General features: G+C 72.0%; 53 protein-coding genes and 1 pseudogene (2 of these 54 only partly in view). 35 read left to right on the top strand and 19 right to left on the bottom strand.

The window, feature by feature from the left end; translation table 11 throughout:
* The 4 genes in view from AC3CH1_RS07080 to AC3CH1_RS07065 are tightly spaced (at most 1 nt apart) and all read left to right on the top strand, a layout consistent with a single transcriptional unit that may run on beyond the window.
* Window positions 1-843 carry the 3' portion of a dihydrodipicolinate synthase family protein gene (locus AC3CH1_RS07080; RefSeq protein WP_488462081.1) on the top strand. It extends 78 nt beyond the left edge of the window, so 843 of the gene's 921 nt are visible here — the last part of the coding sequence; its start codon lies beyond the left edge, outside the window; the stop codon is at window positions 841-843.
* A gap of 1 nt (window position 844) precedes the next feature.
* The gene (locus AC3CH1_RS07075; RefSeq protein WP_488462080.1) at window positions 845-1,846 is read left to right on the top strand and encodes a proline racemase family protein; all 1,002 of its coding nucleotides are present in this window, start codon (window positions 845-847) and stop codon (window positions 1,844-1,846) included.
* Window positions 1,843-2,919, top strand: coding sequence for a proline racemase family protein (locus AC3CH1_RS07070; protein ID WP_488462079.1), 1,077 nt, complete (start codon window positions 1,843-1,845; stop codon window positions 2,917-2,919). Before AC3CH1_RS07075 ends, AC3CH1_RS07070 begins: the two co-directional genes overlap by 4 nt.
* Entirely contained in the window at window positions 2,916-3,884 is a 969-nt protein-coding gene (locus tag AC3CH1_RS07065) for an ornithine cyclodeaminase family protein (RefSeq protein ID WP_488462078.1), read from the top strand. Before AC3CH1_RS07070 ends, AC3CH1_RS07065 begins: the two co-directional genes overlap by 4 nt.
* A 350-nt stretch (window positions 3,885-4,234) precedes the next feature.
* Here AC3CH1_RS07065 and AC3CH1_RS07060 read toward each other — a convergent pair whose 3' ends face one another.
* On the bottom strand, window positions 4,235-4,945 hold the full coding sequence (locus tag AC3CH1_RS07060; protein WP_488462077.1) for a GntR family transcriptional regulator: 711 nt from the start codon (window positions 4,943-4,945) through the stop codon (window positions 4,235-4,237).
* Window positions 4,946-5,039: 94 nt separating this feature from the next.
* Window positions 5,040-6,500, bottom strand: coding sequence for an aminopeptidase P family protein (locus tag AC3CH1_RS07055; RefSeq protein WP_488462076.1), 1,461 nt, complete (start codon window positions 6,498-6,500; stop codon window positions 5,040-5,042).
* Between the two features lie 472 nt (window positions 6,501-6,972).
* On the opposite strand from AC3CH1_RS07055, the gene AC3CH1_RS07050 reads away from it, so the two are divergent.
* The 6 genes from AC3CH1_RS07050 (at window position 6,973) to AC3CH1_RS07025 (ending at window position 15,678) form a co-directional block, all read left to right on the top strand.
* Window positions 6,973-8,718 (top strand): ABC transporter substrate-binding protein, encoded by a 1,746-nt coding sequence (locus AC3CH1_RS07050; RefSeq protein ID WP_488462075.1) that lies wholly within the window; start codon window positions 6,973-6,975, stop codon window positions 8,716-8,718.
* 20 nt (window positions 8,719-8,738) lie between these two features.
* Complete coding sequence (locus AC3CH1_RS07045; protein ID WP_488462074.1) at window positions 8,739-9,710, top strand: ABC transporter permease; 972 nt, start codon at window positions 8,739-8,741, stop codon at window positions 9,708-9,710.
* Window positions 9,707-10,693 (top strand): ABC transporter permease, encoded by a 987-nt coding sequence (locus tag AC3CH1_RS07040; protein WP_488462073.1) that lies wholly within the window; start codon window positions 9,707-9,709, stop codon window positions 10,691-10,693. The genes AC3CH1_RS07045 and AC3CH1_RS07040 overlap by 4 nt, the downstream gene beginning before the upstream one ends.
* Before the next feature lies 1 nt (window position 10,694).
* Window positions 10,695-11,768, top strand: a complete 1,074-nt coding sequence (locus AC3CH1_RS07035) for an ABC transporter ATP-binding protein (protein WP_488462072.1) — start codon at window positions 10,695-10,697, stop codon at window positions 11,766-11,768.
* Window positions 11,765-12,796 carry an ABC transporter ATP-binding protein gene (locus AC3CH1_RS07030; RefSeq protein WP_488462071.1) on the top strand — a complete coding sequence of 344 codons (1,032 nt, stop codon included), beginning with the start codon at window positions 11,765-11,767 and terminating at the stop codon, window positions 12,794-12,796. The genes AC3CH1_RS07035 and AC3CH1_RS07030 overlap by 4 nt, the downstream gene beginning before the upstream one ends.
* Window positions 12,797-13,125: 329 nt before the next feature.
* A complete protein-coding gene (locus tag AC3CH1_RS07025; RefSeq protein WP_488462169.1) occupies window positions 13,126-15,678 on the top strand; it encodes a collagenase in 2,553 nt (850 codons plus the stop codon).
* A gap of 171 nt (window positions 15,679-15,849) precedes the next feature.
* Here AC3CH1_RS07025 and AC3CH1_RS07020 read toward each other — a convergent pair whose 3' ends face one another.
* The 3 genes from AC3CH1_RS07020 to AC3CH1_RS07010 form a co-directional block, all read right to left on the bottom strand.
* A complete protein-coding gene (locus tag AC3CH1_RS07020; protein WP_488462070.1) occupies window positions 15,850-16,773 on the bottom strand; it encodes an IS3 family transposase in 924 nt (307 codons plus the stop codon).
* On the bottom strand, window positions 16,770-17,069 hold the full coding sequence (locus AC3CH1_RS07015; protein ID WP_488462068.1) for a transposase: 300 nt from the start codon (window positions 17,067-17,069) through the stop codon (window positions 16,770-16,772). Before AC3CH1_RS07015 ends, AC3CH1_RS07020 begins: the two co-directional genes overlap by 4 nt.
* A gap of 264 nt (window positions 17,070-17,333) precedes the next feature.
* Window positions 17,334-17,768, bottom strand: coding sequence for a hypothetical protein (locus tag AC3CH1_RS07010; protein WP_488462069.1), 435 nt, complete (start codon window positions 17,766-17,768; stop codon window positions 17,334-17,336).
* Window positions 17,769-18,059: 291 nt separating this feature from the next.
* On the opposite strand from AC3CH1_RS07010, the gene AC3CH1_RS07005 reads away from it, so the two are divergent.
* Complete coding sequence (locus AC3CH1_RS07005; RefSeq protein WP_488462068.1) at window positions 18,060-18,359, top strand: transposase; 300 nt, start codon at window positions 18,060-18,062, stop codon at window positions 18,357-18,359.
* Window positions 18,356-19,189 (top strand): annotated as a pseudogene (locus tag AC3CH1_RS07000) (IS3 family transposase); the annotation flags it as partial. The gene AC3CH1_RS07005 and the pseudogene AC3CH1_RS07000, both read left to right, overlap by 4 nt.
* A gap of 178 nt (window positions 19,190-19,367) precedes the next feature.
* On the opposite strand, the gene AC3CH1_RS06995 reads toward AC3CH1_RS07000, so the two are convergent.
* Window positions 19,368-20,012, bottom strand: a complete 645-nt coding sequence (locus AC3CH1_RS06995) for a LysE family translocator (protein WP_397921802.1) — start codon at window positions 20,010-20,012, stop codon at window positions 19,368-19,370.
* A gap of 198 nt (window positions 20,013-20,210) precedes the next feature.
* Here AC3CH1_RS06995 and AC3CH1_RS06990 point away from each other — a divergent pair, with 198 nt between their 5' ends.
* Complete coding sequence (locus AC3CH1_RS06990; protein WP_488462067.1) at window positions 20,211-21,554, top strand: aminotransferase-like domain-containing protein; 1,344 nt, start codon at window positions 20,211-20,213, stop codon at window positions 21,552-21,554.
* Between the two features lie 50 nt (window positions 21,555-21,604).
* Here AC3CH1_RS06990 and AC3CH1_RS06985 read toward each other — a convergent pair whose 3' ends face one another.
* The gene (locus tag AC3CH1_RS06985) at window positions 21,605-21,835 is read right to left on the bottom strand and encodes a hypothetical protein (RefSeq protein ID WP_018957022.1); all 231 of its coding nucleotides are present in this window, start codon (window positions 21,833-21,835) and stop codon (window positions 21,605-21,607) included.
* Window positions 21,832-22,212 carry a hypothetical protein gene (locus AC3CH1_RS06980; RefSeq protein ID WP_488462066.1) on the bottom strand — a complete coding sequence of 127 codons (381 nt, stop codon included), beginning with the start codon at window positions 22,210-22,212 and terminating at the stop codon, window positions 21,832-21,834. Before AC3CH1_RS06980 ends, AC3CH1_RS06985 begins: the two co-directional genes overlap by 4 nt.
* Window positions 22,213-22,398: 186 nt before the next feature.
* On the opposite strand from AC3CH1_RS06980, the gene AC3CH1_RS06975 reads away from it, so the two are divergent.
* Together AC3CH1_RS06975 and AC3CH1_RS06970 are read left to right on the top strand one after the other, a co-directional pair.
* The gene (locus AC3CH1_RS06975) at window positions 22,399-23,235 is read left to right on the top strand and encodes a helix-turn-helix domain-containing protein (RefSeq protein ID WP_488462065.1); all 837 of its coding nucleotides are present in this window, start codon (window positions 22,399-22,401) and stop codon (window positions 23,233-23,235) included.
* Complete coding sequence (locus AC3CH1_RS06970) at window positions 23,222-23,431, top strand: DUF397 domain-containing protein (protein WP_488462064.1); 210 nt, start codon at window positions 23,222-23,224, stop codon at window positions 23,429-23,431. The genes AC3CH1_RS06975 and AC3CH1_RS06970 overlap by 14 nt, the downstream gene beginning before the upstream one ends.
* A 170-nt stretch (window positions 23,432-23,601) precedes the next feature.
* On the opposite strand, the gene AC3CH1_RS06965 is transcribed toward AC3CH1_RS06970, so the two are convergent.
* The 3 genes from AC3CH1_RS06965 to AC3CH1_RS06955 form a co-directional block, all read right to left on the bottom strand.
* Window positions 23,602-25,119 carry a cryptochrome/photolyase family protein gene (locus tag AC3CH1_RS06965; RefSeq protein ID WP_488462063.1) on the bottom strand — a complete coding sequence of 506 codons (1,518 nt, stop codon included), beginning with the start codon at window positions 25,117-25,119 and terminating at the stop codon, window positions 23,602-23,604.
* A gap of 178 nt (window positions 25,120-25,297) precedes the next feature.
* Window positions 25,298-25,468 (bottom strand): hypothetical protein, encoded by a 171-nt coding sequence (locus AC3CH1_RS06960; protein WP_488462062.1) that lies wholly within the window; start codon window positions 25,466-25,468, stop codon window positions 25,298-25,300.
* Window positions 25,465-25,737 (bottom strand): hypothetical protein, encoded by a 273-nt coding sequence (locus AC3CH1_RS06955; RefSeq protein ID WP_488462061.1) that lies wholly within the window; start codon window positions 25,735-25,737, stop codon window positions 25,465-25,467. Before AC3CH1_RS06955 ends, AC3CH1_RS06960 begins: the two co-directional genes overlap by 4 nt.
* A 116-nt stretch (window positions 25,738-25,853) precedes the next feature.
* On the opposite strand from AC3CH1_RS06955, the gene AC3CH1_RS06950 reads away from it, so the two are divergent.
* A complete protein-coding gene (locus AC3CH1_RS06950; protein ID WP_488462168.1) occupies window positions 25,854-26,669 on the top strand; it encodes a helix-turn-helix transcriptional regulator in 816 nt (271 codons plus the stop codon).
* Here the strand turns inward: AC3CH1_RS06950 and AC3CH1_RS06945 are convergent.
* Window positions 26,663-26,881 carry a hypothetical protein gene (locus AC3CH1_RS06945; protein WP_488462060.1) on the bottom strand — a complete coding sequence of 73 codons (219 nt, stop codon included), beginning with the start codon at window positions 26,879-26,881 and terminating at the stop codon, window positions 26,663-26,665. The genes AC3CH1_RS06950 and AC3CH1_RS06945 overlap by 7 nt on opposite strands.
* 159 nt (window positions 26,882-27,040) lie before the next feature.
* Here AC3CH1_RS06945 and AC3CH1_RS06940 point away from each other — a divergent pair, with 159 nt between their 5' ends.
* The 5 genes from AC3CH1_RS06940 (at window position 27,041) to AC3CH1_RS06920 (ending at window position 32,182) form a co-directional block, all read left to right on the top strand.
* Window positions 27,041-28,006: a hypothetical protein gene (locus tag AC3CH1_RS06940; protein WP_488462059.1), complete on the top strand. Its 966-nt coding sequence runs from the start codon at window positions 27,041-27,043 to the stop codon at window positions 28,004-28,006.
* Between the two features lie 298 nt (window positions 28,007-28,304).
* Window positions 28,305-29,354 carry an iron-siderophore ABC transporter substrate-binding protein gene (locus tag AC3CH1_RS06935; protein WP_488462058.1) on the top strand — a complete coding sequence of 350 codons (1,050 nt, stop codon included), beginning with the start codon at window positions 28,305-28,307 and terminating at the stop codon, window positions 29,352-29,354.
* Window positions 29,355-29,437: 83 nt separating this feature from the next.
* On the top strand, window positions 29,438-30,475 hold the full coding sequence (locus tag AC3CH1_RS06930; protein ID WP_488462057.1) for a FecCD family ABC transporter permease: 1,038 nt from the start codon (window positions 29,438-29,440) through the stop codon (window positions 30,473-30,475).
* On the top strand, window positions 30,472-31,548 hold the full coding sequence (locus AC3CH1_RS06925; RefSeq protein WP_488462056.1) for a FecCD family ABC transporter permease: 1,077 nt from the start codon (window positions 30,472-30,474) through the stop codon (window positions 31,546-31,548). Before AC3CH1_RS06930 ends, AC3CH1_RS06925 begins: the two co-directional genes overlap by 4 nt.
* A gap of 58 nt (window positions 31,549-31,606) precedes the next feature.
* Window positions 31,607-32,182, top strand: coding sequence for a hypothetical protein (locus tag AC3CH1_RS06920; RefSeq protein ID WP_488462055.1), 576 nt, complete (start codon window positions 31,607-31,609; stop codon window positions 32,180-32,182).
* Between the two features lie 90 nt (window positions 32,183-32,272).
* Here AC3CH1_RS06920 and AC3CH1_RS06915 read toward each other — a convergent pair whose 3' ends face one another.
* Window positions 32,273-32,938 (bottom strand): DedA family protein, encoded by a 666-nt coding sequence (locus tag AC3CH1_RS06915; protein WP_488462054.1) that lies wholly within the window; start codon window positions 32,936-32,938, stop codon window positions 32,273-32,275.
* Window positions 32,939-32,952: 14 nt separating this feature from the next.
* On the bottom strand, window positions 32,953-33,840 hold the full coding sequence (locus AC3CH1_RS06910; RefSeq protein ID WP_488462053.1) for an SIS domain-containing protein: 888 nt from the start codon (window positions 33,838-33,840) through the stop codon (window positions 32,953-32,955).
* Between the two features lie 242 nt (window positions 33,841-34,082).
* Here AC3CH1_RS06910 and AC3CH1_RS06905 point away from each other — a divergent pair, with 242 nt between their 5' ends.
* The 11 genes from AC3CH1_RS06905 (at window position 34,083) to AC3CH1_RS06855 (ending at window position 47,069) form a co-directional block, all read left to right on the top strand.
* Window positions 34,083-34,880: a DeoR/GlpR family DNA-binding transcription regulator gene (locus tag AC3CH1_RS06905; protein ID WP_488462052.1), complete on the top strand. Its 798-nt coding sequence runs from the start codon at window positions 34,083-34,085 to the stop codon at window positions 34,878-34,880.
* Between the two features lie 215 nt (window positions 34,881-35,095).
* A complete protein-coding gene (locus tag AC3CH1_RS06900) occupies window positions 35,096-35,500 on the top strand; it encodes a cell division protein SepF (protein WP_006128240.1) in 405 nt (134 codons plus the stop codon).
* 156 nt (window positions 35,501-35,656) lie between these two features.
* Window positions 35,657-36,016, top strand: a complete 360-nt coding sequence (locus AC3CH1_RS06895; RefSeq protein WP_488462051.1) for a nucleotide pyrophosphohydrolase — start codon at window positions 35,657-35,659, stop codon at window positions 36,014-36,016.
* Window positions 36,017-36,140: 124 nt separating this feature from the next.
* On the top strand, window positions 36,141-36,641 hold the full coding sequence (locus AC3CH1_RS06890; protein ID WP_018957008.1) for a DUF6099 family protein: 501 nt from the start codon (window positions 36,141-36,143) through the stop codon (window positions 36,639-36,641).
* 186 nt (window positions 36,642-36,827) lie between these two features.
* Complete coding sequence (locus AC3CH1_RS06885) at window positions 36,828-37,751, top strand: LLM class F420-dependent oxidoreductase (RefSeq protein ID WP_488462050.1); 924 nt, start codon at window positions 36,828-36,830, stop codon at window positions 37,749-37,751.
* Between the two features lie 51 nt (window positions 37,752-37,802).
* Window positions 37,803-38,732, top strand: coding sequence for a homocysteine S-methyltransferase (mmuM, locus tag AC3CH1_RS06880; protein ID WP_488462049.1), 930 nt, complete (start codon window positions 37,803-37,805; stop codon window positions 38,730-38,732).
* 93 nt (window positions 38,733-38,825) lie between these two features.
* Window positions 38,826-40,322: a 3' terminal RNA ribose 2'-O-methyltransferase Hen1 gene (locus AC3CH1_RS06875; protein WP_488462048.1), complete on the top strand. Its 1,497-nt coding sequence runs from the start codon at window positions 38,826-38,828 to the stop codon at window positions 40,320-40,322.
* On the top strand, window positions 40,319-42,934 hold the full coding sequence (locus AC3CH1_RS06870; RefSeq protein WP_488462047.1) for a polynucleotide kinase-phosphatase: 2,616 nt from the start codon (window positions 40,319-40,321) through the stop codon (window positions 42,932-42,934). Before AC3CH1_RS06875 ends, AC3CH1_RS06870 begins: the two co-directional genes overlap by 4 nt.
* Window positions 42,935-42,997: 63 nt before the next feature.
* Window positions 42,998-44,233, top strand: a complete 1,236-nt coding sequence (locus AC3CH1_RS06865; RefSeq protein WP_488462046.1) for an arginine deiminase — start codon at window positions 42,998-43,000, stop codon at window positions 44,231-44,233.
* A gap of 115 nt (window positions 44,234-44,348) precedes the next feature.
* Window positions 44,349-45,353 (top strand): ornithine carbamoyltransferase, encoded by a 1,005-nt coding sequence (gene argF, locus AC3CH1_RS06860; protein ID WP_488462045.1) that lies wholly within the window; start codon window positions 44,349-44,351, stop codon window positions 45,351-45,353.
* A 228-nt stretch (window positions 45,354-45,581) separates the two neighbouring features.
* Entirely contained in the window at window positions 45,582-47,069 is a 1,488-nt protein-coding gene (locus tag AC3CH1_RS06855; RefSeq protein ID WP_488462044.1) for an amino acid permease, read from the top strand.
* Here the strand turns inward: AC3CH1_RS06855 and AC3CH1_RS06850 are convergent.
* Complete coding sequence (locus AC3CH1_RS06850) at window positions 47,020-47,469, bottom strand: ATP-binding protein (RefSeq protein WP_488462043.1); 450 nt, start codon at window positions 47,467-47,469, stop codon at window positions 47,020-47,022. The genes AC3CH1_RS06855 and AC3CH1_RS06850 overlap by 50 nt on opposite strands.
* 283 nt (window positions 47,470-47,752) lie before the next feature.
* On the opposite strand from AC3CH1_RS06850, the gene AC3CH1_RS06845 reads away from it, so the two are divergent.
* Both AC3CH1_RS06845 and AC3CH1_RS06840 read left to right on the top strand, forming a co-directional pair.
* Complete coding sequence (locus AC3CH1_RS06845) at window positions 47,753-48,580, top strand: enoyl-CoA hydratase family protein (RefSeq protein WP_488462042.1); 828 nt, start codon at window positions 47,753-47,755, stop codon at window positions 48,578-48,580.
* Window positions 48,565-50,919 (top strand): bifunctional salicylyl-CoA 5-hydroxylase/oxidoreductase, encoded by a 2,355-nt coding sequence (locus AC3CH1_RS06840; protein WP_488462041.1) that lies wholly within the window; start codon window positions 48,565-48,567, stop codon window positions 50,917-50,919. The genes AC3CH1_RS06845 and AC3CH1_RS06840 overlap by 16 nt, the downstream gene beginning before the upstream one ends.
* Here AC3CH1_RS06840 and AC3CH1_RS06835 read toward each other — a convergent pair.
* From AC3CH1_RS06835 to AC3CH1_RS06820, 4 genes are all read right to left on the bottom strand, one after another.
* Entirely contained in the window at window positions 50,906-51,355 is a 450-nt protein-coding gene (locus AC3CH1_RS06835; RefSeq protein WP_488462167.1) for a hypothetical protein, read from the bottom strand. The two genes, AC3CH1_RS06840 and AC3CH1_RS06835, sit on opposite strands and share 14 nt — an antisense overlap.
* Window positions 51,356-51,408: 53 nt before the next feature.
* A complete protein-coding gene (locus tag AC3CH1_RS06830) occupies window positions 51,409-52,239 on the bottom strand; it encodes a GNAT family N-acetyltransferase (RefSeq protein ID WP_488462040.1) in 831 nt (276 codons plus the stop codon).
* Window positions 52,240-52,295: 56 nt separating this feature from the next.
* Window positions 52,296-53,117 carry a PaaX family transcriptional regulator gene (locus AC3CH1_RS06825; protein WP_488462039.1) on the bottom strand — a complete coding sequence of 274 codons (822 nt, stop codon included), beginning with the start codon at window positions 53,115-53,117 and terminating at the stop codon, window positions 52,296-52,298.
* Between the two features lie 65 nt (window positions 53,118-53,182).
* Window positions 53,183-54,871, bottom strand: coding sequence for an AMP-binding protein (locus AC3CH1_RS06820; RefSeq protein WP_488462038.1), 1,689 nt, complete (start codon window positions 54,869-54,871; stop codon window positions 53,183-53,185).
* A gap of 214 nt (window positions 54,872-55,085) precedes the next feature.
* On the opposite strand from AC3CH1_RS06820, the gene AC3CH1_RS06815 reads away from it, so the two are divergent.
* Window positions 55,086-56,007 carry the 5' portion of an acyl-CoA dehydrogenase family protein gene (locus AC3CH1_RS06815; protein WP_488462037.1) on the top strand. Its footprint extends 413 nt past the window's final position, so only the first 922 of its 1,335 coding nucleotides appear in the window; it begins with the start codon at window positions 55,086-55,088; its stop codon lies off the right edge, out of view.

Raw genomic sequence — 56,007 nt, 5'->3', positions numbered from 1 at the left:
TTCGACCAGGACCTCGCCGTCGACCACGGCGCGTACGGCGACAACGTCGCCTGGCTCGCCGAACAGGGCCTGCACGGCGTCGCCCCGAACGGCTCGCTGGGCGAATACCAGACCCTGACGTACGAGGAGCGCGACCGCGTCGTGGAGACCGCCGTCGCCAACGCCCCCGAGGGCTTCACCGTGATGCCGGGCGTCGGAGCGTACGGCGCGATCGAGGCGAGGCGGCACGCGCGGTTCGCCAAGGACGCCGGCTGCCAGGCCGTCATGTGCCTGCCCCCCAACGCCTACCGGGCCGACGACCGCGCCGTCCTGGAGCACTACGCGATGGTCGCGTCCGCCGGACTCCCCGTCACCGCCTACAACAACCCCATCGACACCAAGGTCGACCTGCGCCCGGAGCTGCTGGCCAAGCTGCACGCCGAAGGGTTCATCGTGGGCGTGAAGGAGTTCTCCGGCGACGTCCGCAGGTGCTACGCCATCAACGAACTCGCCCCCGGACTCGACCTGATCATCGGCACCGACGACACCCTCCTGGAAGTCGGCGTCGCCGGCGCCAAGGGCTGGGTCGCGGGCTACCCCCAGGTCTTCCCGCGCGCCTGCCTCGACCTCTACAACGCCTCGCTCGCGGGAGATCTGGACACCGCGCTCCCGCTCTACCGGCAGCTCCACTCCGTACTGCGCTGGGACAGCAGGACCGAGTTCGTCCAGGCGATCAAGCTCGGCCAGGACATGATCGGCCGGACCGGCGGCGGCTGCCGTCCGCCCCGGCAGACCCTGGCCCCGGAGACCGAGGCCGTCGTCCGCGCCGCCACCCAGGCCCTCATCGACGCGGGGGTGAACTGACGTGCGCTCCACGGTCTGTTACCACGCGGTCGACTCGCACACCGAGGGCATGCCGACCCGGGTCATCACCGGCGGGGTGGGCGTCCTGCTGGGCGCGACGATGGCCGAGCGACGGCAGCGGTTCCTGGCCGAGCGCGACGGACTGCGCACCCTGCTCATGTGCGAGCCGCGCGGGCACGGGGCCATGTCCGGAGCGATCCTCCAGCCCCCGACCCGGCCGGACGCCGACTTCGGCGTGCTGTTCATCGAGGTCTCCGGCTGCCTGCCCATGTGCGGCCACGGCACCATCGGCGTGGCGACGGTCCTCGTGGAGACGGGCATGGTCGAGGCGGTCGAACCGGAGACCCTCATCCGCCTCGACACCCCCGCCGGCCTCGTCACGGCACGGGTCGCCGTGCGCGACGGCCGCGCCGAGTCCGTCACCCTGGAGAACGTCGCCTCCTACAGCCACGCGCTGGACCAGGTCGTCGAGGTCGAGGGGTTCGGCCCGGTCCGCTACGACATGGCGTACGGCGGCAACTTCTACGCCATCGTGCGCACCGAGGACCTCGGCATCCCCTACGACCGGGCGGAGAAGGGACGGCTGCTGGAGGCGGGCCTGGCCGTCATGGGGGCGATCAACGAGCGGAACCCGGTGGTCCATCCGGAGAACCCCGCGATCGACGTCTGCCACCACGTCTACCTGGAGGCGCCCGGCTCCACCGCCGAGCACTCGCGGCACGCCATGGCCATCCACCCCGGCTGGTTCGACCGCTCGCCCTGCGGGACGGGAACCAGTGCCCGGATGGCCCAACTGCACGCGCGGGGACTGCTGAGGACCGGGCAGGACTTCGTCAACGAGTCCTTCATCGGCTCCCGCTTCACGGGCCGGATCCTGGCGGAGACCACGGTCGGCGGCAGGCCCGCCGTACTGCCTTCCGTGACCGGCCGCGCCTGGATCACCGGGACCGCGCAGTACCTCCTCGACCCCACGGACCCCTATCCGACGGGATTCACCGTATGACCTCCGATCCTTACACCGGGCCGGTCGGGACGGCGTACACCGGGCCGATCGACACGGTCGACTGGCACACCGGGGGCGAACCGTTCCGGATCGTGTCTGTGCCCCCGTCGGCCGTGACCGGGCACGGGCCCACCGTCGCGGAGCGCCGCACGGCCGCTATGGCCGACGCCGGGGTGCAGTGGACCCGGGCCCTGCTGTGCGGCGAACCGCGCGGCCACGCCGACATGTACGGGGCCTTCCTGGTGCCGCCAGACGACGCCGGGGCCCACCTCGGCGCCCTCTTCTGGCACAAGGACGGCTTCTCCACGGCCTGCGGCCACGGCACGATCGCCCTCGGCGCCTGGGCGGTCGCCACCGGCCTGGTCCCGGCGCCGGCCGACGGCACGACGGACGTCGTCATCGACGTCCCCTCCGGCCGCGTCACGGCGAGCGTGCGCACGGTCGGCGGCCGGGTCGCGGACGTGACGTTCGTCAACGTCCCCGGCCATGTCCACGCGCGCGGCGTCGAGGTGGCCACCTCGCAGGGCCCCGTCACCGTCGACATCGCCTACGGCGGCGCCATGTACGCCGTGCTCCCGGCCCACCGGCTCGGCCTGCGGGTCCGGCCGCGGGACGTCACCGCGCTCGTCGCGGCCGGCCGCGAGATCCGCGACGCGCTGAACGCCGCCCACGCCGCCGAACACCCCGAGGACGCCCGGCTGTCCGGCGTCTACGGGACGGTGTTCACCGAGGAGGCGGGCGACCCGGTCGAACGGCCCGACGGCACCTTGCTGCTGCACCACCGCAACGTCACGGTGTTCGCGGACGGCCAGGTCGACCGCTCCCCGTGCGGCTCGGGCACCGCGGCCCGGGTGGCGCTCCTCGCCGACGCCGGGGAACTGCGCCTCGGCGACGAGCTGAGGCACGAGTCGGTGGTGGGCTCCGTCTTCCGCGCCCGGATCGAACGGGACACCACGGCCCACGGCCGCCCCGCGGTCGTCCCGGCCGTGACGGGAACCGCGTACGCCACCGGAGCGAGCCGCTTCACCGTCGATCCCGACGACACCCTCGTACCCGGGTTCGTGCTGCGATGACGGTGAAGCTCGACGCCGCGGACGTGTTCGCGCTCGGTCCGGCCGGGGCCGTCGCCGCGATCCGGGCGGCGCTGGCCGGGGGGCTCGACCCGGACGGCGACATACCGCGGGCGGTCGTGCCGCTGGCCCACGGGCAGGGGCTGCTCATGCCCTCGGAGTCCGGCGGCTGGTTCGGCGTGAAGATCGCCACCGTCGCGCCCGGCAACGCGGCGCGCGGGCTGCGGCGGATCAACGCCACGTATCTGCTGCACGACAGCGCGACCCTGACGCCGGTGGCCCAGCTGGACGGGGTGGCGCTGACGACCCTGCGCACCCCCGCCGTCACAGTCGCGGCCGGCCTGGACCGGCTGCGCGCGCTCGCCGGCGGGGGCGGGGGGCTGCGCCTGGTGGTCTTCGGCGCGGGCCCCCAGGGGGAGGGGCACGTGGCCGCCGTACGGGCCCATGTTCCGGTGGCCGACGTCACGGTCGTCACTCGGCGCGGGGGGCCCGTGCCCGGCTGGGCGGACCGGAGTCTGACGGCGGACGACGGGGGAGCGGCGGCCGCGGTGCGGCGCGCGGACGTCGTCGTCACCGCGACGTCCGCACGCGAACCGGTGGTCGACGGGAGGCTGGTGCGCGACGCCGCGGTGGTGCTGGCGGTCGGCTCGCACGAACCGGACGTGCGGGAGCTCGACAGCGTGCTGATGGGGCGCGCCACCGTCCTGGTGGAGAGCCGCGCGACCGCCCTCCGCGAGGCGGGCGACGTCGTCATGGCGATCCGCGAGGGCGCGCTCGCCCCGGACGACCTCGTCACCCTCGCGGAGCTGAACGGCTCATGGGGCGACGTCCCGGCCGGTCGGCCGCTGGTCGTGAAGACGTGCGGGATGGGCTGGCAGGACCTGGTGGTCGCCGTCGCGGCCCACCGGCGGAAGGAGGGGACGGCGGGGGTGGAGGCGGAGGAGGGGATGCCGAGGGGACGGAGCTGAGTGCCCCGCCGACGCCGAGCCGCATCCGTGCCCCTCGCGGGGCCGTTACGGCAACACGCGCCGCCCCGAGCCGACTTCGGCGCGAACATGAGCGGCGTTCCGCGCGGTCTTCGGTGCCAAGTCATGCCCGCTTCGCGTGGGTTGCTGCGCCAACATACGCCGCCCCTACCCCGCGCGGACTGCTGCCGCAACGCGCGCCGCCCCGCGCCTACTTCGGCGTCACCCTGCGCGGCGTTCCGTGCGGCCCTCGGCTGCAAGACGTGCCGCCCCTCGCGGGGCCGTTACGTCAACGCACGCCACCCCGCGCCGACTTCGGGGTCACCATGCCCCGGCCCCGACCGCGCTTCGCGTCAGCGTGCGCCGAGCTTGCGCGGCGGGGCGGCGCGTTCGGCTTCCCGTTTCCGGTCCGCCCACAGGGTCCGCACATGCGCGAGATGGCGGCGCATGTGCTCCTCGGCCCCCTCCGCGTCGCCCGCGATCATGATGTCCAGGAGTGCGGTGTGCTCCCGCGCCGAACCCACCAGCGCCCCCTCCTGGGACAGGTCGGTGAGCCCGTAGAGCCGGGAGCGCTTGCGCAGGTCGGCCACGGTCTCCACCAGGCGCGCGTTCCCGGCGAGGGCGAGCAGGTCGAGGTGGAAACGGCGGTCCGACTCCAGGTAGGCGATCAGGTCGCCGCCCTGCGCGGCGGTCACGATCTCCTCGGCCACCGGACGCACCGCCTCCAACTGCTCGCGGGAGGCGGTGCGGGTCACGCGGCCGATGGTGGGGATCTCGATGAGGGCGCGGATCTCCGTGTACTCGTCCAGGTCGCGCTCGGAGAGTTCCGTGACGCGGAACCCCTTGTTGCGCACCGCCTCGACCAGGCCCTCGCGGGCCAGATCCAGCATGGCCTCGCGCACGGGCGTGGCGGAGACGCCGTACTCGGCGGCGAGCGTGGGCGCCGAGTAGATCACGCCCGGCTGGAGTTCCCCCGCGATCAGCGCGGCGCGCAGCGCGTTGGCGACCTGGTCGCGCAGATGCTCCTGCACCGAGATGAGTTTGCGGGACTTCAGCTCACTCATGCGTTCCCCTTCAATGATGTGGCACCGCACTATACAATGTCACGTTGCGCGGTGCCTCATCGGTCGAAGGCCGGTGCTGTCGAGCTCGGCGCTGTCAGCTGTCCAGGAGGCGGGCCATCCACGCCTCGACGCCGTCGACCGTACGGGGCAGCGCGCCGGAGAGCAGCTTCGCCCCGTCCGCGGTGATCACCAGGTCGTCCTCGATCCGCACGCCCATGCCGCGCAGCTCGGGCGGCAGCGTCTCGTCGTCCGGCTGGAGGTAGAGGCCGGGCTCGACGGTGAGGACATGGCCCTCCTCCAGCACGCCGTCGAGATAGGCCTCCGCGCGGGCCCGCGCGCAGTCGTGCACGTCGATGCCGAGCATGTGCCCGCTGCTGCACAGGGTGTAGCGGCGGTACAGGCCGCTGTCGTCGGCGAGCGCCTCCTCGGGCGACACCGGCAGGATGCCCCACGCGTGCAGTCCCTCGGCGATGACCCGCATTGCCTCGCGGTGGAAGTCCCGGAACCGGGCCCCGGGACGCAGGACGCCGATCGCGGCCTCCTGCGCGGCCAGCACCAGTTCGTAGACGTCGCGTTGGGCCGGCGAGAAGCGGCCCGACAGCGGGAGGGTGCGGGTGATGTCGGCGGTGTGGAGGGTGTCGGTCTCCACCCCCGCGTCGAGCAGGAGCAGTTGGGACGGGTCGAGCGGTCCGTCGTTGCGGATCCAGTGCAGGACGCAGGCGTGCGCGCCCGCCGCCGCGATGGTCTCGTACCCCGTGCCGTTGCCCTCGCTCCGGGCGCGCAGCTGGAACACGCCCTCGATCCACCGCTCGCCCCGGGGGTGGCGCAGGGCGTCGGGCAGGGCGCGCGCGACGTCCTCGAAGCCCGCCGTGGTGTGGTCGACGGCCAGTTGGAGCTGGGCGACCTCCCAGGCGTCCTTCCGCAGCCGGAGTTCGGCGAGCGCGGCGTCCAGCTCGGCGTCCCCCGCCGGGGTGTGGGCCCGGGTGGCCAGCAGGCGGTCCACCCGGGCGTCGACGCCGGCGAGCAGGCGGGTCGGCGGCTGCGGGCCGGTGAGGAGTGCGGCCAGGTCGTCGAGGTGGGCGCAGCGCAGCCCGGTCAGCGCCGCCGTCTCGTCCAGGTCGGGGCGGCGGCCGACCCAGAACTCGCCGTAGCGGCGGTCGCGGTAGAAGTCGCTGGTGTTCCGGGAGGAGCGGGGGCGGATGTGGAGCACCGCCTCGTGCCCCTCGGGCCCGGAGGGTTCGAGGACCAGGACGTGGTCGGGCTGCTCCTCGCCGGTGAGTCCGGTCAGCCAGGCGTAGGCGCTGTGCGGCCGGAAGCGGTGGTCGGTGTCGTTCGAGCGGACCTTGAGCGTCCCGGCGGGTATGACGAGCCGCTCCCCCGGGAAGCGGGCCGACAGCCGCTCCAGACGGTCCGGCAGCAGGGCGCGGCCGGGGACCTGTGCGCCGGCGGGCAGGGGGGACGGCGCCCAGTCGGTCGCCATGAAGGCGTCCAGGGCGGCCGGGACGGGCAGATCGTGGCTGCCGGTGTGTACCTGGGCCGGGGACTTCGCGGTCATGGGTCTCCTTCGAGGGTCTTCGAGGGGGAGTGGAGGATGCCGTAGCGGCGGGCGGTCAGCGCTCGTGGGCCCCGCGTCCGCGGCGCTTTCGGGCCGCTGAGAGGGTCGCTGGGCGGTCCGCCGGGAGGGCCGCTGGGCGGTCCCCGTCGCGGACACGTTTCGGTAACGGGATGACGCACTCCTTGGCTGTGCAATTTCACATTACTATGTTACGGGTCACACCGCATGGATGCGGGCGCAGTTCTCCCGGCCCGCTCCCCTTCGCCTTCGCTCTCCGCAAGCAGTCGCCCGCCGGGCCGCTCGGCCGCCCGGATCACCGGGCCCCCTCCGGGCCGCCTCTTTCCACCCGGCCCGTTCCCGCGCTCGTCCTCCCCGCCCGTTCCCGCTTTCGTCCTCCCGGCCCGCTGCCCCTTCTGTTCTCCGGCCCGGCACCGCTTCTGCCGCGACCCTTCCCCGTACGAGGAGTGCACCCATGTCCCGTCGCACCCGGATGCTGTCCGCATCCCTGAGCACCTCGCTCGCCCTGACCCTGCTGGGCGCCTGCACCACCCAGGGAGGTGACGACCGCGACCCGGACGAGCGGCAGCCCGGTGTGGCGACCGGCACCGTCATCGGCGGCACGCCGAAGCGGGGCGGCACCCTGACCGTGCTGTCCAACCAGGACTTCGCCCACCTGGACCCGGCCCGCAACTGGGTCATGCCGACGATGGACTTCGGCACCCGGCTGATCTACCGCACCCTGACCACCTTCCGCGCCGAACCCGGGAAGAAGGGCAGCGAGATCGTCCCCGACCTCGCCACCGACCTCGGCAGATCCTCCGACGGCGGCCGCACCTGGACCTTCACCCTCAAGCCCGGCCTCGTCTACGAGGACGGCACCCCGATCCGGGCCCGCGACATCAAGTACAACGTCGAGCGGTCCTTCGCCCCCGACCTCGCCGGCGGACCCGACTACGCCCAGCGCTATCTGGCCGGCACCGAGGGGTACGCCGGTCCGCTGGACGGCAAGCACCTCGACTCGATCCGGACCCCCGACGACCGGACCATCGTCTTCTCGCTGCGCAGACCCGTCGCCGAGTTCTCCTACACGGTCACGCTGCCCACCTTCTCGCCCGTGCCCGAGTCCCGGGAGAAGGGCGTCCAGTACGACCTGCGGCCCTTCTCCTCCGGCCCGTACCGCATCGAGAGCTACGCGCGCGGCAAGAAGCTGGTGCTGGTCCGCAACACCCACTGGGACGCGGCGACCGACCCGGTGCGCAAGGCCTACCCCGACCGCATCGTCGTCATCCAGGGGCTCAAGGGCGGCCAGATCGACGACCGGATCATCGAGAGCGCGGGCATCGACGCCTCGGCGGTCGAGTGGTCCGACCTCCAGCCCTCCAGCGTCGCCAAGGTCCTGCCGAAGCCGGAGATCCGGCAGCGGCTCTCCGCCGAGCGCACCGGCTGTACGGACATGCTCGCGCTGAACACCTCCCGGGCGCCGTTCGACGACCCGAAGCTCCGCATCGCGATGCAGTACGCCGTCGACAAGGAGGCCCAGGTGACCGCCAACGGCGGCCCGGCCCTCAACGACGTCGCCACCGCCTATCTGCCGCCGTCCCTCACCGGCGGCCGTGCAGCCGCCCCGCTCCACGGCGGGCCCGCAACCGGTGATGTGAAGAAGGCCGAGAAGCTGCTCGCCGAGGCGGGGAAGGCCGACGGCTTCGACACGACGATCACCGTGTCCACCGGGGACAAGACCCGCGCCGAGGCGCTCCAGCAGAGCCTGGACCGGGTCGGCATACGCCTGCGGATCGAGACCGTCGACCCCTCGGTCTACTACGACACCATCGGCGATACCGCGGGCGCCCCCGACATGGCCATCAGCGGCTGGTGCCCGGACTACCCGTCCGCCGCCACCTTCCTGCCGTTCGTCTTCGACGGCCGCACCATCAAGCCCAAGGGCAACCAGGGCAACGTCTCCCAGTTCCGCGACAAGGCCGTCGAGCGCCGCATGGACGAGATCGGCGCGATGGCCGACGCGACCGCCGCCAACAAGGCCTGGACCGCACTCGACCGGGAGATCCAGCGCAGCTCCCCGGCCGTCCCCCTGCTCTGGGAGCGCAAGCCGCTGCTCGTCGGCGACAACATCGCCGGAGCCTTCGGACACCCCTCCTGGACCGGCCAGTTCGACTTCGCCGTGATCGGTCTCAAGGACCCGTCCCGAAGCAAGGGCTGAGGGGACGAGGACGCATTCCCATGAGCATCGTCACCGCCCCGGCCGCCGGACCGGGCGACGCCCCGACAGCCGGCGGACCCGGCTCACCCGCCCTGCCCGACGCCCTCTGGCGGACCACCTGGCGCCGCCTGTGGGGCGACCGGGGCAGCCGGACCGCCCTGATCGCCGCCGCCCTGCTGATCCTGGTCGCCCTCACCGCGCCCCTGCTCAGCCGCATGGGCGGCTGGTCGCCCACCGCCTTCGACGCCGACGCCATCGACCCCTACCTCGGCGGCCTGCCCCACGGCGCCCTCGGCGGCATCAGCGCCGAACACTGGCTCGGCGTCGAACCGGTCACCGGCCGCGACCTGTTCGCCCGCGTCGTCCACGGCGCACAGGTGTCCCTGCTGATCGCCTTCGCCGCCACCGCGATCGTCGTCGTCACCGGCACCGCCGCGGGCATCGCCGCCGGGTACTTCGGCGGGCGCGTCGACACCGTGCTGAGCCGGCTGATGGACCTCACCATGTCCTTCCCCTCGCTCATCTTCATGATCGCGATGATGTCCGTGGCCCAGGACGTCAACCGGGTCGTGCTGATGACCGTCGTCATCGGCGTCTTCGGCTGGCCCGGCATCGCCCGCGTGGTGCGCGCCGAGGCGCTCTCCCTGCGCCACCGCGAGTTCGTCGAGGCCGCCCGCGCCTGCGGCAGCGGGCCCTGGCGCATCCTCACCCGGCAGGTGCTGCCCAACATCTCCGGACCCGTCATCGCGTACACCACGCTGCTGATCCCCGGAATGATCAGCACGGAGGCGGCGCTCAGCTTCCTCGGGGTGGGCGTGCGCCCGCCCACCCCCTCCTGGGGCCAGATGATCGCCGAGGCCGTCGCCTACTACGAGACGGACCCCATGTACTTCATCGTCCCCAGCGTCTTCCTCTTCGTCGCCGTCCTCGCCTTCACGGTCCTCGGCGACGCGCTGCGCGACATCCTCGACCCCCAGGGCGGACGCCCGTGATCGCCTACCTGGTCCGCAGACTCCTCGGCGTGGCCGGCGTTCTGCTCGCCATCTGCGCCGTCACCTTCGTCATCTTCTACCTGCTGCCCGCCGACCCCGCCTCGGCGGCCTGCGGCAAGACGTGCAGCCCCGAACGCCTCGCCGAGGTCCGCCACTTCATGGGCCTCGACCAGCCCGTCCGGCGACAGTTCGGCGACTACCTCGTCGGGATCTTCGCCGGCCGCGAGCTGGGCAGCGGCCCCCACGCGTTGCAGTGCGGCTTCCCCTGCCTCGGCTACTCCTACGAGAACGCCCTGCCGGTGTGGGACCTGCTGATGGACCGCCTGCCCGTCTCCGTCTCCCTGGCCTTCGGCGCCGCAAGCCTGTGGCTGGTGCTCGGGCTGAGCGCCGGGGTGACCGCCGCCCTGCGCAAGGGCGGGCTGCTCGACCGCACCCTGATGGTCGGCGCGGTGGCCACCGCCTCCCTGCCCGTCTACTTCACCGCGGTGATGCTCCTGTACGGGCTGGTCCGGCTGACCGGGCTGTTGCCCTACCCCGCCTACGTCCCACTCACCGACGACCCCCTCGCCTGGGCCGCCAACCTGCTGCTGCCGTGGATCGCCCTGGCCCTGCTCTACGCCGCCATGTACGCCCGGCAGAGCCGCAGTTCGATGATCGAGACGATGGCGCAGCCGTACATCAGGACCGCCCGCGCCAAGGGCCTGCCCGCCCGGACCGTCGTGGTCAAACACGGCCTGCGGTCCGCGATGATGCCGGTCCTCACGCTCTTCGGGATGGACCTCGGCGCCCTGCTGGCCGGAGCGGTCATCACCGAGTCCATCTTCGGGATCCCCGGCGTCGGCCGGCTCTTCTACGACGCCCTGCAACGCTCCGACCAGCCCGTCGTGCTCGGCGTGACCCTGCTCGCGGCCTTCTTCATCGTGGCGGCCAACGTCGTCATCGACCTCCTGTACGCCGTCGTCGACCCGAGGGTGAGGAACTGACGTGCCGCCCACCACCGCACCGGACCACCCCCTGCTCCGCGTCCACGACCTGCGGGTCGCCTTCGACACCCCCGCCGGAACCGTCCAGGCGGTCGACGGGGTCTCCTTCACCGTGGAGGCCGGCCGCACCCTGGGTCTGGTCGGCGAGTCCGGATCCGGCAAGTCGGTCACCTCCCTCGCCGTGATGGGCCTGCACCGCCGGGCCCACGTGAGCGGATCGATCACCCTCGCCGGACAGGAACTCCTCGGCCTGACCGACCGCCGCTTCGGCCGGCTGCGCGGCCGCCGGATGGCCATGGTCTTCCAGGACCCGCTCTCCGCACTGCACCCCGCGTACACCGTCGGCGAGCAGATCGCGGAGGCCCATCGCCATCACTTCGGCAGCGGCCGGCGCGTCGCCCGCAGACGCGCCGTGGAGATGCTCGGCGAGGTCGGCATCCCCGAACCGGCCCGCCGGGCGGGGGAGTACGCGCACCAGTTCTCCGGCGGCATGCGCCAGCGCGCCATGATCGCCATGGCCCTCGCCTGCGAGCCCGAACTCCTCGTCGCCGACGAGCCGACCACCGCGCTCGACGTCACCGTCCAGGCGCAGATCCTCGAACTGATCGCCCGGCTCCAACAGGAACGCGGGCTCGGCGTCCTGATGATCACCCACGACCTGGGCGTGGTGGCCCGCGTCGCCCACGAGGTGCTCGTCATGTACGGCGGACGCGGCGCCGAACAGGCCCCGGTGGACGAGCTGTTCCACAGCCCCGCGCACCCCTACACCCGGGGCCTCCTGGACTCCCTGCCCCGACTGGACGACCCGGACGACGCACCGCTGCGCGCGATCCCCGGCTCCCCGCCGTCACCCGCCGAACCGAGACCCGGCTGCCCCTTCGAACCGCGCTGCCCCAGGGCCGCTGCCGCCACCGCCCCGGAGCGGGCCCGCTGCGCCGGGGAGAGCCCCCGCCCCGTGGCCGTGCCCGGCGGCGGCCGGCTGGTCGCCTGCCACCTGCCCCTTTCGGCCGTCCCGACCGTCCCGCACCCCGGTCCGCCCGGCGGGGCCCCCGTACCGGCCGAGGAGGCCCGATGAAACCCACCCTCCCCAAGCCCCCTCCTGCAACAGCGAGTTCTACGGAGGATGGCGCCGCGCCCCTGCTGTCCGTACGCGGGCTGGTGAAGACGTTCCCCGGCCGCCGCGTCCTGGGCCGCGCCGCCGCGCCGGTCCGCGCGGTGGACGGCGTCGATCTGGAGCTCGCCGCAGGGGAGACCCTCGGGCTGGTCGGAGAGTCCGGCTGCGGCAAGTCGACCACGGGCCGGATGCTGGTCCGACTGCTCGAACCCACCGCCGGGACCGTCGAGTTCGAGGGCCGCGACATCACGCATCTGTCCCAGCGCGAGCTGCGACCGGTCCGGCAGCACCTCCAGATCATCTTCCAGGACCCCCACGCCTCCCTGAACCCCCGGCAGACCGTCGCCCGGATCATCTCCGAGCCCCTGCTCGTGCAGGGGGCCACGGTCGGGGCGGCCCGGGACCGGGCCGCCGAACTGCTCGACCTGGTGGGGCTGGGCTCCGAACACCTGGACCGGCACCCGTACCAGTTCTCCGGCGGCCAGGCCCAGCGCATCGGCATCGCCCGCGCCCTGGCGACCGGCCCCCGCCTGATCGTCGCCGACGAGCCGGTCTCCGCGCTCGACGTGTCCGTGCAGGCCCAGGTCGTCAACCTGATGGAGCGTCTGGGCGAGGAACTGGGCCTGTCGTTCCTCTTCATCGCCCACGACCTGTCCGTCGTGAAGCGGGTGTGCGACCGGGTGGCGGTGATGTACCTGGGCCGCATCGTCGAGATCGGCGACAAGCGCGAGCTGTACGACAGGCCGGCGCACCCCTATACCCGGGCGCTGCTCTCGGCGGTCCCGCTGCCCGACCCGGCGGCGGAGCGCCGCCGGGAGCGGATCCTCCTGCTCGGCGACCCGCCGAGCCCGGCCTCGCCGCCCAGCGGCTGCGGTTTCCATCCGCGCTGCCCCAAGGCGCAGGCCGTGTGCCGTACCGAGCGGCCGCTGCTCCAGGTCGTGGGCTCCGGCGCGCGTACGGCGGCCTGCCACTTCCCCGATACGGGCTGAGAGGCCCGAGGCTCCCGGCGGCCCGGAATACCCTCGGGCCGCCTCCGCCCGCCGGGCCACCCCACCCCGCCGGGCCGCGTTCACCGGAAAGTCGTACCGGATTCGGCCACATGTCTTCCCAGTGATGTGTGACCTGTGCCATTGTACATGTCACAGGGCGTGGGCATGTCAATGCCGAACGGCGGCCCCCTTCCGTCCGGCCGACAGCACGGCACGGCACGACAACACCCCCTGCCCCACGCCCTGTGCATCCCATCGGTCACGCATGTGCGTGCCTCCGATCCCTCATGGGAGGAAACAACGTGAGAACCACACTCGTCCGCCGAGGTGTGGGTGCCGTTCTGCCCCTGGCTCTGGCCGGGGCGATGAGCGTCGCGCTGCTCGCGCAGCCGGCCCAGGCGCAGCCGAACTCCCCTTCGGCCGCCACGGCATCGAACGCGTCCCAGTCGTCCCGTCCCGCCGGGTCGGTCGACCCCGCGCCGCAGGCGCAGCAGTCCCCCACCTCGGACACCGGCCACCAGGCCAAGGACCGGTTGAAGGCGTCCCAGCTCCCCCCGCTGAGCGCCGACAAGTCCCCCCTCAAGGAGGCCTACGGCGAGCACGACGCCCCGTCGAAGCAGAGCGCGGGCCAGAAGTCCTCGGCGAAGGCGGCCGCCGCGTGCGACCCGGCCGAATTCACCGGCCGCACCGGCGCCGAACTGGTCCGGCACATCAGGGCGTCCACCACGGACTGCGTGAACACCCTGTTCAGCCTGACCGGCAGCAACGCCCAACTGGCTTTCCGAGAAGCCCAGATGACCTCGGTGGCCTACGCGCTGCGCGACAACGCCGCCTCCTACCCGGGTGACGGGAGCACCGGCATCCCGCAGCTCGTGCTGTACCTCCGCGCCGGGTACTACGTGCAGTGGTACAACCCGGACGTCGTCGGACCGTACGGCCCCACCCTCCAGACCGCGATCCGCTCGGGCCTCGACGCGTTCTTCGCCAGCCCCCGCTCGCGTGACGTCACCGACGCCAACGGCGACACGCTCTCCGAGGCGGTCGTCCTGATCGACAGCGCCCAGGAGAACGCCCGGTACATCCCCGTCGTCAAGCGGATGCTGGCCGACTACGACTCCTCCTGGAACGCGTCCTCACGGATGCTCGCCGCGCTCAACAAGGTTTACACGGTGACCTTCCGGGGCCACTATGTGCCCGCGTTCGTCAGCGCCGTCGAGTCGGACCCGAGCCTCATCGACTCGCTGCACCGCTTCGCCGCCGACCACCTCTCCCTGCTGGAGGGCGACCACGCGTACCTGACCTCCAACGCCGGACGTGAACTGGGCCGGTTCCTCCAGCACACGAGCCTGCGGAGCAAGGTCCGGCCGCTGGTCACCGCCCTGCTCCGGGACACCTCCATCACCGGCCCCACCGCCCCGCTCTGGGTGGGCATAGCGGAGATGGCCGACTACTACGACAAGGCGAACTGCGCCACGTACGGCGTCTGCGACCTCCAGGAGCGCCTCAAGCGCGAGGTCCTGCCGGTCCGCCACACCTGTAGCCCCAGCATCCGCATCCTGGCCCAGCAGATGACGTCCGCCGAGCTGAGCGCCAGCTGCACCAGCCTCATCCAGCAGGACGCCTACTTCCACCGGATCGCCAAGGACAACGGCCCGGTCGCCGACGACAACAACACCGCCATCGAGGTGATCGCCTACGACTCCAGCGACGACTACCAGACCTACGCCGGCGCCATGTACGGGATCGACACCAACAACGGCGGCATGTACCTGGAGGGCGACCCCTCCGTCGTGGGCAACCAGCCCCGCTTCATCGCCTACGAGGCCGAGTGGCTGCGGCCGGACTTCCACATCTGGAACCTCAACCACGAGTACACCCACTACCTCGACGGCCGCTTCACGATGCACGGCGACTTCGCCGACAACATGACCACTCCCACCATCTGGTGGGTCGAGGGCTTCGCGGAGTACATCTCCTACCACTACCGCGAGGAGCCCTACACCGCGGCGATGACCGAGGCGGGCAAGGGCACCTACGCCCTCTCCACCCTCTTCAGCACCGACTACAGCCACGACACCAACCGGGTCTACCGCTGGGGCTACCTCGCCGTGCGCTACATGCTGGAGAAGCACCCCGCCGACCTGGACAAGGTGCTCGCCCACTACCGCGCCGGCGAGTGGAGCGCGGCCCGCACCTACCTCACCAGCACCATCGGCACCCGCTACGACAGCGACTGGAAGACCTGGCTTGCGGCCTGCGCCGCAGGTGACTGCGGTGGCGGCGGCCAGCCGGGCAACCAGGCCCCCACCGCCGAGTTCACCGCCGCGGTCAAGGACCTGACCGTCACGCTCACCGACCGCTCCACCGACGCCGACGGCACCATCGCCTCCCGCGCCTGGGACTTCGGCGACGGCACCACCTCCACCCAGACCAACCCCGCCAAGACCTACAGCGCCGCGGGGAGTTACACCGTCCGGCTGACCGTGACCGACGACAAGGGCACCACGGCCACCACCACCCGGACGGTCACCGTGACCGGCGGCTCCACCGTCGGCGAGTGCACCGCCTCCGACACCCGCTTGCTGGGCAAGAACTGCCGTCGTGGCAACCTCTCCGCCACCACCGGCAACTACGCCTACCACTACCTGAACATCCCGGCCGGCACCAGGACGCTGAAGATCACCGTCAGCGGCGGCACCGGCAACGCCGACCTCTACTACAGCAACCGCAACTGGGCCACCACCGGCGCGCACACCAACCGCGCCACCGGCCCCGGCAACTCCCACACCCTGACCATCAGCAACCCGCCGTCCGGCGCCAACTACATCAGCCTCCACGCGGCGGCCGCCTTCAACGGCGCCACCCTCACCACCGAGTACTGACCCGCCGCTTCACCCCCTCCGGCCGGGGTCGGCGCCATCGGCGCCGGCCCCGGCTCCCCCGTGCGCGGGGCGACCGGCGGTGGTGGGCGGCGGTGGTGGAGGCAGTGGTGGCCGGTCGGACTCCACTGTCACTGCCTGCACATACAGTCGAAGCATCACTCGGGGGAGCACTCACGTGAAGTTCCCCTGTGATCTTGGACACTCGTTCGTTATGCCGCGAGGGCGTGTTGGTGCCGCTGTGGTTTCGGAGGGTGTGAGGTAGCCGAAGATCTTGTGCTTGCGCGGGCGGCGGCGGTTGTAGAAGGTCTCGATGAAGGAAAAGACCTCGGCGCGGGCGGTGGCCCGGTCGGGCCAGGTACGGGTGCTGATCTCTTCCTTGAGCAGGGCCCAGAAGCTTTCCGCGGCAGCGTTGTCGTAACACGATCCGGTGCGTCCGCAGCTCTGCCGCAGCCCCAACGCCCGTATGTGATCGCGGAATTGCGCCGATGTGTACTCGCTGCCGCGATCGCTGTGGATCACGCATCCGGGCTCCAGGCCGCCTCGGCCGTAGGCCATGTCGAGGGCGTCGACGACGAGCTCGGCGCGGTGGTGGTCGGCCATGGCGTAACCGACGATCTCGCGGGTGGCCAGGTCCAGCCAGCAGGCGAGGTAGAGCCAGCCCTCGGCCGTCGGGAGGTAGGTGATGTCGCCGACCAGCCGGGTGCCGGGACGCTCGGCGTGGAAGTCGCGGACGATCAGGTCCGGGGCCGGCTTCGCCTTCGCATCCGGCCGGGTCAGCGAGCGGTGCTTGCGGCGGGTGACGCCGCGGATGTCGCGCTCACGCATTACGCGGGCGACGCGCTTGCGGTTCACCCGTCGGCCCAGGCGGCGCAGTTCGGCGTGGATGCGCGGGACACCATAGGTGTGCCGGGAAGCGATGTGCACCACGGTGATCTCGTGCGCGAGCGCGTCGTCGGTGGCCTGCCTGGCACGACGGGCGGCCTCGCCCTCGCACCAGGCGTAGTACGAGGAGCGGGCCACCTTCAGCACCCGGCACAGCAGGACGATCGGGTATGTCGCCTTCTCCGCGTGGATCAACCGGTACAACGCGGTCACCGGTCGTTCTCCTTCACGAAGAAGGCCGTCGCTTTTTTCAGGATCTCGATCGTCTGCTGCTGTTCACGGACCTCCTTGCGCAGCCGCTTGAGCTCCTCGCGCTCGGCGCTGGTCAGCTCACCGGAGCCACCCTCTCCCCGGTCCGCCTTCGCCCGGCGGTACCAGCCGCGCAGGGACTCGGAACTGATGCCCAGTTCCCGGGCGACGGCGGTGACCGTCTTGCCCGAGGAGTCGACGAGCGCGATCGCGTCCCGCTTGAACTCCTCGGTGTACCGCTTCGTGTACTTGTTTCCCACCTGGTGCTACTTCCTCTGGAACCTCGAGTCCCAGTCTCCAGGTGTCCACGATCAAGGGGAAGCTTCAATCGCGCCTACAACCTCAGTATTGGGCAAGCCGCTGCCGAAGGGCCGCCGTGCCTCACGGACGGCGGCCCTCCTCATGGTGCGCGGACCTGCTACTCGCCAGGCTCTACCTGGAAGTGGCTGGCATTGGAGCCCGGCGGGTCGGTTTGGTCCCGTTTCAGCCTTGGTGTGGGCTCAGGGGCCGGGCGAAGCCTTTGGTCAGCAGGACACCACGGCCGAGACGGTGGCGGTCGACGGGGGCCAGCCCCACTGGTTCACGGAGAAGCTGTTGGTGACCGTCGAACCGCACGGCGCGGTAGTGACGATACTGCCGACCGAGGTCGCACCCGCCTGCACGAGCACGGTCGGGTTGATGGGCGCGATCGGGGCGCCGCCGACAACCGTTCCGGAGACCGTGAAGCCGACCTGCTGGGGCTGCCACCCGGAGTTGGTCGTGGCTGCGACCCCGTAGAAGCGCACCTGGTTGCCGGTCACCTCGACACAGGCTCGGGTCAGCAAGATCCCGGGCGCACCGGGGGTGCCGCAGGTGATGACGGGGCCGGCCGACCCGGTCGGCGCGGCGACGGCTTCCTGGCCGGTGGCCAGGGCAGCCAGGGTCGCAGCGGCGACCGCAACAGCGGCAAGACTCTTCATGGGGTCCCTCTCTCTTTCGTTGCCCTCACTGGAGAGCAATGTGAAATGTCACATACCTTTCGGATGAATCATGGCAGTGCATCGAGGGGCAGCGCCGGATTCCGAGGTAAAAAGTATCTTTTCTACTTGTGTCAGCCAATAACTGGCCTGAATGGCGCGTCAGTGGCCACGCGGGAAGTTGCCGCACGTGCACTGGTGTCGGCGGTGAAGGAGGCGGTCGCACTTGAAGCTTCCCCTTGATCGTGGACACCTGGAGACTGGGACTCGAGGTTCCAGAGGAAGTAGCACCAGGTGGGAAACAAGTACACGAAGCGGTACACCGAGGAGTTCAAGCGGGACGCGATCGCGCTCGTCGACTCCTCGGGCAAGACGGTCACCGCCGTCGCCCGGGAACTGGGCATCAGTTCCGAGTCCCTGCGCGGCTGGTACCGCCGGGCGAAGGCGGACCGGGGAGAGGGTGGCTCCGGTGAGCTGACCAGCGCCGAGCGCGAGGAGCTCAAGCGGCTGCGCAAGGAGGTCCGTGAACAGCAGCAGACGATCGAGATCCTGAAAAAAGCGACGGCCTTCTTCGTGAAGGAGAACGACCGGTGACCGCGTTGTACCGGTTGATCCACGCGGAGAAGGCGACATACCCGATCGTCCTGCTGTGCCGGGTGCTGAAGGTGGCCCGCTCCTCGTACTACGCCTGGTGCGAGGGCGAGGCCGCCCGTCGTGCCAGGCAGGCCACCGACGACGCGCTCGCGCACGAGATCACCGTGGTGCACATCGCTTCCCGGCACACCTATGGTGTCCCGCGCATCCACGCCGAACTGCGCCGCCTGGGCCGACGGGTGAACCGCAAGCGCGTCGCCCGCGTAATGCGTGAGCGCGACATCCGCGGCGTCACCCGCCGCAAGCACCGCTCGCTGACCCGGCCGGATGCGAAGGCGAAGCCGGCCCCGGACCTGATCGTCCGCGACTTCCACGCCGAGCGTCCCGGCACCCGGCTGGTCGGCGACATCACCTACCTCCCGACGGCCGAGGGCTGGCTCTACCTCGCCTGCTGGCTGGACCTGGCCACCCGCGAGATCGTCGGTTACGCCATGGCCGACCACCACCGCGCCGAGCTCGTCGTCGACGCCCTCGACATGGCCTACGGCCGAGGCGGCCTGGAGCCCGGATGCGTGATCCACAGCGATCGCGGCAGCGAGTACACATCGGCGCAATTCCGCGATCACATACGGGCGTTGGGGCTGCGGCAGAGCTGCGGACGCACCGGATCGTGTTACGACAACGCTGCCGCGGAAAGCTTCTGGGCCCTGCTCAAGGAAGAGATCAGCACCCGTACCTGGCCCGACCGGGCCACCGCCCGCGCCGAGGTCTTTTCCTTCATCGAGACCTTCTACAACCGCCGCCGCCCGCGCAAGCACAAGATCTTCGGCTACCTCACACCCTCCGAAACCACAGCGGCACCAACACGCCCTCGCGGCATAACGAACGAGTGTCCAAGATCACAGGGGAACTTCAGTCGGCAACAACCCCAAGTTGGAGGTCTATGTGCAGAGCCGTTCGGTGAACAGGAAGCTCAAGGCCGACACGCGACTGCTCATCATGCTCTGATCATGCTCGGGCCGGTGCCGAGGTGTCCGTCGCCACCGAGACGGCGAGCAGGCCCAACGCCGCGCCCATCAGGTAGCGCTGGACGCGGAGCCAGGACGGGCGGCGGGCGAGGAAGACGGCGATGGCTCCCGCCGCCAGGACGATGCCCAGATTGACGGTGAGGGCCACCACGATCTGGACGGAGCCCAGCAGAAAGCCCTGGAGCAGGACGTTTCCCGCCTCCAGGCTGATGAACTGCGGGATGAGGGAGAGGTACATGATGGCGATCTTCGGGTTGAGCAGATTCGTCATCAGGCCCATGGTGAACAGCTTGCGCGGGGAGTCGTGCGGCAGCTCCTCGGGGGCGAAGACGGACACGCCCCCGGGCCTCAGGGCGTTCCAGGCCAGATAGGCCAGGTAGGCGGCGCCGGCCAGCTTCACGGCCACGTACAGCTCGGGCACCGCGAGGAAGACCACCGAAAGACCGAGATTCGTGGCCAGAAGGTAGACCAGGAAGCCCACGGCCACACCGCTCAGGGAGACCACCCCCGCGCGTCGCCCCTGCGTGATGCTCCGGGAGACGAGATAGATCATGTTGGGGCCCGGGGTGAGCACCATGCCCAGGGCGACCATCGCGACCCCCAGCACCCCGCTCAGCTCAACCATGCTCGCCCGCCGCTCTGTTCGTGGGGCGCCGGTCGGGTCCGGCGCCCTGTGCACCGGCCCCCCGCGACCGGTGCAATCGGAGTCTAGGGTCGCCGTTCTGCTCGGTTCAATAGGTGCCATTGCACTCGGTGCAATGCCATGCTTGACTGCCGCTCGCCAGGGATCCGATGCCGAACGCTCACCAGGGAGGCGAAGCCCGTGAAGGACTTCCGGTCCGTCGCCGACGAGGTGACGGAGGAGATCGCGGCTGGGCGGCTCAAGGGTGGGGAACGACTGCCTCCGCAGCGGGAGTTCGCCCGGCTCCATGCCATCGCCGACTCCACCGCCGCCCGCGTCTACCAGGAGCTGGCCCGCCGGGGCCTCACGGTCGGCCAGGTCGGACGCGGCACGTTCGTCACGGAGGCACCCGGCGCTCCCGCCCCCGCCCCGGCCCTCTCCGAGCCCGCCGACAGCCGGGTCGACCTGGAGCTCAACCACCCCGTCGTCCCCGAACAGGCCGGGCTGCTCGCCGCCGGCCTGGAGAAGCTGGTGCGCGCCGACCGCCTGGAGTCGTTCCTCCGCCCGGTCGGGCCCGCCGGTACGCCCGCCGCCCGCGAGGCCGCCGCCGATCTCCTCGCGCGCGGGCGGTGGCGGCCCGGCCCGGAGCGGATCCTGTTCGCGGGCAACGGCCGCCAGGCCGTCTCCGCCGCCGTCGCCGCGCTGACCCGGCCGGGCGCCCGGCTGGGCGTCGAGGAGTTCACCTATCCGGTGCTGAAGGCCATCGCCGCCCGGCTCGGTGTCGTCCTCGTGCCCCTGGCCATGGACGGGGACGGGCTGATCCCGGAGGCGGTCAAGGAGGCGCACCGCGCGGATCCGCTGCACGCCGTCTACGTGCAGCCGGTTCTCCACAACCCGCTGTCCCTCACCATGCCTGAGCGGCGGCTCGACCAGTTGGCCGAGGTGCTGCTGACATCGGGGATCGACGCGATCGAGGACGCCGTCTGGGCCTTCCTCCGGGACGACGTGGCGCCCCTCGCCTCTCGGGCCGCCGAGCGGACCGTCCTCGTCGACAGCCTCTCCAAACGGCTCTCCCCGGGGCTGTCCCTCGGCTTCGCCGTCGCCCCGGAGGCGATGGCGGGCAGGGTCGCGGGGGCCCTGCGCTCCGGAGGCTGGACACCCATGCGGTTCCCCCTGGAGGCGATGGCGCGCTGGCAGACGGACGGCGCCGTCGACATCCTCGTACGGGCCAAGCGGCGCGAGGCGGGGGCCCGTCAGGAGATCGCCCACCGGCACCTCGGCGACTTCCGCACCCGCAGCGCCCCCTCCTCGTACTACCGCTGGTGGGAGCTGCCCGCCCCCTGGCGCGCCGACACCTTCGTGGCCGCCGCCGCGCGGCACGGCATCGCGGTGACCCCGGCAGCGGCGTTTACCGCGGGTCGCCCCCGGGGCCCGCAGGCGATCCGCCTCGGCCTGGCGTCACCCGCCCGGGAAACCCTCGCCCGGTCCCTCGCGACCCTCGCCGACCTCGCCCGGTCCGCGCCGGAGGACTTCGCGGGGGAGTGAGGGTGTGCCCTTTCGGTCCGCTGACGTGGCGCCGGTGGCGGCTGCCGAGGTCAGAAGGGGTGCGGGTGCCGACTGCGGGCGTTGACCTCGGCGAGCTGCGCGCTCAGGAACTCGGCCCGGCTGAGCAGTCGTAGGTGGGCTGGATCGGCTTCCCACGCCCGGCCCCCGCCGAGCGGCCGGAGCAGCACGTACGGGTTGCTCCGGCCCGTCACCAGCCCGACCCGGCCGCTCCCGCTGTCGTGGACGGCCACCCCGATCCCGGGGACACCGTCCTCGGTCACCGGGCCAGCCCGTTGGTGATCGCCGTCGCGAGGGCGTGAGCCACGGGCGCGGAGCACACGCCGAGGTGGACGAGGGCGTAGCGGATCTCACCGGACCGCTCCGTCGCCGGCGGCGCGGGGTCGTCGGTGTTCTCGCCGCCACCGTACGGGGAGGGCGTGCCGTCTTCGCGGAGGGCGTCGGCCCACGGGGTACGGACGTCCATCGCGGGAAGTTGGATGCCGGCCCGGGACAGGACGGTGGCGAGGGCATCGCGGGCGTCCAGGGCTTCTTGGACCTTGGCCGCGCCAGGGAGTCCGCCGGGCGGGACCGGGACGTGGGCGGTGGTGGCGGAGTTGTGCTGGGGCGTCCGGCGGGGGAGGGGCGGCTTGGAGGACATGTGGGGCCTCTTCTTTCGGCTGGTTGTCGCGCGGAACCTGTGCCCCGGCCGCAGGTCGTGAACTACCGTGCGTGAGGGACTCGTTACGAGAATGTCCTGGTCAGGGGCGGAGTCCTGCCGAAGCCGGGGGAGCTTCCCCGGCCGGATCCGCAAGTTCCACACGTTCCACGTTTCACGGAGGGCGCGATGCCGACGAGGCGAGCGGTCACGGGCCGCAGCAGGGAACCACGAGCCCGGTTCGCGGAGGAGCTACGCCTCCTGCGCACGGCGCGCGGCCACAGCCTGCGGCAACTGGGCGACCGGCTGGGCTGGGACTGGTCGCTGTTCGGCAAGATGGAGAAGGGCGAGACGGTCGGCGGCCCGGAGGTCGTCCAGGCGCTGGACACGCACTACGGGACGCCTGGGCTGCTGCTGGCGCTGTGGGAGTTGGCGGTCAGTGACAAGACCCAGTTCAAGGAGCGCTACCGGCGGTACATGGCGCTGGAGGCCGAGGCCGTGAGCATGTGGCACTTCGCGGTGAGCGTGCTGCCGGGGTTGTTGCAGACGCCGGGGTACGCGCGGGAAATCTTGGCGTCGGGTGGGCTCAGGGGCGAGGCGCTGGACCAGCAGGTCGAGGCTCGGATGGGTCGGCGGGAGCTGCTCGCTGGTGAGGACGTGCCGCAGTTCCGGACCATCCTGTCCGAGGCAGTGTTGCGGACCCCACTGCGAGACCGGAGGGAGTGGGAGGCGCAGCTGGAGTATCTGCTGGAGGTCGGAGAGCGGGAGGACGTGACACTGCAGGTGGCACCGTTCAGCGCGGGTCTGCATGGCCTTACTAACGCCGATGTCATGTTCCTCCGTCTGCCCGATGGGCGTACCGTGGCGTATGCCGAGAACGGGTACAGGGGCGAACTCATCGAGGAATCTGTACCGGTTGAGCGGCTGCAACGTGCGTACGATTCGGTGCGCGACCTGGCTCTTTCACCAGCCGAGTCGCGGAAGTTCATTCTGCGCATCCTGGAGGAAGCACGTGCGAGCCTGTGATCTGAACGCAGCCACTTGGCGGAAGAGCAGCTACAGCAACCAGGACGGCGGCCAATGCCTTGAGGTTGCAGACGGCTTCGCCCCGGTTGTTCCGGTTCGCGACAGCAAGAACCCGCACCGCCCGGTGCTCGCGTTCGCGGCTGACGGCTGGTCGTCGTTCGTGTCTGCTGTCCGGAACGGCGAGCTGAGCGCCTGATCCGGATCTTGTACGAGGTGGCCCTCCCTGACACGTTCAGCGAGGGCCATCGGCGTCATCGGGGTGCCGGCAAGGAGCGGCGAACCAGGTGACAAGCGGCGATGCCGGACGCAGCTCGCGGGGCGCGCTCACGGTCCGAGAGCCGCGCTCCGGGTCCGTTCCCGCACTTCTCAAGGTGCCCGGTCCCCCCGCTCCGAGGTCTCCTCCAGAAGCTCGTCGAGGTCCTTCAGCCGGTCCAGGCCCTTGACCGCCCTCGCCATGCGGTGGTTGGCGCTCAGGGCGGTCCGGTGGCGGTGCAGGAAGGCCCAGTAGCCCGCCGTGTACGGGCAGGCGTGTTCGCCGGTCCGGTCGGTGGGGCGGTAGGCGCAGGGGGCGCACAGGTCGCTCATCCTGTTGATGTAGGCGCCGCCGGAGGTGTACGGCTTGGTCGTCATCCGGCCGCCGTCCGCGTACTGCGACATGCCGACCACGTTGGGGAGCATCACCCAGTCGTAGCCGTCCACGAAGCAGCGGTGGAACCAGTCGGTCACGGCGGCCGGGTCCCAGCCGTCCTGCAGGGCGCGGCTGCCCAGCACCATCAGGCGCGGGATGTGATGGGTCCAGCCCGTGTCACGGACCTGGGCCAGCACGGTGGACAGGCAGTTCGCGGTGACCGCCTCCGCGTCCAGGTCGAGGAACCAGTCGGGCAGCGGGGCGGTGTGTCGCAGCGCGTTGCGGCCCCGGTAGTCCTCGCCGAAGTGCCAGTAGAGCTGCCACACGTACTCCCGCCAGCCGGCGATCTGGCGCACGAAACCCTCGACGCTGTTGAGCGGGGCCTCGCCCGCGCGCCAGGCCTTCTCGGCACGCTCGACGCATTCGGCAGGGTCCAGGAGTCCCAGGTTGAGGGGGGCCGACAACAGGCTGTGGCTCATCACGGGGTCGGCCGAGAGCATCGCGTCCTCGTAGCGGCCGAAGTCGCCGAGGCGGTGCGAGACGAAGCGCCGGAGCGCGGCCAGCGCTTCCCGCCGGGTGACGGGGAAGCGGCGGGGGCCGTCGCGGCCGACGAACGAGACCTGCCCGTCCCGTTCCCAGCGGTCGAGGTCGTGGCGTACCTCGTCGTCGATCTCGTCCTCGGCCGGGCTGTACGGAGCGGGCACCTCCAGGGTCGAGCAGCCCCGGGGCGGCGGCTCGCGGTTGTCGTGGTCGAGGTTCCACGTTCCCCCGGCAGGCTCGTCGCCGTCCATGAGCAGCTCGTGGCGCCGGCGGACCCACCGGTAGAAGCCCTCCATCCGCAGGCGGTCGCCCGTGTGCTCGTGCGCCCACGCCCCGAACTCCGTATGCGGCAGCAGGAAGCCCCGGGCCGGGAGGACGTCGACCTCCTCCCGGGCGGTCACGAAGCCCCGCGCCGCCCGGGAGGTCGGGTGGCAGACCGTCAGGCGGCTCCCGCGTCCGCCGAACCCCGCCTCCGCCAGGCCGTCCGCGTACGTCTCGGTCTGTACGTAGCGGACGCGGTCGCCCAGTTCGGCCGCCCGGTGCCGCATCGCGGAGAGGACGAGGTGGGCCTTGGCCCGGTGGAAGCGGCGTCGGCGCAGCACGGACCGGGCCTCGATCATCAGGACGGGGGCGTGCGCGTCCGGTCCGTCGTGGCGGGGGTCCAGGAAGTGGGGGCCGAGCTGGTCCCCGAAGAGCCAGTGGGTGCGTGGTGCCATGAGGTGCGTCCGTCCTGCCGTCGGGAACCCCTTCCGTCAGGCTAGGGACGGCCGGGAAGGCCCTGGTGACGCCACGCCGGGCCCTGGGAGCTGCCGTCTGCCGGGCGGGCGCCGCCGGCAGTTCGACGACAGGGCCCTACCGCGTCGAGGGCGGCGCCGACAGTTCGACGACAGGGCCCTACCGAGCCAAGGGCGCCGCCGTCATCCGCCGCAGCCCCGTGTACTGGAGCGCGGAGTAGACCGCCACGATCACGGCGCCGATCAGCAGGAACACCACCCCGAAGCCGTTGAGCGGCACAAAGTCGGCGAAGGCCGTCACCACGCAGCCGACCGCGCACAGGGCGTTCACGGCGACGACGGTCCTGGCCAGGGCGGGCGGATCACCGGATAGCCCGCGATCAGTGCGAGGGAGGCCGCCCCGCCGATCTGGAAGATTCCGAACGCCACGGCGAAGGCCACGGGCATCCCGGTCGCGGAGCCGAGCGGCACGGCCGCCGCGACGAGCACGACGCCCATCACGGCAGTGCTCACACTGTCGACGCGCAGCACCAGACGGAGGAACCGGGCGGCGTCCCGTGCGGGAGCCACCGTCGCGGAGGGGGTGAGGGCGTACGTCATCTGAGATCTCCTTCGGCCGGTGGGGTCGGTGACACCGTGCCACGCGCAGAGGCCCGCACTCCATGACCTCGCAGGTCATGGAGGCGCGGACGGCGGACCACGGATACGGTGAGGTCATGGAGACCGAAGAGCCGCCCAGGGTAGGCCTGTTGCTCCGGGAGTGGCGCCGCCGCCGCAAGCTCAGCCAGCTCGACCTGGCGCTGCGGGCGGACTCCTCCACCCGGCACCTCTCCTGCGTGGAGACCGGCCGTGCCCGGCCGAGCCGGGAGATGGTCCTCCGGCTCGCCGACCACCTCGACGTCCCGCTGCGGGACCGCAACGGCCTGCTGCTGGCGGCCGGTTACGCCCCCGCGTACCGGGAGTCGCCGCTCGACAGCGGGCGGATGGCCATGGTCCGCTCCGCGATCAGGGCGATGCTGGCCGGCCACGAGCCGTACCCGGCCGCGGCGATCGACCGGATCTGGAACATCGTCGACCGCAACGACGCGATGTCCCTCCTGCTCGGCACCGTGCCGCCGCACCTGACGGAGTCCGGCGGCAACGTGATGCGGCTGATCCTCCACCCGGAGGGCCTTGCCTCCCAGTGCCTCAACTTCGCCCAGGTCCGCGCCCATGCACTCGGCCGGCTGCGGCACCAGGCCGACACCACCGGCCACCGTGATCTGCGGGAGCTGTACGAGGAGGTGTCCGCCTACCCGGCCCCGCCGGACCTCGACGCCGATCCCGGGCCGGTGGACCCGACGGGCATCGTCGTCCCGTTGCGCATCCGCACGCCGCTCGGCGACATGGCGTTCTTCAGCACGATCGCCACCTTCGGCGCCCCCGCCGACGTGACCCTCTCGGAACTCGCGGTGGAGTCGTTCTTCCCGATGGACGAGCAGACGGACACCTTGCTGCGCGCCCTGGCGGCGGTGGGACCCGAGGGTCAGTGACGGCGCTGTACTGATCCGCGCTCCCCGTGGGGGTGGGCCCGGAAGGCGCGCCCGTCGGTCTTCATCTGCTGTGCCCGCAGCCGGGCCGACTGCTCGATCAGCAGTCCGTCCACGTTCTCGGTGGGCCCGCTTCGCCCGCGCCGGACCAGCACCACCGCACACCACACGGCTGACCCGCCCAGTCCTGCCATCAGTGCGACGAATGTCCCCATGGAATCCCGTTCCCATCCGCTGCGGTCCAGCCGGTGAGCGGGATTCTTCCTGCCTCGTGCCCTCGCCACAAGGTCACCTCCCGTTTGACTTGATACCCCTAGGGGGTATCTTGGGTGGTCAGTGGTCGCGACCCGGCGACCTTGACGAGGGAGTGGGCCATGCATACCGGTCTCAAGATCACGGCCTTCGCCGCGGCGCTCGCGGCGACCTTCGGGTCGGCGTACGCCGCGGGCGGGGCCATGGATCCCGCTGTCGCCGAAAAGGCGCCGTCCCACCAGGACGGCCACGGCGCGAAGGAGGCCGCGGAGAAGGGGGCGGCGGAGAAGAGTGCGGGTGAGGCCCCGGAGCTTCCCGGTGGCCTGCAGATCTCCCAAGGGGGCTACACCCTCGCTCTCGACACCCCGCGCGTGGAGGCCGGCGAGCCCGCCGAGCTACGCTTCGCCGTCGTGGACGAGGACTCCTCCCGCAAGGTGACGGCGTTCCGCCGCGAACACGGCAAGGAGCTGCACCTGATCGTGGCGTCGAGCGACCTCACGACCTACCGGCACCTGCACCCCGAACGGGCCGCCGACGGCACCTGGTCCACCCCCGTCGAACTCCCCGAGGCCGGCGGCTACCGGGTCTTCGCCGACTTCACCCCGGAGGGGAAGAACGCCGAGGGCGTCACCCTGGGCGCGGACCTCGCCGTATCGGGCGAAGCGCGCCCCGAGGCGCTGCCGAAGGCGGAGCGGACGGTGACCGTCGACGGGTACGAGGTGACGCTCGACGGGGCGCTGCGCCCCGGTGCGGGCAGCGAGCTGAAGCTGGAGGTCGAGAAGGACGGCAAGCCGGTCACCGACCTCCAGCCCTACCTCGGCGCGTACGGCCACCTCGTCGCGCTGCGCGCCGGGGACCTGGCCTACCTCCACGTGCACCCGAACGGCGAACCGGGCGACGGGCGGACGAAGCCGGGGCCGGAGGTCTCCTTCACCGCGACCGCCCCGAGCCGGGGGGCCTACCGCCTCTTCCTCGACTTCCGGCACGAGGGGAAGGTCCGTACGGCCGCCTTCACCGTGCACGCCGGGGGAGCCGCGACCGGGGAACTCGTGCCGGAGAAGGAGGAATCCGCCGAGCACGGACACTGAGCGCGGCCTGTCCGTCCCGGGTGGGTCCATAACGATCAGCACACGGGGGGAGCGTGTCCCGCCGTGTGGGCGGAGGGGGCCCCCGTCGGCGGTCCCGGTGCCCAACAGTCCGGCCCCCGGGGCCAGTCCACGGATCCGCTGCACCTCGGGGGTGAGGCGCCGAGAAGGAATGTGAGGCGCGACGGCCCCGCTGCGGGGCCGCGCGGCCGGCGCTGCGGGAGGGGGCCGGTTGAGGCGTCGACCTCTCTGGCTTAGGCTAGCCTAACCTTCACTTGCTCGGCCAACCTGAGGACCCTCCATGCTCGGCTTCACCCGCGTGCGCCGCCACACCCTCGCCGCGACGGCCACCACCGTCGCCCTCGCCGTCGCCCTCGTCGGCTGCTCCTCGGACGGCGACGGCGACAAGGACGGGGCGAAGGACTCGGCGAAGGGCGGCGGCGCCTTCCCCGTCTCGATCAAGAGCTCGCTCGGCACCGCGAAGATCGAGGAGAAGCCCGAGCGCGTCGTCACCCTCGGCCAGGGCTCCGCCGAGACCGCGATAGCCCTCGGCCAGACCCCGGTCGGCATCGAGAGCTACCCCTGGGGCAGTGACAAGTCCGGCTACCTCCCCTGGATCAACGAGGCCGTCAAGAACTCCGGCGACAAGCTGCCCAAGCAGTTCACGGGCGGCGAGGAGATCGACTTCGAGGCGATCACCGAGCTGGAGCCGGACGTCATCCTCGCCCCCTGGTCGGGCATCACGCAGAAGCAGTACGACGTCCTCAAGGACATCGCCCCCACGGTCGCCTACCCCGACCAGGCGTGGAGCACCGACTGGGACCAGCAGATCGACATCATCGGCAAGGCGCTCGGCCGGACCGAGGACACGAACGGTCTCAAGACGAAGATCGAGAAGCAGCTCGCCGACGCCGCGGCCACCCGGCCGAACTACAAGGACGTCACCTTCTCCTACATCTACAACTCCGGCCCCGGCACCCTCGGTGTCTTCAAGCCCGAGGAGCAGCGCGTCAAGATGGTCACCTCGCTCGGCCTGAAGGTCGACCCGGTGGTCAACGGCTTCAAGGAGACCCCCGGCACCGACTCGGCCCTCATCGGCCTGGAGAACGCCGAGAAGCTCAAGGACAGCGACCTCGTCTTCACGTTCTACACGGACGAGAAGAACCGCAAGGAGATCGAGGGCCAGAAGCTCTACGGCGCGATCCCCGCGATCAAGAAGGGCGCCGTCGTCGCGAGCAACGACAACTCCTTCGTCACCGCCTCCTCGATCATCAACCCGCTGACCGTGCCCTGGACGATCGAGCGCTACCTGCCGATCATCGACAAGGCCGTCAAGACCGCCGGCAAGTAATCCCGGACCGGTATCCGGACCGCCGAGCCCACAAGGCGGACCGGTATCCGTACCGCCGAGCCGACGAGGCACACTCCACTCCCATGGCAACCACCACGGTCGCACCGCCGAGCGGCGCCGGTACCTCCCGTACCGGTGCCGCTCGGCTGGCGTTCCTCCTGCTCCTCGGCCTGGCCGCGCTGGCCCTCGCGCTCTGCGCGAGCGTCATGTTCGGCAGTCGCAGCACCTCGCTCGGCGATGTCGTCGACGTCCTCGGAGGCACCGCCGACCCCAACGTCACCGTCATCATCGAGAGCCGCTACCCGCGCACCGTCCTCGGCGTCCTCGCCGGACTCTGCCTCGCGGTCGCGGGCACCCTCATGCAGGGCGTCTCGCGCAATCCGCTGGCCGAACCGGGCCTCCTCGGCATCAACGCCGGCGCCTCCGCGAGCATCGTCGCCGCCACCGCCTGGCTCGGGGCCTCCGGCGCCACCGACACCATGTGGTGGGCGCTGCCCGGAGCGCTGGCCGCCGGCGTCCTCGTCCATGTCATCGGCTCCGCCGGTACGGGGACGAGCGTGGTGCGCCTGGTGCTCGCCGGGGCCGTGCTCACCGCCGTGCTCATGGCGTTCATCCAGGCGGTGACCCTCAGCAAACCGCAGGTCTTCGACAGCTACCGCTACTGGGTCGTGGGAGCGCTCGGCGGCAGGGACTTCGACGTCTTCTGGTCCGTCCTGCCCTTCGCCGCCGTCGGTTTCCTGCTCGCCCTCGCCCTCGGCCCCGGCCTCAACGCCCTGGCCCTGGGCGACGCCACCGCCGTCGCGCTCGGCTCGCACCCCGGGCGCACCCGGGGCGGCGGACTGCTCGCCGCCACGCTGCTCAGCGCCGCCGCTACCGCGGCCGTCGGCCCGATCGCCTTCGTCGGCCTCGCCGTCCCGCACGTCGTACGGGCCCTGGTCGGCGTGGACTTCCGCGCCCAGATCCTCTTCTCCGCCCTGCTCGGCCCCACCCTCCTGCTCCTCGCGGACGTGGTGGGCCGGGTCGTCATGCGCCCCACCGAACTCATGGTCGGCGTCGTCACCGCCTTCATCGGCGCACCCGCGCTGCTCATCGCCGTACGCAGGATGCGGGGCACCTCATGACCGTCACCGAACAGACCGCCCCCGTCCGCAAGACTCCCAAGGCCCCCCGCGGCTATCTGGTCGTCGGCCGCACCGTGGCGATACCCATGCGCCGGGCCTCCGTGTTCGCGGGCGCCGGGCTCTTCGTCCTCCTCCTCGCGGCCGCCGTCACGACGCTGGCCTGGGGGCGCCTCGGCATCGACCTCGCCGACCTGCCCGCCGCGCTCGTCGGCGACGCCGAGGGCAAGGACCGGTTCGTCTTCAACCGGCTGCGCGGGCCCCGTCTCACCGTCGCCATCGGGGTCGGCGCGGCGCTCGGCCTCTCCGGAGCCCTGTTCCAGTCCGTCACCCGCAACCCGCTCGGCAGCCCGGACGTCATCGGGCTCTCCGCCGGGGCCGGCGCGGGCGCGGCGATCTGCGCCCTGATGTTCCCCGACACGGTCCCGGTCGCCATCGGGGCGCTCCTCGGCGCGGTCCTCGCGATGGCCCTCGTGTACGTCTCCACCGGCACCGGTTTCCGTAACCCCGCCCGGCTCGTCATCGCCGGGATCGGCGTCGCCGCGATGGGCGCGGCCGTCATCCAGTACGTCGTCTACGCCCTGGAACGCGACAAGGCCTCCGTCCTCACCGCCTACGTCAACGGCAGCCTCACCGCTCGCTCCTGGACCGACGCCACCACCATCTGGCTGGTCCTCCTCGCCGCGGCCCCGCTGACCGCGCTGATCTCCCGGCGGCTCGACATCGGCGAGATGGGCGACGACATCGCCGAGGGACTCGGCTCCGAACCGAAGAAGGCCAAGACCCTCGCCGTGGTCCTGGCCATCGCCCTCTCGGCCGCCGCGGTCAGCGTCTCGGGCCCCATCGCCTTCATCGCCCTGACCGCCCCCCAGATCGCCAAACGCCTCACCCGCGGCTCCGGCCCGCACCTGCTGCTCTCCGCCCTCACCGGCGGCCTGCTGCTGGTGCTCGCGGACCTCTGCTCCCAGCAGCTGGCGCTCTTCGACGACCTGCCGGTCGGCATCTACACGATGGCGATCGGCGGCGCGTACCTCGGCTATCTGCTGGTACGGGAGTGGCGCAAGGGCGTGCTCTGAGCGGTGTCGGAGCCGTGACGACTGGTCACGTACAGGTTCGTCGACCATACTGCCCGCCGTGGAGCACAGCATAGATTCGAACAAGAAGCCCGAGTTCGCCGCAGGCACCGACCCGGCGTTCATCCCCCTGCCCGGACTGGCGGCGCCCGTCGCGGCCCGGAAGCCCGAACCGGAATCGGAGGCCGGTCCGGAGGACGCTGCTCCAGAGTCGGAGTCGGAGTCGGAGAAGAAGACGGACCGCGACGACGAGGTGGCAGCGGACGCCGGCACCGACGCCGACCAGGAACCGGAATCGGCGGCGGGCGACGCCGCACCGGAGGACAAGGCCGAGAAGGAGGGCGACGCCGTCGAGGACGGCCCCGTCTTCGAGGTCAGCGACCGACGAGGTTCGATCCGGGTGGCCCGGGAAGGTGTCCGCTTCACGCTCGACGACCAGGAGGCCGACTTCCACTGGGACGAGATCGGCGCGGTGGAGACCACCCCGGCGCGCTTCGGCCGCCGGTTCACGGTGACCGTCCATCTGTCGAGCCGCCGCTGGTTCAACGCCGAGGTCGAGGCGGCGAGCCGCGCCGAGCTCAAGGGCTGGCCGGCCGAGCTGGACACCGTCCTGGACGCCTACTTCGAGGAGTCCTGAGCCGTCTCCCGTGAGACACCCGGCCGGGGTGTCTCACGGGCCCGGCGTGCCTTGCCGTGCCCGTCAGGGCCATCAGGGCCGTCAGGGCCGTCAGGGCCGCTCGCGGTTGCGGCCCCTGACGCGCATCGCGACGTAACCGACCAGGGCGACCGCGGCCAGCGCCAGCACGACCCTGGTCACGACGCCGACGTACGTCCCTACCACGTCCCACTGGTCGCCGAGCAAGTATCCGGCCATCACGAGCACGGTGTTCCACACCAGGCTGCCCGCCGTTGTCAACCCGACGAACACCGGCAGCGGCATGCGCTCCACGCCCGCGGGCACCGAGATCAGACTCCGGAACACCGGCACCATGCGGCCCAGCAGCACCGCCTTGGTGCCGTGCCGGGCGAACCACTCCTCCGTCCGCACCAGGTCGGATGCCTTGACCAGGGGGAGCTTCGCCCACCAGGCGTGCATCCGCTCCCGGCCGAACACGGCTCCGATCCCGTACAGGATCACCGCGCCGACGACCGAGCCGAGCGTCGTCCAGAACAGGGCCGAGGCGATGCTGAGCACCCCCTGAGAGGCGGCGAACCCGGTCAGCGGCAGGATCACCTCGCTGGGCAGCGGCGGGAACAGGTTCTCCAGCGCGATGGCCGCACCCGCGCCGGGACCGCCGAACGTCTCGACCAGTCCGGTGGCCCAGCCGACGATGCCCCCCTGCGGTTCCGGGGCGGCGAGGAGTTGCCGGGCGGCGTACGGGGTCAGGTGCATGTGCCCATGGTCCCTCAGGCCCCGTCCAGTACCACCGAACGGCTCAGATGGCGCGGCAGGTCCGGGTCGAGTCCCCGCGCCGCCGCACGGGCGAGGGCGAGGCGCTGTACGCGTACGAGATCGGCCAGCGGGTCGAGGGCGCCGTCCACCCACTGGGCGCCCGTCGCGCGCACCTGCTCCGACAGGCCCTCGGGAGCCTCACCGAACATCCAGGTCGTGGTGGACGCGGTGGAGATGCTGATGGGGCCGTGGCGGTACTCCATCGCGGGATAGGACTCGGTCCAGGACAGCGAGGCCTCCTTCATCTTCAGCGCCGCCTCGTGGGCCAGCCCGACCGTCCACCCCCGGCCGAGGAAGGAGAACTGGGTGCTCTCCAGCAGTCCGTCGGGCAGCGGCGCGGCGAGCGCGGTCTCCGCGTCCGTGACCACGGCCTCGGAGTGCAGGCCGAGATGGGCCCGCAGCAGGGTGAGGGCGGTCGTGGCGAAGCGCGTCTGGACGACGGACCGTTCGTCGGCGAAGTCCAGGACGACGAGATCGTCGGCCGCCGCCCTGACCGGGGTCCTGGGATCCGCCGTGACGGCCACCGTGCGGGTGGTCCCGCGCAGCCGGTTCAGCAGTTCCAGCACCTCGGTCGTGGTCCCCGAGCGGGTCAGCGCGACGACGCGGTCGTAGCCGCGGCCGAAGGGGAACTCGGAGGCGGCGAAGGCGTCCGACTCGCCCTGGCCGGAGCCCTCGCGGAGCCCCGCGTAGGCCTGCGCCATGTAGAAGGAGGTACCGCAGCCGACGACCGCGATCCGCTCGCCCGCGACGGGCAGGGCGGCGGTCTCGGGGCCGCCCGCCAAGGCGGCGGCGCGCCGCCAGCAGGCGGGCTGACTGGCTGTCTCGGTCTCGGCATACGACACGTCTGCACTCCACGGGAACGAGGTGGACCACGGCAACGGGGCTGAGCGGGCCGACCAGCCCGGATGTAGAATTCTGCACGTTACATGCAGTTATCGAGCAAAAACAAGCAAGCCGCAGGTGGGTGGGAGACTCCCGGGAGGCCCTGCGGGGAGGCCCTGTGCGACGCTTGCGGCGGTCCGGCCCCCCGGCGACCGCGTTCCCGCGCAACGCGGTGCCCGCGCCGGACGGTGAGGAGACGCTCTTGTCCAGGGACGCCCGGTGGGACGCGCTGCTGGAACTGGTCGGCAAGCACGGCAGAGTGGACGTCGAGGAGGCGGCGACGGCGCTCGACGTCTCGGCCGCCACCATCCGCCGCGACCTCGACCAGCTGGCCGAACAGCACCTGCTCACCCGCACCAGGGGCGGCGCGGTCGCGCACGGGGTCTCCTACGAACTGGCGCTCCGCTACAAGACGGGCCGACACGCGCCGGAGAAGCAGGCCATCGGCCGCGCCGTGTCCGGGCTGGTAGCCGTCGGGGAGGTCGTCGGCCTGACCGGGGGAACGACCGTGACCGAAGTGGCCAGGGCACTGGCGGTGCGCCCGGACATCGTGGGCGAGACGGCGGCGGCGGGCGGGCAGCCGACGCTGACCGTGGTGACCAACGCCCTCAACATCGCCAGCGAGCTGACGATCCGGCCGCAGATCAAGATGGTCGTGACGGGCGGGGTCGCGAGGCCTCAGTCGTACGAGCTGACGGGCCCGCTCGCCGTCGGAGTGATGAACGAGATCACCCTGGACGTCGCCGTCCTCGGGGTCAACGCCATCGACATCGAACGCGGTGCGTACGTCCACCACGAGGGCGAGGCCAGCGTCAACCGGCTGCTCGCGGAGCGGGCCCAGCGGGTGGTGGTGGCGGCGGACTCGTCGAAGATCGGCAAGCGGGCGTTCGCCCGGGTCTGCGACCTCGGACTGGTCGACGTCCTGGTCACCGACTCCCGTATCGGCGCGGAGGCGAAGGACCGGTTCGGCGAGGCGGGGGTCCAGGTCGTCACGGTCTGACCGGCGCGGTCGGCTGGATCTGTACACGGTGCGGCTCGCCGCACCGCAGGGCGCGGGGGCGTCATGAACCAGTGCCCGTCGGGTACCGGAAGCGACACGGACGGCGACTTCGCCGTGTCGCTGGTACGCCGAACGGGTGAGGGGCGAGAGGATTGCCCGATGAACAGTGAGTGCAGCCGGCGGGAACCCGACCGGCTCGACGACGGGGTGGCCCTGTGAGCAGGTACGACAGGTATGACAGATACGACGCCACCGACGAGCAGTGGGAAGGGCTCGCGCAGGTCGTACCGCTGCGCGGCCGCGACGAGTGGCCGTCCCGCATCGACCACCGCACCGTCCCGGACGAGCGGGCGGCCGAACAGCGGCGCCTCGTGGTGCTGCGGGTGCAGGTCTTCGCGGACGCTCGCGAGGTCGCCGAGTACCTGGTCGCCCAGGTTCCGGTGCTGCTCGACCTGACAGCGGCGGAAACGGACGTGGCGAAGCGGATTCTCGACTTCAGCAGCGGTGTGGTCTTCGGCCTCGGCAGCGGCATGCACCGCGTCGACCGCAATGTCTTCCTGCTCGCGCCGGTCGGCATGGAGGTCGAGGGGGTCACGCCCGCCGGTCTCGCCCAGTCGTAGGAAGCGGCAGTCGGGGCGGCAGCCGGACCGGACCGCCGCCCCCGGCCGCGCTGTCCCCTCTCCGGGCCGCCCGGCCCCTCGTGCGGGGTGGCGCGCGGGGAGGCACTGTCGGCGCGCGGGGAGGCACTGTCGGTGGCCGGTGGTAGACCTGAGGCCGTGACAGACATCGATGTGGCAGAACTCCAGCGACGGCTGGTCGCGTTCGCTGCGGCGCGCGACTGGGAGCAGTACCACACCCCGAAGAACCTGGCGGCCGCGCTCAGCGTCGAGGCCTCCGAACTGCTGGAGATCTTCCAGTGGCTGACGCCCGAGCAGTCGGCGGGGATCATGGAGAATCCCGAAGCGGCGCACCGGGTCGCCGACGAGGTGGCGGACGTGCTCGCCTATCTCCTGCAGTTCTGCACGGTGTTGGGCGTCGATCCGACGGCCGCGCTGGTCGCCAAGTTGGAGCGGAACGAGAAGCGCTTCCCCCTGCCGAGCGCTCCGGAATCCCCCAATCGTCACTCTTCGGAGTGAGTGAGATATCCACAGTCGACTTCCTGTCCACAGATTTCCGATTTCCTCTGGCCTTACGGTGCTGTCTACCTCACTGTGGGTAATGAATGAGGTGAGCGGGTTTTCGTACGGACGGGGGAGAGGCATGGAAGCGGAGCGAGTCATCGAGGCGGGGCGGCGGGCTCTGGCGGGCAGCCGGGGCGCGCTGGACGTCATGGCGGAGGCCTGGCAGGCGCAGGCGCTCGCCCGGGCGGTCGGCAGTCGGCTCGCGCTGTACGGCCCGGTGGAGTTACGGAGCGAGGCGCGGGCGTTGGGGGAGATCGGCGCGGGATGCTCGGCGCTGGATCACCCGACGGTGCTCTCCGGCGGTGCCAGGGCGGCCCAGTTGTCCGAGATCGCCGATGTGCGGCGGTCCCTGGCCGGGCTCGCGCTGTTGCTCAGTGAGGCCGGGATCGCCCTGGTCGGGGTGGCCTGCGACACGGGCGAGGACGGTCTGTACTGGCAGTGCATCGAGGCCATGGACGCGGCGGACGAATCACTGGAGCGTGTGCACGGAATGCTGAGGCGGCTGGCGGAGCGGGAGAGGGAGCGCGACGGCCCCTACGGCGGTATACGCGGACCTGCGGCATCGGCGGCAGGTCCCTGAGGGGGAGGCGGCGGAGCGGCGGGAGGGGGCGCCGACGCCGATGCCCGAGGGGAGACGACGGCCCGAGGGGGCATGGAACAGGAAAGGCGGGGGCCGCGGGCAGGGGGCCGGGACAAGGGGAGATGTGGGGGAGGTCCGGCCTTGCCGGTGGGCGGGACCGGGTGCCGGAGGGGCAGGATGGAGGGCATGGATCTTCGCATCTTCACCGAGCCCCAGCAAGGGGCCGACTACGACACCTTGCTCACCGTCGCCAAGGCCGCCGAGGACCTGGGCTTCGACGCCTTCTACCGCTCCGACCACTATCTCCGCATGGGGTCCGGCGACGGTCTGCCCGGGCCGACGGACGCCTGGATCACCCTGGCCGGACTGGCGCGCGAGACCCGGCGGATCCGGCTCGGCACGCTGATGACCGCCGGCACGTTCCGGCTGCCGGGAGTGCTGGCCATCCAGGTGGCCCAGGTCGACCAGATGTCCGGCGGGCGGGTCGAACTGGGCCTGGGTGCGGGTTGGTTCGAGGAGGAGCACAAGGCCTACGGCATTCCGTTCCCGAAGGAGAAGTTCGGCCGCCTGGAGGAGCAGCTCGCGATCATCACGGGCCTGTGGGCGACGGAGGTCGGCGAGACCTTCAGCTACGACGGCACCTATTACCAGCTCACCGATTCGCCCGCGCTGCCGAAGCCTGCCCAGGCCAAGGTGCCCGTCCTGATCGGCGGCCACGGTGCGACGCGCACCCCGCGGCTCGCCGCGCAGTACGCCGACGAGTTCAACATCCCGTTCGCCTCGCTGGAGGACAGCGAGAAGCAGTTCGGCCGGGTCCGGGCCGCCGCGCAGGCGCACGGGCGCTCTCCGGACGACCTCGTGTACTCCAACGCGTTGATCGTCTGCACGGGCAAGGATGACGCCGAGGTGGCCCGACGCGCGGCGGCCATCGGCCGGGACGTGGAGGAGCTCAAGGCGAACGGGCTGGCGGGATCGCCCGCCGAGGTGGTCGACAAGATCGGCAGCTTCGAGGCGATCGGCTCGTCGAGGATCTACCTCCAGGTCCTCGATCTGGAGGACCTGGACCATCTGGAACTGATCTCCTCGCAGATCCAGTCCCAGCTGACCTGACCTGACCTGACCTGACCTGACCTGACCTGACCTGAGGAGGAGGCCGCGGCTGTGAGTGGCGTCCGCACGCTCGCCGACGCGCTGGAGGCCGGGCCCGTCCTGCTGGACGGCGGGCTCTCCAACCAACTGGAGGCGCAGGGCTGCGATCTGTCCGACGCGCTGTGGTCGGCCCGACTGCTGGCCGATGCGCCGGAACAGATCGAGGCCGCTCACCTCGCCTACCTCCGGGCGGGCGCGCGCGTGCTCATCACGGCCAGCTATCAGGCCACCTTCGAAGGGTTCGGGCGGTACGGGCTGGACCGGGCCGGAACCGGGGCCCTGCTCGCCCGTAGCGTGGAGCTGGCCCGGGGCGCCGCCGACGCGGCGCGCCGGGCCGACCCCGGGCGGGAGACCTGGGTCGCCGCATCGGTCGGACCCTACGGGGCGATGCTCGCGGACGGCAGCGAGTACCGGGGCCGCTACGGGCTGAGCGTCCGGGAGCTGGAGCGCTTCCACCGCCCCCGGGTGGCGGCGCTGGCCGCCGCCGGGCCCGACGCGCTGGCGCTGGAGACGGTGCCGGACCTGGACGAGGCCGAGGCCCTGGTCCAGGTCGCCGAGGAAACCGGGCTGCCGTACTGGCTCTCGTACAGCGTGGCGGGGGACCGGACCAGGGCCGGCCAGCCGCTGGAGGAGGCGTTCGCGGTGGCGGCGGGACGGGACTCCGTCCTCGCGGTCGGAATCAACTGCTGCGATCCGCAGGAGGCACAGGGGGCGGTGGAGCAGGCGGTGGCGGTCACGGGCAGGCCCGCCGTGGTCTACCCGAACAGCGGGGAGGGATGGGACGCCGGGGCGCGGGGGTGGACCGGGCGCGGCACCTTCGATCCGGGGCGGGTGCGGGCCTGGACGCGGGCCGGGGCCAGACTCGTCGGAGGCTGCTGCCGGGTGGGGCCGGACCTCATCTCGGAGCTGGAAGGGCGGCTGGAGAGTCAAGGCCCGCAGTAGCGGGTGTTTCTGGGACCGTCGTGGAGATCGCCGCGACGCGGGAGAAGCGAAAATGCCTGGTGGGGGCAGGGGGTGGCGAGCATACTCGGACAGGTGTTCCTGACAATCGGTACGACCGGCACCCAAGAGCGTCCCGCCACGGACCTGGGCTTTCTGCTGCACAAGCATCCCGACAAGGCGCAGGCGTTCTCCACCTCGCACGGCTCCGCGCACGTCTTCTACCCCGAGGCGTCCGCCGAGCGCTGCACGGCCGCGCTCCTGCTGGAGGTGGATCCGGTGGCGCTGGTGCGGCGCGGCAAGGGCAAGGGCCGGGGCGGTGCGCCCGACGCGGCGCTCGCGCAGTATGTCAACGACCGCCCCTACGCGGCGTCCTCGCTCTTGTCGGTCGCTCTCGCCGCCGTGTTCAAGTCCGCGCTCGGCGGCGTCTGCCGGGCCATGCCCGAGCGGGCCGGGAGCCCGTTGCCGCTGCGGATCGAGGTGCCCGCCCTGCCCGCCAGGGGCGGCGCCGAGTTGGTGCGCAAGCTGTTCGCGCCGCTCGGCTGGTCGCGGGTCGACGTCACGGCCGTACCGCTGGACGAGGAGTTCCCCGCGTGGGGCGACTCCCGCTACGTACGGCTGGTGCTGGAGGGCGAGTTGCGGCTCGCGGACGCGCTGCGCCAGCTCTATGTCCTGCTCCCGGTGCTCGACGACGCCAAGCACTACTGGGTCGCGCCCGACGAGGTGGACAAGCTGCTGCGCGCGGGGGAGGGCTGGCTGGCCGACCACCCCGAGCGGCCGCTGATCACGCGGCGCTATCTCTCCCACCGCTGGGGGCTCACGCGCCAGGCCGACCAGGCCCTGGAGCTGGTCCGGCTCGCCGAGTCGGAGGACCTCGACGTCGACAGCGTCGACAACGCGGTGGACGAGAGCACCGACACCGAGGAGAAGCCGGTCCCGCTCGCCGAACAGCGGCGCACCGCGATCCTCGACGCGCTGCGCGCCGCCGGGGCGAGCCGGGTGCTCGACCTCGGCTGCGGCCAGGGCCAGTTGGTGCAGGCCCTCCTCAAGGACGTGCGCTTCACCGAGATCGTGGGCGTCGACGTCTCGATGCGCGCCCTCACCATCGCCTCGCGGCGGCTGAAGCTGGACCGGATGGGAGAGCGCCGGGCGGACCGGGTCACCCTGCGGCAGGGTTCGCTCACCTACACCGACAAGCGGCTCGTGGGATACGACGGCGCCGTGCTCAGTGAAGTGATCGAGCACCTGGACCTGGACCGGCTGCCCGCCCTGGAGTACGCGGTGTTCGGCGCGGCGCGACCGGGGACGGTGCTCGTGACCACGCCGAACGTCGAGTACAACGTCCGCTGGGAGACCCTCCCGGCCGGGCACGTCCGGCACGGGGACCACCGTTTCGAGTGGACCCGGGCCGAATTCCGGGACTGGGCCGGGAAGGTCGCCGAGCGGCACGGATACGCCGTCCGGTACGTACCGGTCGGGCCGGACGACCCCGAGGTGGGTCCGCCGACCCAGATGGCCGTGTTCACCCGGACCGACCCCACCACGACCACCGGAACGACCGGGACGAAGACGAAGGAGGCGAAAGCCGCGTGAACAACGACCACAGCGACGCCGGTACAGAATTCGCCACCGCCACCGCCACCGGCGCGGAAACCGCCACGACCGCCACCGCCGCGCGCGTCCTGCCGGTGACCGACCTCTCCCTCGTCGTCCTCATAGGCGCCAGCGGATCGGGCAAGTCCACCTTCGCCCACAGGCACTTCAAGCCGACCGAGATCGTCTCCTCGGACTTCTGCCGGGGGCTGGTCGCCGACGACGAGAACGACCAGAGCGCCAGCCGCGAGGCCTTCGACGTGCTGCACTACATCGCGGGCAAGCGCCTGGAGGCCGGGCGGCTCACCGTGATCGACGCCACCAGCGTCCAGTCCGAGAGCCGCAAGCAGCTCGTCCAGCTGGCCCGGAAGTACGACGTCCTGCCCATCGCCATCGTCCTCGACCTTCCCGAAGAGGTCTGCGCCGCCCGCAACGCGGCCCGACCGGACCGCGCCTCCATGCCGCGCCATGTCATCCAGCGACACCGCCGCGAGCTGCGGCGTTCCCTGCGCGGCCTGGAGCGCGAGGGCTTCCGCAAGGTGCACGTCCTGCGCACCGAGGAGGAGGCCGAGAGCGCGACGGTGGTCCTGGAGCGCCGCTACAACGACCTGCGCCACCTCACCGGCCCGTTCGACATCATCGGGGACATCCACGGCTGCCGCTCCGAGCTGGACACCCTGCTCGGCAAGCTCGGTTACGTGGACGGCGCCCACCCCGAAGGGCGTACGGCCGTGTTCGTCGGGGACCTCGTCGACCGGGGCCCCGACAGCCCCGGCGTGCTGCGCCGCGTCATGTCCATGGTGTCGGCGGGCACCGCCCTGTGCGTCCCCGGCAACCACGAGAACAAGCTCGGCCGCTACCTCGCGGGCCGCAAGGTCCAGCTCACCCACGGGCTCGCCGAGACCGTCGAGCAGCTGGAGCGCGAGGACGCCGAACACCCCGAGTTCCGGGGGCAGGTGCGGAAGTTCATCGACGGGCTGGTCAGCCACTACGTCCTGGACGACGGCAAGCTGGTGGTCGCTCATGCCGGGCTGCCCGAGAAGTACCACGGCCGCACCTCCGGCCGGGTCCGCTCGCACGCGCTGTACGGGGACACGACGGGGGAGACCGACGAGTTCGGCCTGCCCGTGCGCTACCCGTGGGCCGAGGAGTACCGGGGCCGCGCCACCGTGGTCTACGGCCACACCCCGGTGCCCACCACCTCCTGGATCAACAACACCATCTGCCTGGACACGGGGGCCGTCTTCGGCGGGAAGATGACCGCGCTGCGCTGGCCGGAGCGCGAACTGGTCGACGTACCCGCCGAGAAGGTCTGGTACGAGCCCGTCAAGCCGCTGACCACCGAGGCGCCCGGGGGCCGGGAGGGCCGGCCGCTGGACATCGCCGACGTCCAGGGCCGCCGGGTCGTGGAGACCCGCCACCTGGGCCGTGTCGCCGTGCGCGAGGAGAACGCCGCCGCCGCGCTCGAAGTGATGAGCCGTTTCGCCGTCGACCCGCAACTCCTCGCCTACCTCCCGCCCACCATGGCGCCCACCGCCACCTCCCGCGAGGACGGTTTCCTGGAGCACCCGGCCGAGGCCTTCGCGCAGTACGCCGGCGACGGCGTCGAGCGGGTCGTGTGCGAGGAGAAGCACATGGGCTCCCGGGCCGTCGTCCTGGTCTGCAAGGACGCCGGGGCCGCCACTGCCCGTTTCGGCACGGCGGGCCCCACCGGGGCGCTGTACACCCGCACCGGACGCCCGTTCCTGGACGACACGGCGATGACCGAGGCGGTCCTGGACCGGCTCCGCACCGCCGTCACCGCCGCCGGGCTCTGGCAGGAGTGGGACACCGACTGGGTGCTCCTGGACGCCGAGCTGATGCCGTGGTCGCTCAAGGCCGGCGGGCTGCTGCGCTCGCAGTACGCCGCCGTCGGCGCCGCGTCCGGCGCGGTCTTCCCGTCGGCCGTCGCCGCTCTGGAGCAGGCGGTCGCCCGGGGCGTCGAGGTAACGGGCCTCGCCGGGAACCAGCGTGCCCGCGCCAGGGACGCGGCCGCGTTCACCGAGGCGTACCGGCGCTACTGCTGGCCCACCGAGGGGCTGGACGGGGTGCGGCTCGCGCCGTTCCAGATCCTCGCCGTCCAGGGCCGCTCCCTGGCCTCCGTGCCGCACGACGAGCAGCTCGCCTGGCTGGACCGGCTCGTGGAGCACGACCCGACGGGGCTGCTCCAGGTCACCCGTCGGCTCGTCGTCGACACCGGGGACGAGGCCTCCGTGCGCGCGGGCGTGGACTGGTGGCTGGAGATGACCGGGCGGGGCGGCGAGGGCATGGTCGTCAAGCCGCTCGGCGCCCTCGTCCGGGACGCCGAGGGCCGGCTCGTCCAGCCCGGCATCAAGGTGCGTGGCCGGGAGTATCTCCGCATCATCTACGGCCCCGAGTACACCCGTCCGGAGAATCTGGAGCGCCTGCGCTCCCGGTTCCTGGGCCACAAGCGCTCGTTGGCGCTGCGGGAGTACGCGCTCGGTCTGGAGGCCCTGGACCGGCTGGCGGAGGGCGAGCCGCTGTGGCGGGTCCACGAGGCGGTGTTCGCCGTCCTGGCCCTGGAGTCGGAGCCGGTGGACCCCCGGCTCTGAGAGCCGTCCAACCCGTGGGCGATTCGCGGGGTGAACGGCGCTCCGCGCGGTGAGGATGAAGGCATGGGATTCCACGTCGACTCCGAAGCCGGGCGGCTGCGCCGCGTCATACTGCACCGCCCCGATCTGGAGCTGAAGCGGCTCACCCCCAGGAACAAGGACGCGCTCCTGTTCGACGACGTCCTGTGGGTGCGCCGCGCCCGGGAGGAGCACGACGGGTTCGCCGACGTGCTGCGCGACCGGGGGGTCGCCGTGCATCTCTTCGGCGACCTCCTGCGGGAGTCCCTCGACATCCCGGTCGCCCGGCGGCTCGTGCTCGACCGGGTCTTCGACGAGAAGGAGTACGGTCCGCTCGCCACCGAACCTCTGCGGGCCGCCTTCGAGGAGCTGTCCTCGGAGGAGCTGGCGGAGGCGCTGGTCGGCGGCATGACCAAGCGGGAGTTCCTGGAGCGGCACAGCGAGCCGACCTCCGTCCGCTTCCACGTGATGGACCTGGACGACTTCCTGCTCGGCCCGCTGCCGAACCACCTCTTCACCCGGGACACCTCGGCGTGGATCTACGACGGGGTCTCCATCAACGCGATGCGCTGGCCTGCCAGGCAGCGCGAGACCGTCCACTTCGAGGCGATCTACCGGCACCATCCCCTCTTCACCGGCCCGGAGGCGGGGGCCTTCCACCACTGGTCGGAGGGTCAGGACGACTACCCCTCCACCATCGAGGGCGGTGACGTCCTGGTCATCGGGCAGGGAGCGGTCCTCATCGGGATGAGCGAGCGGACCACGCCGCAGGCCGTGGAGATGCTGGCCCGGGGCCTCTTCGACGCCGGCTCGGCGCGCACGATCGTGGCGCTCGACATGCCCAAGGCCCGGGCGTTCATGCACCTGGACACGGTGATGACGATGATCGACGGTGACACGTTCACCCAGTACGCCGGCCTCGGCATGCTCCGCTCGTACACCATCGAGCCCGGCAGCGGCCCGCGCGAGCTGAAGGTCACCGACCATCCGCCCGAGCACATGCACCGCGCCATCGCCGCCGCCCTCGGCCTCGACTCCATCCGGGTGCTCACCGCCACCCAGGACGTGCACGCGGCCGAGCGCGAGCAGTGGGACGACGGCTGCAACGTGCTCGCGGTCGAGCCCGGGGTCGTCGTCACCTACGAGCGCAACGCCACGACCAACACCCATCTGCGCAGGCAGGGCATCGAAGTGATCGAGATCCGGGGCAGCGAGCTGGGCCGGGGACGTGGCGGGCCGCGCTGCATGAGCTGTCCGGTCGAGCGGGACCCCGTGGCCTGAGAAGCGTGCGGACCGCGAGCCCCGATCCTGTATAGAGATGCGGGTAATCGTATAGACTTCCAGTTCTGCCCGTGCGCAGTGCTGCCGATCCCCGTCCGACCCAGGAGCAGTCATCATGGCCATAGACCTCACCGGCCGCCACTTCCTCAAGGAGCTGGACTTCACCTCCGAGGAGTTCCTCGGCCTGGTCTCCCTGGCCGCCGAGCTCAAGGCGGCCAAGAAGGCCGGGGTCGAGGTCCAGCGGCTGCGCGGGAAGAACATCGCGCTGATCTTCGAGAAGACCTCGACCCGGACGCGCTGCGCGTTCGAGGTCGCCGCGGCCGACCAGGGCGCCTCCACCACCTACCTCGACCCGGCGGGCTCCCAGATGGGTCACAAGGAGTCCGTCAGGGACACCGCCCGGGTGCTCGGCCGGATGTTCGACGGGATCGAGTACCGGGGCGACAGCCAGCAGGCCGTCGAAGAGCTGGCCGCTTACGGCGGGGTGCCGGTCTTCAACGGGCTCACGGACGACTGGCACCCCACCCAGATGCTCGCCGACGTGCTCACCATGACCGAGTGGAGCGAGGGGCCCGTCGGGGAGACGGCCTTCGCCTACCTCGGCGACGCCCGCTTCAACATGGGCAACTCCTACCTGATCACCGGAGCCCTGCTCGGCCTTGACGTCAGGATCGTCGCCCCCGAGGCGTACTGGCCGGCCGAGGCCGTCGTGGCGCGGGCCCGGGAGCTCGCCGAGGTCAGCGGCGCGACGATCACCCTCACCGGCGACGTCGCCGAGGGTGTCCGGGGCGCCGACTTCGTCGCCACCGACGTCTGGGTCTCCATGGGGGAGCCCAAGGAGGTGTGGGCCGAGCGCATCGCCGCCCTCGGTCCCTACGCCGTGACGATGGACGTCCTGCGGGCCACCGGCAACCCGGCCGTCAAGTTCCTGCACTGCCTGCCCGCCTTCCACGACCTCGGCACCCAGGTCGGCCGGGACATCCACGCCCGGTACGGGCTGACCGAGCTGGAGGTCAGCGACGAGGTCTTCGAGTCCGCCCACTCGGTCGTCTTCGACCAGGCGGAGAACCGGATGCACACGATCAAGGCCGTGCTGGTGGCGACGCTCGCGGGGAAGTAGTCCCCCGGTACGGGTACGGGTACGAGTACGGGTACGGAGCAGGGGTTCGCATGCTCATACACCCGATTGGGTGAACATGCGCGGTGGTGGCTACGATGTCGCCTCTTGGTGGGGTTCGGGCTCGCGATGCCCGGACCCCCTTCCCATGTGCCGCCCGCGGCCCCCACGGCCGCCGTGCGCACCGGGAGACGTCCCCCCACTGCACCACCAGAGATGAGAACGTCCCGCATGAGCACCGGTCTGCCGCATTCCGGCACCCCGCAGCCCCCCGGCCCCTCGAAGCCGGGGCTGCGCCGCAAGAGCCCCGATCAGCTCATCGCCGAGTCCGGCGGCGACCTGGAGGGCCACGGCCTCAAGCGCACGATGGGCCTCTTCCAGCTCGTCTGCTTCGGGGTCGGCGCGATCGTCGGCACCGGCATCTTCGTCGGGCTGTCCGACAGTGTGGCCGAGGCCGGTCCCGCCGTCGTGATGTCGTTCGTCCTCGCGGCGATCACCTGCATCTTCACCGCGCTGTCCTTCGCGGAGCTGGGCAGCGCCATCCCGGTATCCGGAAGCTCGTACTCCTTCGCGTACGCGGCGCTCGGCGAGCGCACCGCCTTCCTCGTCGGCTGGTGCCTGCTGCTGGAGTACGGCGTGTCGGTCTCCGCCGTCGCGGTGGGCTGGAGCCAGTACGTCAACGAGCTGCTGAACAGCGTGATCGGCCTGCGACTCCCCGAGGCCCTGTCCGCCGGCCCCGCCGAAGGCGGTGTGGTCAATCTGCCCGCGATCGTCGTGATCGCCATGGCCGCCGCACTGCTGGTGCGCGGTGTCCGGGAGAGTGCCACCGCGACCGCCGCCATGGCGATCCTCAAGATCGGCATCCTGGTCGCGTTCTGCGCCGTGGCGTTCAGCGCGTTCCAGGACGACAACCTCATGCCGTTCGCGACCCACGGGCTCGGCGGGATCACCGCCGGCGCCTCGCTGGCGTTCTTCTCCTACATCGGCTTCGACGCCATCACCACCGCGGGCGAAGAGGTCAAGAACCCCCGGCGGAACATCCCCCTCGCCATCCTGATCTGCATCGGCGTCGTCACCCTGCTCTACTGCGCGGTGGCGCTCTCGGCCATCGGCGCGATCGGCTCGGACGCCGTCGCCAACGAGAGCGCGGCCCTCTCCATCGCCGTCAACCAGGTGACCGACTCCGCGGTCGGCGGCGGCATCGTCGCCTTCGGCGCGGTCGTCGCCATCGCCTCGGTGGTGCTCGCCGTGATGTACGGGCAGACCCGCATCCTGATGTCGATGTCCCGCGACGGGCTCATCCCGCGCGTCTTCGAGCGGGTCTCTCCCAAGACCCACACCCCGGTCGCCAACACCTGGATCGTGGCCTGCGTCTTCGCGGTCCCGGCCGCGTTCGTCCCGCTCGACGTCGTCGTGAACCTGACGACCATCGGCACGCTCGCCACGATGGTCGCCGTCAATGTCGCGGTGGTGGTGCTCCGGCGGAGCGCCCCCGAGCTGAAGCGGACCTTCCGGGTGCCGCTCTACCCGGTGAGCCCGGTGCTGGGCGTCGCGTTCTGCCTGTATCTGATGTACGGGACCGGCTGGACGACCTGGGTCCAGTTCGCGGTCTTCCTCGCCGTCGGGTCGCTGCTGTACGCCGGTTACGGGCGCAAGCGCTCCCGGCTGGTCAGCTCCCCGGGGACGGGCCCGGCTGCGCCGGTATCGCCGGAAGCGTGAACCAGACGGCCTTGCCGTGCTCCGTGGTGCGGTGACCGCACGCGGAGCTGAGGGTCCGGATCAGCAGCAGGCCGCGACCGTGCTCCTGCCAGGGGTCGACCTCCCAGCCCGGCTGCGGCCGGGACAGATCGCCCGGCGGGGCGGGGTCGCGGTCGTGCACCTCGACCTGGCAGCCGGTGGGCAGCAGCTCCACGACCAGCTCGATGGGCTCACCGCCCAGGGTGTGCTCGACCGCGTTGGCCACCAGCTCGGCGGTCAGCAGTTCGGCGGTGTCGCTGTCGGCCGGGGCGTCGATGTCCGACAGCGCCGTACGGATGAGAGCGCGGGCGATCGGCACGGCCGCGGTGGAGTGCGGCAGGGCGATGCGCCAGGAGGCGGGGACGGGAACATCGGGCGGCACGGCGGGGCTTCCGTTCGGGAGCGGGTCTTCCTCGAAGCGGGAGGTCTCGACTTGTGGGGTTCACGCGGTACTCGTGTCGGGACTTCCTGGTTTCCACCTTACGAACCGCTCCGGTCAAGCCATAGAGGCGGTCGGCCGGAGCAAAGGGGACTTTCGCCACAACGGTCTCATGGATGCTGTATAGCGATCTCGTGACGACGGTCACGCAAGGGTGATAACTTCGGAGGCGGAACGCGACCCGCGCACGGCCGGCACCAGCCCGATCGCTGAAGGGGACCCCTCCATGAGCCCGTTTCCCAGCTCGGCCCCGAGCACCGAGGAATGGCGTCATCTGCGGCTGACCCGGGACGACGGTGTGGCCACCGTCACATTCGCCCGCCCCGAAAAACTTAACGCGCTCACCTTCGGCGCCTACGCGGATCTGCGCGACCTCCTCGCCGAGCTCTCCCGGGAACGTTCCGTCCGCGCCCTCGTCCTCGCCGGCGAGGGGCGCGGCTTCTGCTCCGGCGGCGACGTCGACGAGATCATCGGCGCCACCCTGGCCATGGACACCGCACAGCTCCTCGACTTCAACCGGATGACCGGCCAGGTCGTCCGCGCCCTGCGGGAGTGCCCCTTCCCCGTCGTCGCCGCCGTCCACGGCGTCGCCGCCGGGGCCGGAGCCGTGCTGGCCCTGGCGGCGGACTTCCGCGTCGCCGACCCGTCGGCCCGTTTCTCCTTCCTCTTCACCCGGGTCGGCCTCTCCGGCGGCGACATGGGCGCGGCCTATCTGCTGCCCCGGGTCGTCGGCCTCGGCCACGCCACCCGGCTCCTGATGCTCGGGGACGCCGTCCGCGCCCCGGAGGCGGAGCGCATCGGGCTGATCAGCGAGCTGGCCGAGGAAGGCGAGGCCGACCAGCGCGCCGCCGAGCTGGCCCGCCGCCTCGCCGACGGCCCGGCCCTCGCGCTCGCCCAGACCAAGGCCCTGCTCACCGCCGAGCTGGACATGCCGCTCGCCGCCTCCGTCGAGCTGGACGCCAACACCCAGGCCCTCCTGATGCACGGCGAGGACTACGCCGAGTTCCACGCCGCCTTCACCGAGAAGCGGCCGCCGAAATGGCAGGGGAGGTAGCCGTGCCCGCCCCCGAGGCGGCCCGGCACCCTGACGCGGGGGCCGGGCCCCGCCGGGGCTCCTCGTCCGTGGGCCGGATCGCGGTCGTCGGCGGCGGCCCCGGCGGGCTCTACGCCGCCGCCCTCCTCAAGCGGCTCGACCCGGACCGCGCCGTCACCGTCTTCGAGCGCAACGCCCCCGACGACACCTTCGGCTTCGGCGTCGTCCTCTCCGACGAGACCCTGGGTGGCATCGAACACGCCGACCCCGAGGTGTACCGGTCGCTGAGAGCCGAGTTCGTCCGCTGGGACACCATCGACATCGTCCACCGGGGCCGGACCCACACCTCCGGCGGCCACGGCTTCGCCGCCCTCGGCCGCCGCCGGCTCCTGGAGATCCTGCACGAGCGCTGTGCCGGCCTCGGCGTCGACCTCCGCTTCCGCGTCCTGGCCCCGCCCGCCGCCGAGCTCGCCGCCCACCACGACCTGGTCATCGCCGCCGACGGGGTGCACAGCGCCACCCGCGCGGCCCACGCCGGCTCCTTCGGCCCGAGCGTCACCGAGCACCGCAACCGCTACATCTGGCTCGCCGCCGACTTCGCGCTCGACGCCTTCCGCTTCGAGATCGCCGAAACCCCTTACGGTGTCATGCAGTTGCACGGCTACCCGTACGCGGCGGACGCCTCCACCGTCATCGTCGAGATGCGCGAGGAGGTGTGGCGCGCCGCCGGGCTCGACCTCTGCGACGCGGCCGAATCCACCGCCCGCTGCGCCAAGTTCTTCACCGAAGCGCTGGACGGCCGCCCGCTGCGCGGCAACAGGTCCTCCTGGCTCGCCTTCCGTACGGTCGCCAACTCCCGCTGGTCCCACGGCAACACCGTGCTCATCGGCGACGCCGCCCACACCGCCCACTTCTCCATCGGCTCCGGCACCAAGCTCGCCGTCGAGGACGCCCTCGCGCTGGCCGCCTGCGTCGAGGAGCAGCCGGACCTGCCGACGGCCCTCGCCGCGTACGAGGCCGAGCGCCGCCCCGTCGTCGCCTCCACCCAGCGCGCCGCCGCGGCCAGCCTGCGCTGGTTCGAGGAGCTGGCCGCCTACGTGGACCAGCCGCCCCGCCGCTTCGCGTTCAACCTCCTCACCCGCAGCCGCCGGGTCACCCACGACAACCTCCGGCTGCGCGACGCCTCGTTCACCGCCGCCGTCGAGGAGGAGTTCGGCTGTCCGCCGGGCACCCCGCCGATGTTCACCCCCCTGCGCCTGCGCGGCCTCGAACTGCGCAACCGCGTCGTCGTCTCGCCCATGGACATGTACGCAGCCGTCGACGGGCTGCCCGCCGACTTCCACCTCGTCCACCTCGGGGCCCGGGCGCTCGGCGGCGCGGGACTCACCATGACCGAGATGGTCTGCGTCAGCCCCGAAGGCCGCATCACCCCCGGCTGCACGGGTCTGTGGAACGACGAACAGGCCGCCGCCTGGCGGCGGATCACCGACTTCGTCCACACCTCCGCGCCCGGGGCCGCCATCGGCGTGCAGCTCGGCCACTCCGGCCGCAAGGGCTCCACGAAGCTGATGTGGGAGGGGATCGACCAGCCCCTGGAGGGCGGCAACTGGCCGCTGACGGCCGCCTCCCCGCTCCCGTACGAACCCGGCGTCAGCCAGGTCCCCGCGGAGCTGGACCGGGCCGGACTGGACGCCGTGCGGGAGCAGTTCGTGGCGGCCGCCCGGCGCGCCGCCGACTCCGGCTTCGACCTCCTCGAACTCCACTGCGCCCATGGCTACTTGCTCTCCGGCTTCCTCTCCCCGCTCACCAACCGCCGCACCGACGCCCACGGCGGGGCACTGGCCGGGCGGCTCCGCTTCCCCCTGGAGGTCTTCGACGCCGTCCGCGAAGTCTGGCCGCGGGAGAGGCCGATGACCGTGCGGATCTCGGCCACCGACTGGGCCGAGGGCGGCACCGACGCCGAGGACGCCGTCACGATCGCCCGCGCCTTCGCCGACCACGGGGCCGACGCTATCGACGTCTCCACCGGCCAGGTCGTGGCCGAGGAGCGCCCCGAGTACGGCCGCTCCTACCAGACCCCGTACGCCGACCGGATCCGCAACACCATCGACGTCCCGGTCATCGCCGTCGGCGCGATCTCCTCCTGGGACGACGTCAACTCCCTGCTCCTGGCGGGCCGCGCCGACCTCTGCGCCCTGGCCCGCCCGCATCTGTACGACCCGCACTGGACCCTGCACGCGGCGGCCGAACAGGGCTACAGCGGCCCCGGTGCTCCCTGGCCCCTTCCGTACGGCGCGGGCAGCCGCCCCCCGCCCACCGGCCGCACCGACGGACCCAAGCCCCGGCTCACGCTGGGCTGAGGCAGCCGTGGCACCGGCAGGGGACGGGGTGCGGCACACCGCCCCCGTGCTCCTCGCGGTACCGCGGGGCCAGGCGGGCCAGCAGGGCGGCCAGCCCCTCGGCGTGGTCCCGCGTGGCCCATGACCCGTCGACGCCCAGCGCCGCCACGCGGCGCAGCACCGCCGGGCTGTGCACCGCGACGGCCCGGAAGGTGTGGAGGTTGCGGGTCGCCATGTCGATGGTGATGTAGGCCCCGGTGTGCCGGCCGCGCCCGACGGTGGTCAACTGCTCGTGCCCCATGCCCCCGTAGGCGCCGACGACGTGCACCTTCGACCCGCCCCGGTACGACTTGGTCCCGGGCCTCAGCTCCTGCCCGCCGTCGCCGTAGCGCCGCCGGCGCACCACGTTCGCGGCGACGAGCCACAGCGGCTCCGCCGTCACGTGCTCCGCAGCCATGGGAACGGTCAGGGGCTCCTCGGCCACGGGCTCCGCCGACGCGGGCTCCGCGTTCACGGCTTCCGCCTCAACAGCAGCCGGTCCGCCACCGGTTCGTAGCCGATGCGCAGATACACGCCGTTGCTCGTCGGGTCGGCGAGGTCGGTGAACAGCACGACCTCCGCAGCGCCGGCCTCCCGCGCCGCCCGCCCGGCCTCGTCGGTCACGGCGGCCGCGTACCCCCGGCCGCGTAGCTCCGGCGGGGTGTACACCAAGGTCACCCGCACCGTGCCGGCCAGCATCCGGGAGCGCCCCGCGAGAGCCACCGGGGCCCCGCCGCTCTCCCAGAGGGTGAGCGCCCCGCGTTCCGTGCCCTCGTCCACCAGCCACTCGGCCGAGGACTTCGACTGCCCGGTCGCCTCGGCGAAACCGCGCACCCACTCCACGAGCAGCGCCCGGTCCGCCGGCGTCGCCGCCCTGGCCCGGCCCTCCGGCGCGGGGGAGGGCGGACCCGGCGGGCCCAGCCGGTACAGCCGCTGCTCCTGCTCGGTCCGGTAGCCGGGGAGCCGGGCGGCCAGCAGCGCCGCGGTGTCCCGGTCCGCGTTGACGGCGTCCAGATCCGGGCCTGCTGCCAGGGCTTCGGCCAGCGGGCCCACCGCCTCGGCCGGCACGGCGTTCAGCAGCGCGGGATGCGGCGGCGTGCGCAGCACGGTCCCCGCCACCGCCCCGTCCGCCCCGCGCCACCAGCCGAGCACCGGATCGCCCCCGCCGTAGTGGTGCGGGCCCGCACGTCCCAGCCGCTCGGTGACGGTCAGCGCCACCGTGTGCTGGACGGGACGTGCGGCGAGCGACGCGCCGGCCGCGGCGAGGAACGTGGCGACGTCGTTCGTGAAGGTCCAGGTCATGCCTCATCCTGCCCGGGGGCCGGGGCCCGGGGCACCTGGATTTCACCCCGGCGGGGTCACGGTCGCACGTACCGCTCCCCGGCGTCCCGCAGCCGTTCGTGCAGCCGGCCGAACACCTCCGCCGACCGCCCGCCCGGCCAGTCCCCGGGCAGCAGTTCCGACGGCAGCCCCGGGTCCGCGTAGGGGAGTCGCCGCCACGAGTCCAGGGCCAGCAGATAGTCCCGGTAGGCGGTCTGCGGGCGGGGTGCGTCGTCGGTGTCCCCGGCCCCGTCCCAGTCCCGCAGCACCGGCTCGTGCAGCTCCAGGAACTCGTGGTGCAGCCGCGCCACCGCCGGCAGGTCCCACCAGCGGGCCACCACCTCGCGGGTGGCGGCGAAACCGAGGTGCTCGCCGCGGAACAGCTCCACGTACGGGGCGAGTCCGAGCCGCTCCAGGGTGTGCCGGGTCTCCTCGTACAGCCCGGCCGGCGCGATCCACACCCCGGGCGCGGCCGTGCCGAAACCGAGCCGGGCCAGCCGGGAGCGCAGCAGATGGCGCTTGTCGCGCTCCGCCTCGGGCACGGAGAACACCGCGAGCACCCAGCCGTCGGAGAGCCGCGGTCCGGGCCGCCCGTAGATCCTCCGGTCCCCGTCGTCCAGCAGTTGCCGGGCGTCCGGCGACAGCGCGTACCCCGCCGAACCGTCCGCCGCACGGGCGGCCACCAGCAGTCCGCGCCGCTTCAGCCGCGAGACGCACGAGCGTACGGAAGGGGCGTCGACGCCCACGGCGTGCAGCAGACGGATCAGCTCCGACACCGCGAACGGTGCCCCGTCCGGCGGGCGGCCGTAGGCGCCGTAGAGCGTGACGATCAGGGAACGGGGGGTGCGCAACTCGGCCACGTGATCACTCTAGGGTCTTTCGTTGGGAACAGGTCCCGAGCCCGGCATGATCCGGACGAGAGGCCTCAGAGGTGCTGGTCCCGCAGCAGGAACCGCTGGAGTTTTCCGGTGGCCGTCCGGGGCAGGGACGCCTGGAAGACGAAGACCCGCGGGCACTTGTGCGGGGCCAGGTTGGCCTTCATGTGGGCGCGCAGCGAGTCCGCGGTCTGCTCCGAGCCTTCCGTCAGCACCACGTGCGCCACCACGATCTCGCCCCGCAGTTCGTCCGCCCGGCCCACCACGGCGGCCTCCGCGACCTCCGGATGGCGCAGCAGGGCGTCCTCCACCTCGGGGCCCGCGATGTTGTAGCCGGAGGAGATGATCATGTCGTCGGCGCGGGACACGTAGCGAAAGTAGCCGTCCGGTTCGCGGACGAAGGTGTCGCCGGTCATGTTCCAGCCGTGCCGGACGTACTCCGTCTGCCGGGGGTCGGAGAGATAGCGGCAGCCGACCGGACCGCGCACGGCCAGCAGCCCCGCCTCGCCGTCGGGCAGTTCTTCCCCGCGCTCGTCCACCACCCGGGCCTGCCACCCCGGCACGGGCACCCCGGTGGTGCCCGGCCGGATCGCTTCGTCGGCGGCGGAGATGAAGATGTGCAGCAGTTCGGTGGCCCCGATGCCGTTGATGATGCGCAGCCCCGTCGCCTCGTACCAGGCCCGCCAGGTCGCCTCGGGGAGGTTCTCCCCGGCCGACACGCAGCGCCGCAGCGCCGAGAGGTCGTGGCCGTCCAGCTGCCCGAGCATGGTGCGGTAGGCCGTCGGCGCGGTGAACAGCACCGAGACACGGTGCCGGGCCAGGGCGGGCAGCAGCTGCCGCGGGCCCGCCTGCTCCAGCAGCAGCGTCGAGGCCCCGGCCCGCAGGGGGAAGACCAGCAGCCCGCCCAGGCCGAAGGTGAAGCCCAGCGGCGGACTGCCCGCGAACACGTCGTCGGCCGAGGGGCGCAGCACGTGCCGGGAGAAGGTGTCGGCGATGGCCAGGAGGTCCCGGTGCAGGTGCATACAGCCCTTGGGGCGTCCGGTGGTCCCCGAGGTGAACGCGATGAGCGCGACTTCGTCGGCGGCCGTGTCCACGGCCCGGTACGGCCCGGTCCTGGCCTCGGCCAGCCGGGTCAGGTCCCCGGCCGCGTCCCCGCCGAACAGGGTGATCCGCAGGCCCTCCACGTCCGCCTCCGCCAGGTCCCGCGCCGACCGGGCGTCGCACAGGGCGTGGCCGATCCGCGCCAGCGAGCAGATGGCGGCCAGCTCCGTCGCGCGCGCCTGCGCCAGTACGGTGACGGCGACCGCGCCCGCCTTCATGACGGCGAGCCAGCAGGCGGCCAGCCAGGGCGTCGTCGGCCCGCGCAGCAGTACCCGGTTGCCCGGCACGACGCCCAGGTCGTCCGTCAGCACATGGGCGATGCGGTCCACGGTCTCCCGCAGCTCTCCGTAGCTCCAGACGCTCCCGTCGCCGGAGAGCAGCGCGGGGCGGTCCGCGCCCCGTTCCTCCACGGTCCTCTCCAGCAGTTCGTGCCCGCAGTTCAGCCGGTCGGGGTAGCGCGGCGCGGGATCCTCCAGGAGGAGCTCCGGCCACTGCTCCGGCGGCGGGAGATGGTCGTGCGTGAAGGTGTCCGCGTGGGCGCCCGCGGCGTGCCCGGACGGCTCGGGATGCGCGCCGGGGACGCGTACGGACGCGTCGGCGGCGGCTGTGGGCGTGTTCGGCGAGGAATTCGGCTCCATGAAGGATCGCCCCCTTGTCGCCTCTGGAGCGTATCGTTTGGGTGACGGTAGTCAACGGTCCGCGATAAGACATGACGTGCGGTGCGACGAAGCGACGAAATGCCACGCAACGCGACAGGGCAGCCAACGCGACAGGGCACGCAACGCGACCGGGCACCCGACGCGACGCGGGACACGACACTGCGGGACACGACGCGACAAGAGAGGCGCCGCCATGACGGCATTCTCCCTCGAACCGGAACAAACCGCCTGGTGCGAGGAGCTCCGCACCCTCGCCGCGCAGGAACTGCGCCCGCTGGCGGAGAAGGGGGAGCCCGGGCGCGTCAACCGCCCGCTGCTGGCCGCTCTCGGCGAGCTGGGCCTCCTCGGGCGGATGCTGGGCTCCGGGGCGCTGGACCTGTGCCTGCTGCGCGAATCCCTGGCCCGGGGCTGCGCCGAGGCCGAGACCGCCCTCGCCCTCCAGGGCCTCGGCACCACTCCGATCGTCCAGGCGGGCACCACCGCCCACCGTGAGCGCTGGCTCCCCGAGGTGCGGGCCGGGCGGTCCGTCGCCGCCTTCGCGCTGAGCGAGCCGGGTGCGGGTTCCGACGCGGCGGCCCTGAGCCTGGCCGCCGAACACACCCCGGCCGGCTGGGCGCTCACCGGCGAGAAGTGCTGGATCTCCAACGCCCCCGAGGCCGACTTCGCCGTGGTCTTCGCCCGGACGACCCCCGGCGCGGGATCCCGCGGCATCACCGCGTTCCTGGTTCCGTCCGACCGCCCAGGACTCACCGGCTCCGCCCTCGACATGCTCTCCCCGCACCCCATCGGCGCCCTGGAGTTCGACGGCGTACCGGTCACCGCCGACGACGTGCTCGGCGAGCCCGACCGGGGCTTCCGCGTCGCGATGAACACCCTCAACCTCTTCCGGCCCAGCGTCGGGGCGTTCGCCGTGGGGATGGCCCGTGCCGCCCTCGACGCGACCCTGGACCACACCGCGCACCGCACCGCGTTCGGCGGCCCGCTGAGCAACCTCCAGGCCGTCTCGCACCAGGTCGCGGAGATGGCCACCCGCACCGAGGCCGCCCGCCTCCTGGTGTACGCGGCGGCCGCCGCGTACGACGCAGGGGAGAGCGGTGTGCCCCGCCGGGCGGCGA

This window comes from Streptomyces sp. MGP-P1, from assembly GCF_057766565.1.
Note: the sequence above shows the minus strand (reverse complement) of the source record. Positions and strands in the feature narration are given on the sequence as shown.

What these genes read in the sequence shown, in the direction of transcription:
- AC3CH1_RS06980 (WP_488462066.1), bottom strand. Translation starts at nt 22,212, where the DNA reads ATGTCCTCCAAGCCGCCCCTCCCCCGCCGGACGCCCCAGCACAACTCC.
- AC3CH1_RS06940 (WP_488462059.1), top strand. Translation starts at nt 27,041, where the DNA reads ATGCATACCGGTCTCAAGATCACGGCCTTCGCCGCGGCGCTCGCGGCG.
- AC3CH1_RS06995 (WP_397921802.1), bottom strand. Translation starts at nt 20,012, where the DNA reads ATGGTTGAGCTGAGCGGGGTGCTGGGGGTCGCGATGGTCGCCCTGGGC.
- AC3CH1_RS07030 (WP_488462071.1), top strand. Translation starts at nt 11,765, where the DNA reads ATGAAACCCACCCTCCCCAAGCCCCCTCCTGCAACAGCGAGTTCTACG.
- AC3CH1_RS06885 (WP_488462050.1), top strand. Translation starts at nt 36,828, where the DNA reads ATGGATCTTCGCATCTTCACCGAGCCCCAGCAAGGGGCCGACTACGAC.
- AC3CH1_RS07065 (WP_488462078.1), top strand. Translation starts at nt 2,916, where the DNA reads ATGACGGTGAAGCTCGACGCCGCGGACGTGTTCGCGCTCGGTCCGGCC.
- argF (WP_488462045.1), top strand. Translation starts at nt 44,349, where the DNA reads ATGGCCATAGACCTCACCGGCCGCCACTTCCTCAAGGAGCTGGACTTC.
- AC3CH1_RS07060 (WP_488462077.1), bottom strand. Translation starts at nt 4,945, where the DNA reads ATGAGTGAGCTGAAGTCCCGCAAACTCATCTCGGTGCAGGAGCATCTG.
- AC3CH1_RS06925 (WP_488462056.1), top strand. Translation starts at nt 30,472, where the DNA reads ATGACCGTCACCGAACAGACCGCCCCCGTCCGCAAGACTCCCAAGGCC.
- AC3CH1_RS07010 (WP_488462069.1), bottom strand. Translation starts at nt 17,768, where the DNA reads ATGAAGAGTCTTGCCGCTGTTGCGGTCGCCGCTGCGACCCTGGCTGCC.
- AC3CH1_RS06865 (WP_488462046.1), top strand. Translation starts at nt 42,998, where the DNA reads ATGGGATTCCACGTCGACTCCGAAGCCGGGCGGCTGCGCCGCGTCATA.
- AC3CH1_RS06840 (WP_488462041.1), top strand. Translation starts at nt 48,565, where the DNA reads ATGGCAGGGGAGGTAGCCGTGCCCGCCCCCGAGGCGGCCCGGCACCCT.
- AC3CH1_RS06945 (WP_488462060.1), bottom strand. Translation starts at nt 26,881, where the DNA reads ATGGGGACATTCGTCGCACTGATGGCAGGACTGGGCGGGTCAGCCGTG.
- AC3CH1_RS06890 (WP_018957008.1), top strand. Translation starts at nt 36,141, where the DNA reads ATGGAAGCGGAGCGAGTCATCGAGGCGGGGCGGCGGGCTCTGGCGGGC.
- AC3CH1_RS07055 (WP_488462076.1), bottom strand. Translation starts at nt 6,500, where the DNA reads ATGACCGCGAAGTCCCCGGCCCAGGTACACACCGGCAGCCACGATCTG.
- AC3CH1_RS06820 (WP_488462038.1), bottom strand. Translation starts at nt 54,871, where the DNA reads ATGGAGCCGAATTCCTCGCCGAACACGCCCACAGCCGCCGCCGACGCG.
- AC3CH1_RS06930 (WP_488462057.1), top strand. Translation starts at nt 29,438, where the DNA reads ATGGCAACCACCACGGTCGCACCGCCGAGCGGCGCCGGTACCTCCCGT.
- AC3CH1_RS06950 (WP_488462168.1), top strand. Translation starts at nt 25,854, where the DNA reads ATGGAGACCGAAGAGCCGCCCAGGGTAGGCCTGTTGCTCCGGGAGTGG.
- AC3CH1_RS06965 (WP_488462063.1), bottom strand. Translation starts at nt 25,119, where the DNA reads ATGGCACCACGCACCCACTGGCTCTTCGGGGACCAGCTCGGCCCCCAC.
- AC3CH1_RS06935 (WP_488462058.1), top strand. Translation starts at nt 28,305, where the DNA reads ATGCTCGGCTTCACCCGCGTGCGCCGCCACACCCTCGCCGCGACGGCC.
- AC3CH1_RS06835 (WP_488462167.1), bottom strand. Translation starts at nt 51,355, where the DNA reads ATGGCTGCGGAGCACGTGACGGCGGAGCCGCTGTGGCTCGTCGCCGCG.
- AC3CH1_RS06915 (WP_488462054.1), bottom strand. Translation starts at nt 32,938, where the DNA reads ATGCACCTGACCCCGTACGCCGCCCGGCAACTCCTCGCCGCCCCGGAA.
- AC3CH1_RS06855 (WP_488462044.1), top strand. Translation starts at nt 45,582, where the DNA reads ATGAGCACCGGTCTGCCGCATTCCGGCACCCCGCAGCCCCCCGGCCCC.
- AC3CH1_RS06955 (WP_488462061.1), bottom strand. Translation starts at nt 25,737, where the DNA reads ATGACGTACGCCCTCACCCCCTCCGCGACGGTGGCTCCCGCACGGGAC.
- AC3CH1_RS07050 (WP_488462075.1), top strand. Translation starts at nt 6,973, where the DNA reads ATGTCCCGTCGCACCCGGATGCTGTCCGCATCCCTGAGCACCTCGCTC.
- AC3CH1_RS06845 (WP_488462042.1), top strand. Translation starts at nt 47,753, where the DNA reads ATGAGCCCGTTTCCCAGCTCGGCCCCGAGCACCGAGGAATGGCGTCAT.
- AC3CH1_RS07045 (WP_488462074.1), top strand. Translation starts at nt 8,739, where the DNA reads ATGAGCATCGTCACCGCCCCGGCCGCCGGACCGGGCGACGCCCCGACA.
- AC3CH1_RS06830 (WP_488462040.1), bottom strand. Translation starts at nt 52,239, where the DNA reads ATGACCTGGACCTTCACGAACGACGTCGCCACGTTCCTCGCCGCGGCC.
- AC3CH1_RS07070 (WP_488462079.1), top strand. Translation starts at nt 1,843, where the DNA reads ATGACCTCCGATCCTTACACCGGGCCGGTCGGGACGGCGTACACCGGG.
- AC3CH1_RS06975 (WP_488462065.1), top strand. Translation starts at nt 22,399, where the DNA reads ATGCCGACGAGGCGAGCGGTCACGGGCCGCAGCAGGGAACCACGAGCC.